The organism is Niallia sp. M35 (assembly GCF_050971705.1).
GTDB classification, from domain to species: domain Bacteria; phylum Bacillota; class Bacilli; order Bacillales; family Cytobacillaceae; genus Niallia; species Niallia circulans_A.
In genome coordinates, this window is the sequence record NZ_JBPCEP010000008.1 from 230,687 (window position 1) to 279,706 (window position 49,020).

68 protein-coding genes, 2 pseudogenes and 1 other annotated feature (1 of these 71 running past the window's edge) are annotated in these 49,020 nt (G+C 33.5%); of the genes and pseudogenes, 48 read left to right on the forward strand and 22 right to left on the reverse strand.

Annotated elements, in window-relative coordinates:
• From cshA to NiCM35_RS13100, 3 genes are all read left to right on the forward strand, one after another.
• Nucleotides 1-560: the 3' portion of a degradosome RNA helicase CshA gene (gene cshA, locus NiCM35_RS13090; RefSeq protein WP_123257795.1), read on the forward strand. It extends 898 nt beyond the left edge of the window; 560 of the gene's 1,458 nt are visible here — the last part of the coding sequence; the start codon falls outside the window, past its left edge; the stop codon is at nt 558-560.
• Between the two features lie 157 nt (nt 561-717).
• Nucleotides 718-918: a cold-shock protein gene (locus NiCM35_RS13095; protein WP_047940491.1), complete on the forward strand. Its 201-nt coding sequence runs from the start codon at nt 718-720 to the stop codon at nt 916-918.
• A 206-nt stretch (nt 919-1,124) separates the two neighbouring features.
• Nucleotides 1,125-1,520 (forward strand): cytosolic protein, encoded by a 396-nt coding sequence (locus NiCM35_RS13100; RefSeq protein ID WP_095333714.1) that lies wholly within the window; start codon nt 1,125-1,127, stop codon nt 1,518-1,520.
• Nucleotides 1,521-1,590: 70 nt separating this feature from the next.
• On the opposite strand, the gene NiCM35_RS13105 is transcribed toward NiCM35_RS13100, so the two are convergent.
• Nucleotides 1,591-1,878: a DUF6509 family protein gene (locus NiCM35_RS13105; RefSeq protein ID WP_095333715.1), complete on the reverse strand. Its 288-nt coding sequence runs from the start codon at nt 1,876-1,878 to the stop codon at nt 1,591-1,593.
• A gap of 438 nt (nt 1,879-2,316) precedes the next feature.
• Between NiCM35_RS13105 and NiCM35_RS13110 the strand changes: the two genes are divergently transcribed.
• Nucleotides 2,317-2,520, forward strand: coding sequence for a cold-inducible protein YdjO-related protein (locus tag NiCM35_RS13110; RefSeq protein WP_171510321.1), 204 nt, complete (start codon nt 2,317-2,319; stop codon nt 2,518-2,520).
• 423 nt (nt 2,521-2,943) lie between these two features.
• Here NiCM35_RS13110 and NiCM35_RS13115 read toward each other — a convergent pair whose 3' ends face one another.
• The 4 genes from NiCM35_RS13115 to NiCM35_RS13130 all read right to left on the reverse strand — a co-directional run bounded on the left by NiCM35_RS13115 (nt 2,944) and on the right by NiCM35_RS13130 (nt 5,318).
• Nucleotides 2,944-3,636 (reverse strand): LrgB family protein, encoded by a 693-nt coding sequence (locus tag NiCM35_RS13115; RefSeq protein ID WP_095333716.1) that lies wholly within the window; start codon nt 3,634-3,636, stop codon nt 2,944-2,946.
• Nucleotides 3,633-4,013 carry a CidA/LrgA family protein gene (locus tag NiCM35_RS13120; RefSeq protein ID WP_235850352.1) on the reverse strand — a complete coding sequence of 127 codons (381 nt, stop codon included), beginning with the start codon at nt 4,011-4,013 and terminating at the stop codon, nt 3,633-3,635. The genes NiCM35_RS13115 and NiCM35_RS13120 overlap by 4 nt, the downstream gene beginning before the upstream one ends.
• A 144-nt stretch (nt 4,014-4,157) precedes the next feature.
• On the reverse strand, nt 4,158-5,033 hold the full coding sequence (locus NiCM35_RS13125) for a LysR family transcriptional regulator (protein WP_095333719.1): 876 nt from the start codon (nt 5,031-5,033) through the stop codon (nt 4,158-4,160).
• A gap of 102 nt (nt 5,034-5,135) precedes the next feature.
• Entirely contained in the window at nt 5,136-5,318 is a 183-nt protein-coding gene (locus NiCM35_RS13130; RefSeq protein WP_095333720.1) for a hypothetical protein, read from the reverse strand.
• A gap of 202 nt (nt 5,319-5,520) precedes the next feature.
• Here NiCM35_RS13130 and NiCM35_RS13135 point away from each other — a divergent pair, with 202 nt between their 5' ends.
• Entirely contained in the window at nt 5,521-5,688 is a 168-nt protein-coding gene (locus tag NiCM35_RS13135) for a hypothetical protein (protein ID WP_164463641.1), read from the forward strand.
• Between the two features lie 56 nt (nt 5,689-5,744).
• Here the strand turns inward: NiCM35_RS13135 and NiCM35_RS13140 are convergent, their stop codons facing one another.
• The gene (locus NiCM35_RS13140; protein ID WP_047940501.1) at nt 5,745-6,068 is read right to left on the reverse strand and encodes a hypothetical protein; all 324 of its coding nucleotides are present in this window, start codon (nt 6,066-6,068) and stop codon (nt 5,745-5,747) included.
• Nucleotides 6,069-6,336: 268 nt separating this feature from the next.
• Between NiCM35_RS13140 and NiCM35_RS13145 the strand changes: the two genes are divergently transcribed.
• Nucleotides 6,337-6,855: a pyrophosphohydrolase domain-containing protein gene (locus NiCM35_RS13145; RefSeq protein WP_095333722.1), complete on the forward strand. Its 519-nt coding sequence runs from the start codon at nt 6,337-6,339 to the stop codon at nt 6,853-6,855.
• Between the two features lie 199 nt (nt 6,856-7,054).
• Here NiCM35_RS13145 and NiCM35_RS13150 read toward each other — a convergent pair whose 3' ends face one another.
• The 4 genes from NiCM35_RS13150 to NiCM35_RS13165 form a co-directional block, all read right to left on the reverse strand.
• Complete coding sequence (locus tag NiCM35_RS13150) at nt 7,055-7,759, reverse strand: DUF3298 and DUF4163 domain-containing protein (protein WP_123257793.1); 705 nt, start codon at nt 7,757-7,759, stop codon at nt 7,055-7,057.
• 92 nt (nt 7,760-7,851) lie between these two features.
• The gene (locus tag NiCM35_RS13155) at nt 7,852-8,079 is read right to left on the reverse strand and encodes a hypothetical protein (RefSeq protein WP_095333725.1); all 228 of its coding nucleotides are present in this window, start codon (nt 8,077-8,079) and stop codon (nt 7,852-7,854) included.
• Nucleotides 8,080-8,091: 12 nt separating this feature from the next.
• Nucleotides 8,092-8,322, reverse strand: a complete 231-nt coding sequence (locus tag NiCM35_RS13160) for a hypothetical protein (RefSeq protein ID WP_163186247.1) — start codon at nt 8,320-8,322, stop codon at nt 8,092-8,094.
• Between the two features lie 28 nt (nt 8,323-8,350).
• Nucleotides 8,351-8,674: an ArsR/SmtB family transcription factor gene (locus tag NiCM35_RS13165; protein ID WP_095333728.1), complete on the reverse strand. Its 324-nt coding sequence runs from the start codon at nt 8,672-8,674 to the stop codon at nt 8,351-8,353.
• Between the two features lie 127 nt (nt 8,675-8,801).
• On the opposite strand from NiCM35_RS13165, the gene NiCM35_RS13170 reads away from it, so the two are divergent.
• From NiCM35_RS13170 to NiCM35_RS13185, 4 genes are all read left to right on the forward strand, one after another.
• Nucleotides 8,802-9,185 carry a PH domain-containing protein gene (locus NiCM35_RS13170; RefSeq protein ID WP_433779728.1) on the forward strand — a complete coding sequence of 128 codons (384 nt, stop codon included), beginning with the start codon at nt 8,802-8,804 and terminating at the stop codon, nt 9,183-9,185.
• 163 nt (nt 9,186-9,348) lie between these two features.
• On the forward strand, nt 9,349-10,107 hold the full coding sequence (locus tag NiCM35_RS13175; RefSeq protein WP_095333731.1) for a class I SAM-dependent methyltransferase: 759 nt from the start codon (nt 9,349-9,351) through the stop codon (nt 10,105-10,107).
• A gap of 71 nt (nt 10,108-10,178) precedes the next feature.
• Nucleotides 10,179-10,437: a binding site (T-box leader), on the forward strand.
• A gap of 98 nt (nt 10,438-10,535) precedes the next feature.
• Nucleotides 10,536-12,176: a methionine--tRNA ligase gene (gene metG, locus NiCM35_RS13180; RefSeq protein ID WP_095333733.1), complete on the forward strand. Its 1,641-nt coding sequence runs from the start codon at nt 10,536-10,538 to the stop codon at nt 12,174-12,176.
• Nucleotides 12,177-12,476: 300 nt separating this feature from the next.
• The gene (locus NiCM35_RS13185; RefSeq protein ID WP_095333735.1) at nt 12,477-12,992 is read left to right on the forward strand and encodes a hypothetical protein; all 516 of its coding nucleotides are present in this window, start codon (nt 12,477-12,479) and stop codon (nt 12,990-12,992) included.
• Between the two features lie 20 nt (nt 12,993-13,012).
• Here NiCM35_RS13185 and NiCM35_RS13190 read toward each other — a convergent pair whose 3' ends face one another.
• From NiCM35_RS13190 to NiCM35_RS13200, 3 genes are all read right to left on the reverse strand, one after another.
• Entirely contained in the window at nt 13,013-13,147 is a 135-nt protein-coding gene (locus NiCM35_RS13190) for a hypothetical protein (RefSeq protein ID WP_268877141.1), read from the reverse strand.
• Nucleotides 13,148-13,602: 455 nt separating this feature from the next.
• Nucleotides 13,603-13,785 carry a hypothetical protein gene (locus tag NiCM35_RS13195; RefSeq protein WP_095333736.1) on the reverse strand — a complete coding sequence of 61 codons (183 nt, stop codon included), beginning with the start codon at nt 13,783-13,785 and terminating at the stop codon, nt 13,603-13,605.
• Nucleotides 13,786-13,926: 141 nt separating this feature from the next.
• Nucleotides 13,927-14,757: a type II toxin-antitoxin system SpoIISA family toxin gene (locus NiCM35_RS13200; protein ID WP_095333738.1), complete on the reverse strand. Its 831-nt coding sequence runs from the start codon at nt 14,755-14,757 to the stop codon at nt 13,927-13,929.
• Nucleotides 14,758-15,061: 304 nt separating this feature from the next.
• Here NiCM35_RS13200 and NiCM35_RS13205 point away from each other — a divergent pair, with 304 nt between their 5' ends.
• The 7 genes from NiCM35_RS13205 (at nt 15,062) to NiCM35_RS13235 (ending at nt 19,165) form a co-directional block, all read left to right on the forward strand.
• On the forward strand, nt 15,062-15,592 hold the full coding sequence (locus NiCM35_RS13205) for a GNAT family N-acetyltransferase (protein ID WP_095333740.1): 531 nt from the start codon (nt 15,062-15,064) through the stop codon (nt 15,590-15,592).
• A 24-nt stretch (nt 15,593-15,616) separates the two neighbouring features.
• Complete coding sequence (locus NiCM35_RS13210) at nt 15,617-16,189, forward strand: histidine phosphatase family protein (protein ID WP_235850353.1); 573 nt, start codon at nt 15,617-15,619, stop codon at nt 16,187-16,189.
• Nucleotides 16,182-16,856 carry a Type 1 glutamine amidotransferase-like domain-containing protein gene (locus tag NiCM35_RS13215; protein WP_433779731.1) on the forward strand — a complete coding sequence of 225 codons (675 nt, stop codon included), beginning with the start codon at nt 16,182-16,184 and terminating at the stop codon, nt 16,854-16,856. Before NiCM35_RS13210 ends, NiCM35_RS13215 begins: the two co-directional genes overlap by 8 nt.
• A gap of 217 nt (nt 16,857-17,073) precedes the next feature.
• Nucleotides 17,074-17,616 carry a GNAT family N-acetyltransferase gene (locus tag NiCM35_RS13220; RefSeq protein ID WP_095333744.1) on the forward strand — a complete coding sequence of 181 codons (543 nt, stop codon included), beginning with the start codon at nt 17,074-17,076 and terminating at the stop codon, nt 17,614-17,616.
• A gap of 70 nt (nt 17,617-17,686) precedes the next feature.
• Complete coding sequence (locus NiCM35_RS13225; protein WP_095333746.1) at nt 17,687-18,025, forward strand: PH domain-containing protein; 339 nt, start codon at nt 17,687-17,689, stop codon at nt 18,023-18,025.
• A 39-nt stretch (nt 18,026-18,064) separates the two neighbouring features.
• Complete coding sequence (locus NiCM35_RS13230; RefSeq protein WP_433779732.1) at nt 18,065-18,400, forward strand: cupin domain-containing protein; 336 nt, start codon at nt 18,065-18,067, stop codon at nt 18,398-18,400.
• A 264-nt stretch (nt 18,401-18,664) separates the two neighbouring features.
• Complete coding sequence (locus NiCM35_RS13235; protein ID WP_123259321.1) at nt 18,665-19,165, forward strand: HXXEE domain-containing protein; 501 nt, start codon at nt 18,665-18,667, stop codon at nt 19,163-19,165.
• Nucleotides 19,166-19,251: 86 nt separating this feature from the next.
• Here NiCM35_RS13235 and NiCM35_RS13240 read toward each other — a convergent pair whose 3' ends face one another.
• Complete coding sequence (locus tag NiCM35_RS13240; protein WP_123257785.1) at nt 19,252-19,866, reverse strand: DedA family protein; 615 nt, start codon at nt 19,864-19,866, stop codon at nt 19,252-19,254.
• A gap of 186 nt (nt 19,867-20,052) precedes the next feature.
• Between NiCM35_RS13240 and NiCM35_RS13245 the strand changes: the two genes are divergently transcribed.
• Nucleotides 20,053-20,802 carry a hypothetical protein gene (locus NiCM35_RS13245; RefSeq protein ID WP_171509666.1) on the forward strand — a complete coding sequence of 250 codons (750 nt, stop codon included), beginning with the start codon at nt 20,053-20,055 and terminating at the stop codon, nt 20,800-20,802.
• Nucleotides 20,803-21,543 carry a hypothetical protein gene (locus tag NiCM35_RS13250; protein WP_303985611.1) on the forward strand — a complete coding sequence of 247 codons (741 nt, stop codon included), beginning with the start codon at nt 20,803-20,805 and terminating at the stop codon, nt 21,541-21,543. It abuts the gene before it with no gap.
• A 38-nt stretch (nt 21,544-21,581) separates the two neighbouring features.
• Here the strand turns inward: NiCM35_RS13250 and NiCM35_RS13255 are convergent, their stop codons facing one another.
• Nucleotides 21,582-22,355 (reverse strand): YhfC family intramembrane metalloprotease, encoded by a 774-nt coding sequence (locus NiCM35_RS13255; protein WP_095333758.1) that lies wholly within the window; start codon nt 22,353-22,355, stop codon nt 21,582-21,584.
• Nucleotides 22,356-22,473: 118 nt separating this feature from the next.
• On the opposite strand from NiCM35_RS13255, the gene NiCM35_RS13260 reads away from it, so the two are divergent.
• Nucleotides 22,474-23,661, forward strand: a complete 1,188-nt coding sequence (locus tag NiCM35_RS13260) for an RtcB family protein (protein WP_433779735.1) — start codon at nt 22,474-22,476, stop codon at nt 23,659-23,661.
• A gap of 487 nt (nt 23,662-24,148) precedes the next feature.
• Here NiCM35_RS13260 and NiCM35_RS13265 read toward each other — a convergent pair whose 3' ends face one another.
• The gene (locus NiCM35_RS13265) at nt 24,149-24,490 is read right to left on the reverse strand and encodes a hypothetical protein (protein ID WP_164463833.1); all 342 of its coding nucleotides are present in this window, start codon (nt 24,488-24,490) and stop codon (nt 24,149-24,151) included.
• A gap of 344 nt (nt 24,491-24,834) precedes the next feature.
• Complete coding sequence (locus NiCM35_RS13270; RefSeq protein ID WP_095333764.1) at nt 24,835-25,155, reverse strand: hypothetical protein; 321 nt, start codon at nt 25,153-25,155, stop codon at nt 24,835-24,837.
• 281 nt (nt 25,156-25,436) lie between these two features.
• On the opposite strand from NiCM35_RS13270, the pseudogene NiCM35_RS13275 reads away from it, so the two are divergent.
• A pseudogene (locus NiCM35_RS13275) lies at nt 25,437-25,856 on the forward strand (IS1595 family transposase); the annotation flags it as partial.
• Nucleotides 25,857-26,044: 188 nt separating this feature from the next.
• Here the strand turns inward: NiCM35_RS13275 and NiCM35_RS13280 are convergent.
• Complete coding sequence (locus NiCM35_RS13280) at nt 26,045-26,533, reverse strand: SRPBCC family protein (protein WP_371471585.1); 489 nt, start codon at nt 26,531-26,533, stop codon at nt 26,045-26,047.
• A gap of 261 nt (nt 26,534-26,794) precedes the next feature.
• On the opposite strand from NiCM35_RS13280, the gene NiCM35_RS13285 reads away from it, so the two are divergent.
• The gene (locus NiCM35_RS13285) at nt 26,795-27,265 is read left to right on the forward strand and encodes a hypothetical protein (RefSeq protein WP_433779738.1); all 471 of its coding nucleotides are present in this window, start codon (nt 26,795-26,797) and stop codon (nt 27,263-27,265) included.
• Nucleotides 27,266-28,019: 754 nt separating this feature from the next.
• On the opposite strand, the gene NiCM35_RS13290 is transcribed toward NiCM35_RS13285, so the two are convergent.
• On the reverse strand, nt 28,020-29,471 hold the full coding sequence (locus NiCM35_RS13290) for an alanine/glycine:cation symporter family protein (protein WP_095333768.1): 1,452 nt from the start codon (nt 29,469-29,471) through the stop codon (nt 28,020-28,022).
• A 452-nt stretch (nt 29,472-29,923) separates the two neighbouring features.
• On the opposite strand from NiCM35_RS13290, the gene NiCM35_RS13295 reads away from it, so the two are divergent.
• The 8 genes from NiCM35_RS13295 to NiCM35_RS13330 all read left to right on the forward strand — a co-directional run bounded on the left by NiCM35_RS13295 (nt 29,924) and on the right by NiCM35_RS13330 (nt 36,638).
• Nucleotides 29,924-30,796 carry an AraC family transcriptional regulator gene (locus NiCM35_RS13295; protein WP_433779740.1) on the forward strand — a complete coding sequence of 291 codons (873 nt, stop codon included), beginning with the start codon at nt 29,924-29,926 and terminating at the stop codon, nt 30,794-30,796.
• A gap of 157 nt (nt 30,797-30,953) precedes the next feature.
• Nucleotides 30,954-31,100 (forward strand): hypothetical protein, encoded by a 147-nt coding sequence (locus NiCM35_RS13300; RefSeq protein ID WP_163188603.1) that lies wholly within the window; start codon nt 30,954-30,956, stop codon nt 31,098-31,100.
• Nucleotides 31,101-31,447: 347 nt separating this feature from the next.
• A complete protein-coding gene (locus NiCM35_RS13305) occupies nt 31,448-32,026 on the forward strand; it encodes a DJ-1/PfpI family protein (RefSeq protein ID WP_095333780.1) in 579 nt (192 codons plus the stop codon).
• A 40-nt stretch (nt 32,027-32,066) separates the two neighbouring features.
• A complete protein-coding gene (locus NiCM35_RS13310) occupies nt 32,067-32,960 on the forward strand; it encodes a PhzF family phenazine biosynthesis isomerase (RefSeq protein WP_433779741.1) in 894 nt (297 codons plus the stop codon).
• Nucleotides 32,961-32,990: 30 nt separating this feature from the next.
• On the forward strand, nt 32,991-33,704 hold the full coding sequence (locus NiCM35_RS13315; protein WP_433779743.1) for a nucleotidyltransferase domain-containing protein: 714 nt from the start codon (nt 32,991-32,993) through the stop codon (nt 33,702-33,704).
• Nucleotides 33,705-33,917: 213 nt separating this feature from the next.
• Nucleotides 33,918-34,292, forward strand: coding sequence for a VOC family protein (locus tag NiCM35_RS13320; protein WP_095333786.1), 375 nt, complete (start codon nt 33,918-33,920; stop codon nt 34,290-34,292).
• Between the two features lie 44 nt (nt 34,293-34,336).
• On the forward strand, nt 34,337-35,206 hold the full coding sequence (locus NiCM35_RS13325; RefSeq protein WP_433779745.1) for a proline iminopeptidase-family hydrolase: 870 nt from the start codon (nt 34,337-34,339) through the stop codon (nt 35,204-35,206).
• 181 nt (nt 35,207-35,387) lie between these two features.
• Entirely contained in the window at nt 35,388-36,638 is a 1,251-nt protein-coding gene (locus NiCM35_RS13330; RefSeq protein ID WP_123259327.1) for a DUF445 domain-containing protein, read from the forward strand.
• 86 nt (nt 36,639-36,724) lie between these two features.
• Here the strand turns inward: NiCM35_RS13330 and NiCM35_RS13335 are convergent, their stop codons facing one another.
• A complete protein-coding gene (locus NiCM35_RS13335) occupies nt 36,725-36,958 on the reverse strand; it encodes a DUF378 domain-containing protein (protein ID WP_433779746.1) in 234 nt (77 codons plus the stop codon).
• A 251-nt stretch (nt 36,959-37,209) separates the two neighbouring features.
• Here NiCM35_RS13335 and NiCM35_RS13340 point away from each other — a divergent pair, with 251 nt between their 5' ends.
• The 11 genes and pseudogenes from NiCM35_RS13340 to NiCM35_RS13390 all read left to right on the forward strand — a co-directional run bounded on the left by NiCM35_RS13340 (nt 37,210) and on the right by NiCM35_RS13390 (nt 43,949).
• Nucleotides 37,210-37,605, forward strand: coding sequence for an NUDIX domain-containing protein (locus NiCM35_RS13340; RefSeq protein WP_433779747.1), 396 nt, complete (start codon nt 37,210-37,212; stop codon nt 37,603-37,605).
• Nucleotides 37,571-38,139 (forward strand): annotated as a pseudogene (locus tag NiCM35_RS13345) (histidine phosphatase family protein). Before NiCM35_RS13340 ends, NiCM35_RS13345 begins: the two are co-directional and overlap by 35 nt.
• A gap of 21 nt (nt 38,140-38,160) precedes the next feature.
• Complete coding sequence (locus NiCM35_RS13350; protein WP_123257777.1) at nt 38,161-38,907, forward strand: class I SAM-dependent methyltransferase; 747 nt, start codon at nt 38,161-38,163, stop codon at nt 38,905-38,907.
• Between the two features lie 69 nt (nt 38,908-38,976).
• A complete protein-coding gene (locus NiCM35_RS13355; RefSeq protein WP_433779762.1) occupies nt 38,977-39,042 on the forward strand; it encodes a PspC domain-containing protein in 66 nt (21 codons plus the stop codon).
• 131 nt (nt 39,043-39,173) lie between these two features.
• On the forward strand, nt 39,174-39,992 hold the full coding sequence (locus NiCM35_RS13360) for a pentapeptide repeat-containing protein (RefSeq protein WP_123259331.1): 819 nt from the start codon (nt 39,174-39,176) through the stop codon (nt 39,990-39,992).
• A 159-nt stretch (nt 39,993-40,151) separates the two neighbouring features.
• The gene (locus NiCM35_RS13365; RefSeq protein WP_095333804.1) at nt 40,152-40,334 is read left to right on the forward strand and encodes a hypothetical protein; all 183 of its coding nucleotides are present in this window, start codon (nt 40,152-40,154) and stop codon (nt 40,332-40,334) included.
• Between the two features lie 149 nt (nt 40,335-40,483).
• Nucleotides 40,484-40,768 (forward strand): 4a-hydroxytetrahydrobiopterin dehydratase family protein, encoded by a 285-nt coding sequence (locus tag NiCM35_RS13370; protein ID WP_047940534.1) that lies wholly within the window; start codon nt 40,484-40,486, stop codon nt 40,766-40,768.
• A 409-nt stretch (nt 40,769-41,177) separates the two neighbouring features.
• Nucleotides 41,178-41,738, forward strand: a complete 561-nt coding sequence (locus tag NiCM35_RS13375; RefSeq protein WP_433779749.1) for a sigma-70 family RNA polymerase sigma factor — start codon at nt 41,178-41,180, stop codon at nt 41,736-41,738.
• The gene (locus NiCM35_RS13380) at nt 41,735-43,096 is read left to right on the forward strand and encodes a DUF4179 domain-containing protein (RefSeq protein ID WP_433779751.1); all 1,362 of its coding nucleotides are present in this window, start codon (nt 41,735-41,737) and stop codon (nt 43,094-43,096) included. The genes NiCM35_RS13375 and NiCM35_RS13380 overlap by 4 nt, the downstream gene beginning before the upstream one ends.
• A gap of 200 nt (nt 43,097-43,296) precedes the next feature.
• Nucleotides 43,297-43,497 (forward strand): helix-turn-helix transcriptional regulator, encoded by a 201-nt coding sequence (locus NiCM35_RS13385; protein ID WP_047940535.1) that lies wholly within the window; start codon nt 43,297-43,299, stop codon nt 43,495-43,497.
• A complete protein-coding gene (locus tag NiCM35_RS13390) occupies nt 43,494-43,949 on the forward strand; it encodes a DUF3278 domain-containing protein (RefSeq protein WP_095333806.1) in 456 nt (151 codons plus the stop codon). The genes NiCM35_RS13385 and NiCM35_RS13390 overlap by 4 nt, the downstream gene beginning before the upstream one ends.
• A gap of 134 nt (nt 43,950-44,083) precedes the next feature.
• Here the strand turns inward: NiCM35_RS13390 and NiCM35_RS13395 are convergent, their stop codons facing one another.
• On the reverse strand, nt 44,084-44,650 hold the full coding sequence (locus tag NiCM35_RS13395) for a non-canonical purine NTP pyrophosphatase (RefSeq protein WP_123257773.1): 567 nt from the start codon (nt 44,648-44,650) through the stop codon (nt 44,084-44,086).
• 147 nt (nt 44,651-44,797) lie between these two features.
• Between NiCM35_RS13395 and NiCM35_RS13400 the strand changes: the two genes are divergently transcribed.
• From NiCM35_RS13400 to NiCM35_RS13430, 7 genes are all read left to right on the forward strand, one after another.
• Nucleotides 44,798-44,986, forward strand: coding sequence for a hypothetical protein (locus NiCM35_RS13400; protein WP_123257772.1), 189 nt, complete (start codon nt 44,798-44,800; stop codon nt 44,984-44,986).
• Nucleotides 44,987-45,146: 160 nt separating this feature from the next.
• Nucleotides 45,147-45,521: an iron chaperone gene (locus NiCM35_RS13405; RefSeq protein ID WP_123257771.1), complete on the forward strand. Its 375-nt coding sequence runs from the start codon at nt 45,147-45,149 to the stop codon at nt 45,519-45,521.
• A 20-nt stretch (nt 45,522-45,541) separates the two neighbouring features.
• The gene (locus NiCM35_RS13410; protein ID WP_123259333.1) at nt 45,542-46,204 is read left to right on the forward strand and encodes a DUF1801 domain-containing protein; all 663 of its coding nucleotides are present in this window, start codon (nt 45,542-45,544) and stop codon (nt 46,202-46,204) included.
• Nucleotides 46,205-46,334: 130 nt separating this feature from the next.
• Entirely contained in the window at nt 46,335-46,565 is a 231-nt protein-coding gene (locus tag NiCM35_RS13415) for a hypothetical protein (RefSeq protein ID WP_095333815.1), read from the forward strand.
• Nucleotides 46,566-46,738: 173 nt separating this feature from the next.
• A complete protein-coding gene (locus tag NiCM35_RS13420) occupies nt 46,739-47,221 on the forward strand; it encodes a DUF2975 domain-containing protein (protein ID WP_095333816.1) in 483 nt (160 codons plus the stop codon).
• 10 nt (nt 47,222-47,231) lie between these two features.
• Nucleotides 47,232-47,447 carry a helix-turn-helix domain-containing protein gene (locus tag NiCM35_RS13425; RefSeq protein WP_047940541.1) on the forward strand — a complete coding sequence of 72 codons (216 nt, stop codon included), beginning with the start codon at nt 47,232-47,234 and terminating at the stop codon, nt 47,445-47,447.
• 2 nt (nt 47,448-47,449) lie between these two features.
• Entirely contained in the window at nt 47,450-48,235 is a 786-nt protein-coding gene (locus tag NiCM35_RS13430) for a DUF817 domain-containing protein (RefSeq protein WP_095333820.1), read from the forward strand.
• Nucleotides 48,236-48,385: 150 nt separating this feature from the next.
• Here NiCM35_RS13430 and NiCM35_RS13435 read toward each other — a convergent pair whose 3' ends face one another.
• The gene (locus NiCM35_RS13435; RefSeq protein WP_123257770.1) at nt 48,386-48,607 is read right to left on the reverse strand and encodes a hypothetical protein; all 222 of its coding nucleotides are present in this window, start codon (nt 48,605-48,607) and stop codon (nt 48,386-48,388) included.
• Nucleotides 48,608-49,020: the final 413 nt, after the last annotated feature.

Here is a 49,020-nt window from a genome sequence, read left to right on the forward strand (position 1 = left end):
CTAGAGGCCTTGATATTAGCGGTGTGTCTCATGTTTATAACTTTGATATCCCACAAGATCCAGAAAGCTATGTTCACCGAATTGGTAGAACAGGACGTGCTGGTAAAAAAGGACTAGCTGTAACATTTGTATCTCCTAGAGAACTTGATCATTTACGTATTATTGAAAATGTTACGAAGAAATCAATGACGAAAAAGCCAATTCCTTCTCTAACAGATGTGTTAGCTGGAAACCAACAAGCAACAATTAGTAAAATTGCAAAAACAATTGAAGAAAATGACTATGCAGAGTATAAGCGAGTTGCAGAAGGCTTATTAGAAGAAACCGATTCTGTAACACTTCTTGCAGCAGCATTAAAGCTTCTTACAAAAGAGCCAGATGCTACACCAGTTAAATTAACGGCTGTTGAGCCATTGCGTTCAAAGAAAAAAGATAACCGATCTGGCGGCGGTAATCGCAGACGTCGTTCTGATCGTGGGGGAGAACGCGGCAGCTATGATAGAAAACGCCCGAACTCTTCTGGTGATAGAAGACCTAGAAGTCGTAACAGAAGTAAGTAATCGTTTATAGCTTACTTTATACCGTGGTTTCCCTTTTATTTGGAAGAAAATATTGGTATTTGATGTTTCAACGTTTTAAATGAAATAAATTGGGGAAACTAGGTAAATGAAGGATAGGATATATCCTTGTTATTTAAATCTAGGAGGCAATAAAAAAATGGCAACAGGTAAAGTAAAATGGTTTAATTCAGAAAAAGGCTTTGGATTTATCGAAGTAGATGGCGGAGAAGATGTATTTGTTCATTATTCTGCGATCCAAACAGAAGGATTCAAAACTTTAGACGAAGGTCAAGAAGTTAATTTTGATATAGAAGAAGGCAGCCGCGGACCACAGGCTGTTAATGTAACAAAACTATAAAATGTAAGGAAGAGTCCTACGGGGCTCTTTTTTTTGCTAAATGAATGCTATTTGGATAAAATAAGAAAGAATACTTTCATCAAGCCTAAATGAATTTGCTTGATGTTTGTTTCTTAGCGGATCATTGAGTTGTGATTCATATTGGGTTTAAAGTTCAGTTTGTTTTGATCTGTTAAATGATATAGAGAAAGAAAGAGGTGCATAACATGAAAGAATTTACGGTGAATTTTCATGTAGAAGATGGAGTAGACCAAATGATTGTGCAAAAACTAAGTGAAGATGATTTTAATCGTGTTACCAGTGGCGGTACACGTCAATTATTTGAATTAGATACAAATATCGGATTCTTTATATATTTTGACGCTGAAGACGAACAAGGTAAAGAATCATACTTAGTCCTGCAATATGAAGAAGAAAAGGAAGAACCAACAGCATGCTTTAGTTTTCATTTAAAAGATTTTTATCAATTTGTTGCCCTGCACCTAAATGATCTCCAGTATGAAGAAGGCGAAGAAGAGGAAGAAGAAGACTTTGGTCCTATTCACTATCTGGCTCATTTAATGCACCATATTGTAGAGGATGGAAAATTGGTAGAAGTATAAAGAGAAAAGCTGGAGATTATTTTCTCCAGCTTTATTAGCTTAATTCCATTTGAACGGAATTGGTTTAATATTAATCCTCTAAATAATGTTGCTTGCAAAATGCTTGTATTTCTGCTAATTCATCTTCCTCTAAACCATAATCCAAATATTTATTTTCTAAGCTATCATAAAAATGATAATTCAATATATGGGAACCATTGTCGTCCACAGAAAATAAGATTTTTATTTGTAAATGATCTTCATTTGCTAATTCATCTTCCTCATCAAACTCAACAGTAAGGAAAAATTCAAAACGCTGGCCAGCAAGGATGCCGGTAGGATCTTTAATTTCCTCAACTGTATATTCTTTAATGTTCACTATTATAAACCTCCAATAAATTCAAAACAATATTATAGTACTTTCACTTTGAAAATAATATCATATTAAAGTCAGAATAGCTAATTGTATTCCTTTTAGGGGGCGAATCGATTTAAAAAAAAATAAAGTAGTTTTTAAAATAATATTTGCATTGGAGGTAGAAAGTATGGCATAATAAACTGTTTGACATTTTTATTAGTATATGGTATATTTAATATTAGATTTTAGTTTTTAGATTATATTTTTTGTTTACACTTGTTTAGGGATTTTTTTATGTTTTTCTCTGGTTTACAAGTGTTTTTTATTTTATCCTGTTAAGACTTTCGTTTTGTAGTTCTTGAATGAGTTTGTAGAAGTAATGTTTTACTTTTTATGAACAGAGATGGAAAACTAAAGTTTTAACAAATAATTAGCTTCCTGGAGGTGCTTCATTTGGCAATGGGATTTGGTAGAAGAAATAATGAAGAAATTGTTAAAGAAGAAGTGGTGGTTTGGGATTGTACATCAGATACGTGTAAATGTTGGATCCGTGATAATTTTAAAAGCAGTGAGACACCAAAGTGCCCAATCTGCGGAAGTGACATGGTAAAAACAACTAGAGAGCTTCAAGTGGTTAATAATAATAGTATATATTCAAAATAAAAAAGGAATTTTCCAAAATAGGATGGACCTCACAAGATTTTCCAGGTGGATAATCTTGTGAGGTCTTATCCACCGATGGAGATTTTTTTATTTGCGTTTATTTTAAGCTGGGACATAAATAAATATATTCCAGCTTAAAATAAACGCAAATAAATATATAAATGCAAACATTTTTGTTTGAGCTCTTCGGATCATTTTTATCCACATACACTATGGTGCTAGAGACACCTAGACTCCTAAAGCCAGGAGAGTGTCTCTAGCACCATTTTTTCAATTTTAATACTGAATGGATAAAACTTTTTTAGTTGGAAAAAGAGTGCAGCCTTCATACACTTCGCTTATCATGTGAAGAGCAAAGTGTATGAAGGCTGCGATAGTAATAGCGAAGCTAAAATTTATTTCTTGTACCAAAAACTTGCTTAATTATACAGTCAAATTAAGCATTAATGGAATTAAGGATGTACCCCATAGGACAGTAATCCACGCTGCTAATATCATGGCTAATGTCGAGAAGGTCGCTTCTTGTTCACCAAATTCCATTGCTTTTGATGTTCCAACTCCATGCGCTCCCATTCCAAGCGCTAGGCCCTTTGCAATGGGAGATCGAAGGGATAGCCATTTTATTGCATATGGACCTATAATTCCTCCAAGAACCCCTGTTATAATGACGAATATCGTTGTTAATGTTGGCAAACCACCGATTTCTTCTGAAACAACAATAGCAATAGGGGTAGTTATGGAACGTGGTAAAATACTCATAATAAAATCATTATTTAAACGAATCAAAATAGATAATAAATAGGATGAAAAGATGGCGACTAAAGTGCCTGTTGTTACACTGACAATAATAATGGAAAAATGCTTTTTTAATAAATGTAAATTTTTATAAATAGGAACAGCAAAAGCGATAGTCGCCGGACCCAATAAATGGGTTAATGGCTGGGCTGATTCCATATAAGTCGTTGCTGGAATATGAAAAACAGTAATAAATAAGATCAGCAAGATAGGGGTAACTAACAATGGGTGAAATAGCGGCATATTATATTTTTTATAACATGCTTTTGCTATTCGATAAAGCACATAAGTAATAATGGTAAGAATTATAATTTTGATCATTTGCTAAAACGTCTCTTTCTGTTATATATTTTTTCAGCAGTAAAACCTGTAGCCCCCATAACAAAAAATGTGCTTATTGCAATTAGTAAGACTGTTTCAATTCCTTTTATATTTAAAATTTCGTTGTAATTAACAATTCCAACAGCTGATGGAATAAAAAATAACAACAATTCTGCAAGCAGCCAAGCTGCCCCTTTTTCTACCCATTCCACTTTCACTAATTTAAGCTTTAAACCAATAAAAAGAATTATTAATCCAATCATTGAAGCAGGAATTGGTATTGTAACAATCATTTTAATTCCCATCCCGATAAAAAGAAAAACATGAAGGAATATGATTTGCCCAGCAATTATCACTATATTCTTCAATGAGATCACCTTCTGATATTCATTTGATGGAATGAAATCTTCCATCTCTTTCGTATATGAATATCATACGCTTAACTTAGTTATTCGTAAAATACATAGTAATTATAGTTAATATAACTAATAGTTATAATGATATTAGAAGATATATGGACTTTATTCATTGTTAAGAACAAAGTCAATGAATCTTCTGCTAGCAACGGATAAATAGCGATCCTTTTTCGTAATGATGACTAGTTCCCAATTGGTAATAGGCTCTAAGTCAACAAAGCGAACTTGATTATTATTTGCTCGATTACATATTGATTCGGGGAGGATTGAAATTCCTAGATTTGCTGCCACAATCTCAACCATAAAGTCCCACTGGGAGCTTTTGAAGATAATATTTGGCTCAAATCCTTCTTGGATAAATTTTTTGCGCATAATTTCATATAAGGCAAATTCTTCACTGTAAAAAATAAATTCTTCTTCTTTTAATTCTTTCATTTGCACCTTTTGTCTATTTGCAAACCGATGAGATACAGGTACAATTAATTTCATTTCTTCCTTTACAAGTGGGAAGATGTTAAAAGCTTCATCTGCTAAGGGAAGTACAGCGACACCCATTTCAAATTCACCCTCTTCGACACTTTTAACAACTTTTGCCGCACCATATTCTTTTATATTTATTTGGATATTTGGATATGCTTTATGAAATGCGGCGATTATTTTTGGGAAGAATAAGCTTCCGATGATTGGCGGAAGGCCAATATTAATATTTCCTCTAGTTAAATTGGTCATATCGTGCAGGGTAGATGACATTTCTTCCACTTGTGCAATAATTTTTTGCCCATATTCATATACGACTGACCCTGCATCTGTAAGCTCATGGGTTTTATTGGAGCGGTGAATTAGGGTTAAACCAATCTCGGCTTCTAAGCTTTTGATTGCTTTACTTAGCGCAGGCTGTGAAATATGAAGCTTGTCTGAGGCTTTTGTCATATTCTTTTGTTTCACCACTTCCACGAAGTAATGTAGCTGTCTAATTTCCATTATTTTTCCTCCTTTTATGATTGAAAAGGGCTGTCCCTATCATAGAGACAGCCTTGTGACTGGATGGAAATGGACATTAGCTTTAACCCCTTTTCCATCCAGTTATTTAGGGATTTTTTTTAGAAGGGATAAGTTTCTAATCATTGAACCAACAAACATAGTTCCAGCTCCTCCGAAAAGAAGAATCAAGACCGTTTGCTTACTAATAACATCAAGTGGATAAAGAATACTACTTAAGATTGCAAGAAACCCAACCAACGTTAAAACCCAACCGAATTTTGTCATAATTAACTTCCTGTCCTTTAAAAAATAGATAACTATTTATTTATTTTACGCAAAGAAGAAGGGAAGTACAACTATTGTGTGATTCTTTTTAGCAAAAAATACTTTTTACACTAAAAATATAAAAATGGATAAGAATATTAGGTTTAAAGAAGGAATATAGGTGGGTATACATAGATTATCATTTTGAAAAGGTGGGAACATCATGAGTATTTTTCACGAATTAAAAGAGAAAATCGTCTTTCCTCGTAATTGGAAAGATAACTTAATTGCCCACAAAAAATATGAAAAATTATACAAAAAAAATCCGACAGAGCTTATATACAGTAATATTTACCGTATTCAATCAAGAGAACAAATAGAGAAAAAATAGACTAGGGTGAAATCCATCCTAGTCTTTGTTATGTTGCAAAATATACTTATATATTATTAGGCCATCGATGTTTCTTTTAAATAATCTGAAAAAACTTTTTGTACAAGATCTTGTTCTTGGATATCATCAGCGCTATGTAAATCCTTAATACAGACAACGTATACTGATTTTACAAATAAGTGAAGTGCTTCATCATCGGTTAATTTCTGGATTTTTTTAATTAACTGATTATCGGTAATGTAATTAACAATACGACCAAGGAATTCCTTCGGATAATCTTTAGGTTGTTTCCCTGTTTCTTCTTGAAAAATTCCCCCTTGTCCTTCAATTTCGACATGACGTATTACTTTTTCTAATTCTTGAATACTAAATATCTCCATTGATTAAACACCTCTTTCCCTCTAGTATTATAACAGGCTATTAAACTGTAGTAAATTAGTGTTTTTTCACTATTTGAAAAAGATTATTATAATAGTATTTTAAAGGTGTTATATAAAAGAAATAGACGATTTTTGCTGTGGAATTTTTTAAAATTAATCGAATCCCCTGCAAAACAGGGAATCTAATGGTACAATATTTATGATTAATTAAATCAGCATTTCTTAATCTAATTGAAAGAAATGGCAGAAGTTGTGAGAAGGAGTAATAATGGATAATAATACAATGTATCATATGGTAAAAAAATTTCATGAAGCATTTGGACACGAAGTAGCTACAGAACCTACTGCAATCGCAGAAAAAACAGCTGTTAATCGAGCCGTTTGGACTGGAGAAGAGTTAGTAGAATTTTTATATGCAACAGCAGAAGGGGACGAAAGTAAATTTAAAGCGTTATATGAGCAGTTTTTAAAGGGATTAAATAAAGCTGCTGATAAAATACTTACAGAAAAGAAACCCGTTGACGATAAATTAGTAGCACAAATGGATGCTTTAACGGATGTAGAATATTTTAATCAAGGAAGTTTTGTCATTGCCGGTGTAGAACCATTTTCACTCTTCCAAATTGTTCAAGAAGCAAATATGGGCAAGCTGTTTGAAGATGGTAAACCAAGATTTAGAGAAGAAGATGGCAAAATTATTAAGCCGCCAAATTGGGAAAAAGATTTCGCTCCTGAAGGGCGCCTACAAGCAGAAATAGAAAGACAAAGAAAAAATAAAGACAAATAGCAGTTGAATATTCAATAAAAAGACGAACACGAATAATTAATAAAAGCCTGCAAACGAGCTTCTATAATTATCCGTGTTTTTAATTAGCTATAAAAATAACGTTTCTGTAATAGCTTTTTCATAATAAGTCTTTTCGGATGATGTTGCTTTTCCCTTCGAGCAATACTTAATAATGCACCTTTTTACTTTTTAAATTAACTTATTTAGAGAGTACAGATGCCGGAATGAATATCGATGGATTGCCAGAAGCGTACGGGGCAACTTCGTATTGCTGGAAAATGAGTACAATTCCGTTGTCTGCTAAATAGAAATTCGTTTCGTTTGTCACTTTAAAATCCGTGAATTCTTCTGGATCTGCGAAAAATATTTCTGGGTGTTTTTTCATATATGCTATTGCATAAGTTGTTACTTTGCCATAATGTTCCTTGGAAGGTAGAAAGTCATCCAATGTTAATAGCTTTCCTGATTTGAGGTCGAAATTATAGGTTGTTATCACCGTATTTCCATGTGCTCCCCCAGTAAATTGATAGTCAGAAAATAAAATGCTTAATTTATTATTTTGGTTGTATTTCACTTGATAGTTGGTTATGTATTCGAACTGACAGGCAGATGCTGATTCTTTACAGATCGATTCTTTTTTGAGTTTTTCCATTTCTTTCATTAACTTTATGTATTGATTATACGATGCTTTTATATGTTGTAATAAGATTTTGTTTACACTATTCTGCGCTTTGTTGTTAGGGGCACTAACTAGAAATGGATATTTTAGTTTTTCAATATTTTTATATTGTTTTGTCATAACAACATTTGGTGATTTAATGGCAACTGTAGATATAGGTTGAACAAAGGTTATCAGGATTAACATGATAATAAATGGTACCAATATATATGTTTGTCTTTTCATACATCACTTCATTCCTTTCTAGTCTTCATGCTATTTTTCCCTTTTTTGAGTGTATAATGTATGGATATAAAAAAAATGCTAAAAGGTGTAGATTATTCTACATCTTTTAGCATTTTTTCAATCGAATAAAGTTGTTTATTTAAGTCATTAATAATGGTCATTTGCTGTTTATGTATGGAAAGGCTATCTTTTTCTACCTTTAATCTTTCTATTGCTCTCGCTTCTTTTCGTTTTAGAAATTGTACTAAGATAAAAATCAGCAAAGCTGGGATGAAGATGTAAAGGAGTAGAGTTGGTAAAAGTAATAAAAGATCGCTCATCATTTATCTCCTTTAATTTGTCTCATTTAACAATTTTTCGATGTTTACAATTCTTTCTTTCACTTTGTTTAGTGCTTCTATTTGTTCCTTTTGATAGGCTATATTTTCTCTTTCTAAGTTCAACTTTTCATCTGCGCGCGTTTCCGCTCTTTTCATATATCTTGTTATATAAAATATGAAACCAAGCACTGTAAGAATAGGAATACTGACGATAAAAAGATTGATCACACTGAATACTTGCATTTCGTTCCCTCCTGAAATAATTTTTTGTTTACTCCTTTCTTTTCTTAATCGTGACACTGTCAGCCAGGTCTGCAATTAATTCCTCTGATAAAGGAAGAGAAAAAGGAATTAACGCATAATACTTCATTGCTTTTCCATCTTCAGAAATTTCATGATGCCCTTTAATTAACTCGGCATTTTCTAATTTTTGAAGATGCAAATATAATAAAGGTCTACTTATTCCAAGTTCTCTAGCTAGTTGGCTGACATATTTCTTTTCATTTTTCAAGATAGCGATAATTTTCAAACGATATGGGTTTGATAATGATTCAAGAATTAGTAGTAATTTGTCTCCGTTTTTTATATGTTTCATATGTAATAATAATATTACAGGTATAAAAGAAAGGCAAGTAGATATTTGCGTATATTTTGCAAACAATAGACAGAAAGTGGATAATTAGATTAAGCTACAAATCATAAATTTTTATGGAGTTGATAAAATGGGCTTTTTAAATGGGCTGATGGGAAATGCAAGTGAAACAGATGTGAAGGAACTAGAAAAGGAATTAAGCAACGTAATCGGTTCTAATGAAAAAATCGAGCTTGCTTATAAATTAGTCAGAGATTTAATTGTGTTCACAGACTTACGACTAATTTTTGTCGATAAGCAAGGATTGACAGGTAAAAAAGTCGAGTACTTGTCTGTACCATATAAAAGTATTTCGCGTTTCAGTATAGAAACTGCAGGTCATTTTGATTTGGATGCTGAATTGAAAATTTGGATCTCTGGTGCAGAATTGCCAGCCATTTCTAAACAATTCAAAAAAGATAATAGCATTTATGACGTGCAAAAAGCATTGGCAAGTTATGTTGCTAAAGCCTAAATTTGAAGATTGCAGTCCAGCATAAAAGCGAGAATGAAAGCTGGGCTGTTCCTATCAATTAATAGCAGGAATGTAATATTCTTTGTGGAATATTTATTTAGTATGGTGGGAATAGGATAAATCAGGGAAGAAGGAAAGAGAATGGTTAAAGAGGGGGAATACAATGAATTCAAAGGCTAAATTCTCAGGGAAGTCCACATTGTATGATCGTTATCGTCCAGGTTATCCTAAACGTTTTTTTAAGGAGCTTATTTCCGAGTATAGTGGCTCGAATGATCATTTTGTCATCGCAGATGTCGGAGCAGGCACAGGGATTTTTACCGAGTTAGTTGCGAATATCGGCACATATATTTTCGCCATAGAGCCGAATGATGAGATGAGATCTATTCTGAAAGCTAGAATGGAAGACTTCAAACAGGTGACCTGTCTAGATGCATCAGCCGAAAACACGGGAATCGCAGATAATAGTGTAGATCTAATTACAGTTGCACAGGCGTTTCATTGGTTTGATGCCAATGTTTTTAAAAAGGAATGTAAACGTATTCTGAAGGAAAATGGTCAGGTCATGCTCATTTGGAATAGTCGTGATCATACGAGTCAATTAAATTCGGAAACTGCTAAAATATCGAAAAGATACTGTCCGAATTTCCAAGGGTTTAGTGGCGGAATAAATATTGAGCGTTTGGGTCTGCAGCATTTTTTCACAAATGGATATGAACATTATGCGGTATCCAATCCATTAAAAATGAATAAAGAACATTTTATTGGTCGAAATCTTTCCGCTTCTTATTCTCCGCAAAAAGACGATCCTTTTTATGATGAGTTTGTAGAAGAACTAGGGTTTCTTTTCGATAAGTACAGTAAAGATGGAAACATTCTCGTTCCTAATGATCTGCATGTTTATGTAGGCGCTGTCATTTAGCTGAAGGGCAAATTAAACCAAAAGATGTTGACATTAAGTAGGGATCTATTTACAATAAGTCTTAATAAATTTGTTTAGCGTTGATAAGGAAAAGTAAATAAGGGGAGATTTTAAAGAGAGCTTCTGATGGTGGAAAAGAGGCAAATGAACCTTATTGAAAATGACCTTGGAGCTTCGTACCGAAAGCGATTCGTGAGTAGACTACGACGAGATAGGCACTCGTTATAACAGCAGCAGTATCTCTTGTTTTTTTAGACGTACTGATTAGAGGCAAATAGTTGTGAACTATTTGTAAAGCTAGGTGGTACCACGGGTTAACTCGTCCTAATCTTTTTAGATTAGGGCGTTTTTTTTATGCTTTTTTATTTGAAGAATAATTTTCAAATGAATGAAAAGAAGAAGCAATTTTATAAAAGGAGGAAGTAAATATGAGTATATTTATAGGAGGAGCATGGCCATATGCGAATGGCTCTTTGCATTTAGGTCATGTGGCAGCATTATTGCCAGGAGACATTTTAGCTCGTTATTTTCGGCAAAAGGGAGAAGAAGTTCTCTATGTATCAGGTAGTGATTGTAATGGGACACCTATTTCTATTCGCGCCCATCAAGAGAATTCATCCGTTCAAGAAATAGCAGATCGCTATCATAAAGAATTTTCGCAGTGTTTTGCTAAGCTAGGCTTTTCGTACGATCTTTACACAAGAACAGACGCTAAACATCATCATGCATCAGTTCAGGAGATTTTTCTAACTTTATTGAAAAAGGGCTATTTATCCAGAAAAACAGTAGAGCAGGCATACTGCCAAAAGGACAATCAATTTTTGCCAGATCGATTTGTAGAAGGAATTTGTCCCCATTGCAAGCAAAAGGCCAGAGGAGACCAATGTGATCACTGTTCTACGATTTTAGATCCACTAGAATTAAAAGATAAACGCTGTAAAATTTGTGGGGAGGAACCTGTCATTAAGAAAACAGAACATTTCTATTTCACTTTTAGCGATTTTCAGAAAGAGCTTGAAAACTATGTGAAACAAGCAGAAGATAATCAGCTTTGGAATGAAAATGCAATTTCCTTAACGAAAAGGTACTTGCGAGAAGGACTGCCAGACAGGGCGGTAACTAGAGATTTACCTAATGGGATTGACGTACCATTAGAAGGATTTGAAGGAAAGAAAATTTACGTATGGATCGAAGCGGTAGCTGGCTACTTAACAGCAAGTATGGAGGCTTGTAAAGAAAAAGGTCTTCATATGGATGATTATTGGGGCTCTGAAACAATATCTTACTATGTTCATGGCAAGGACAATATTCCGTTTCATACAGTTATTTGGCCGAGTATTTTACTTGGATTGGGAAGAAAATCGCTACCAACCCATATTGTCTCCAGTGAATATCTAACATTAGAAAAAAGGAAATTATCTACCAGTCAAAATTGGGCTGTTTGGGTTCCTTATATTTTACAGAAATATGATCCTGATTCGATTCGGTATTTTCTAACGATAAACGCTCCAGAAGCAAGGGATACCGACTTTTCTTGGCGAGAATTTATTTATAGCCATAATAGTGAATTATTAGGTGCCTATGGGAACTTTGTGAATCGAACGTTAAAGTTTATTCAAAAAGCTTATAATAGCAAGGTTCCTGATAAACAAGTTTCCCAAAAAATCATTGCTAGCACAGAAGATGTTTATCAAAGCGCTGGTAATTGGATAAAAAGAGGAAAAAGCAAAAAAGCATTAGAAGAAATTTTTTCTTATATTCGGTCTGCAAATCGCTATTTTGATCAACAAAAACCGTGGGAACAAGTAAAAATAAATAAGGAGGCTGGTGAAATGACATTAGCAAATTGTACATTTATGATTGTCAATCTCGCCCACCTTCTTGAACCATTTCTCCCATTTTCCGCGCGTAAAATTAGAGCAATGCTTGGAATTACAAATATAGAGTGGCATATACAATATACACTTCCTAAGGAAATAATATATGTCGCTCCCCTTTTTGAGCGCTTAGATTTAGGATTAATAGAAGAAGAACTAAATCAACTGATAATGGGACAAAAACATTCCTGATTTTTGTCATTTCTCTCCTCTTTTTAAGGTGATTGAAAAAGGGGAGAGCTGAAAAATATGCTGTAGAAAATTGCTGTATTTTCAGAGGAAAATAGCTTGTACTTAGCGAATAAATTATCTATTGCATGATTCTTTATAACTTTTTCGTGATATATAGAATATACTAGGTTAAATATAGGATTTTGAAAAGAAGTGTTTGCTTGGCAATATATCGATTGTAACAGAATAAATTAGATGATAACGAAAGAGCGAATGGTAAAAGGGCTGAAGGAGGCATTTAATAAATAGGAGGGAGCGGAAATGAAGTGGAGTGAGTTTGTATCACCTGGAACAAACAGAGTCTTGCCAGTTATTGTCGAGGTATATGGAAAGAAATATCCCCCTTATGCAAGTAAACTTTATCCCATATGTTATACAAGCTTTAATGATTTAGGTATTCTGTTTACACCATGCGGGTTATTTAGACGGAAAAAGAAACGGAATTTACGAACCATTCGGTATAAAGACATTGTTTCTGTGGAATTTAATGTGCAACGAGTTCCTACTGTTTATCTATATCTTTTAGGCTCCTCATTACATGTCAATATGATTATCCAATTAAAGGATCAATCGATTTTACATTTAGAAAGTGAAGACATCAGTATTTTGCCAGAAGTATTTCAGCTATTAAAAAAACATAAGGTAGTCAGGAAAGATCCTCAAAAGCTTCAAACTATTTTAAAAGAAAAAGATACAATGGAAAAGTTTTATTCCTATGTAGATAAGCATTTACAAGCAGATATGCACTACAGTAAGAAAGAACCTAAAATAAAATAGTGGCCATGAAAAGAAAAGGATCATCTTTTACTTTTTTCAATCGCTTCTAAAATAGCTAAAGCCTGTTTATTGTATATGGAAACAGAAAAATGCATGGCTGGTACAGACATATGCCGTCTATTGGGATTATGGATTTGTTTTCTTTTTAAAGTCATACAAAAATTGCCTCGTTACTTTTTATTTATAGGTTGTCCGTATAATTGGTGTTTTTATACAAGTAATTTAGAAAATGAAAGACAGGATATAATATAACAGCAAGAAAGTGAAAGTAAACGATATATGATATTAATTTTCCAGCTCCTTCTTCAAACTGGTGAAAGCTTTAACATTAAGGATTATGCTTAATAAATAAGAGTACTCCTAAAATAAAGAAAAATGGTGTTAGTTATTCGTCCAATAAAATAATGTCATTAAGATACCGCCTGCTATCGGAAAAATCAGTGGCAAATTTCCGAACCTCCATTTATTAATACGTTTACCATTTATTGCGAAATATTAAGCCGTGACATTAAAAAGATTTTAATATATAGCCTAAAAAAGAAGAGTCTTAGAAAAGGAGAGGGGTTTTTTAGAGTAGAAATCTCCCCTCCTTTTCTATAGACTCTTTTCATTAGGCACGTTTAGCTAGTAAGTTCAGTGCTTTCTTATTCATGTCATGAATATCTTCAAATGTTTCTGATACTGCTACAGTCATCTTTCTCCTATTCGGATTCATTGATTTTTTTGTCTGGTTCTTTGGTTTATTGAATGGTGCAGGAGTAGAAGCAATTGCAGTTTTCTTTTTTTCTGCCATATCAATTCCTCCTTTATAGAAAATTTTATAAAATCCGGCACAAGCTATTAATCTCCAAAACTATAAAACTTTAGATCGTGAAATTTTGCTCATGCTTTTTTTCTACATATTATTATACTACAAAGCAGGTAAAAAGGAGCCTTAAACCATGTACCAATCGAAAATTTGTGCTAAGTTAAGGATGTGGGAAGCATCAATTCCATCCACTTCGACGAACTGGGAGCTGATACCTATCAACATATTATAACTTTCCCCATAATATGCAACGATAAAAACATTTTTGACTAAATCCTCATTATTTATATTATTTTCTTGGTCTTTTAAGGGGATACTTTTCCCTGCTAGAAGATCTTGAATAATATTTTCTTTCACTTCTCTGTCTAAAAAGCTAATATTATAGCAAATTTCTACACTATTAAAAGCAGATTCTAAGTTTTGCTTTAAATCATCCCCGCTTGCACTAATTGCAAAAGGGAAAATCGCAATATGAAATTGAAATGTGTCTGCATACAGGTTTAAATAAGTACGTAATTCATCTTTATATTGACGCCAATGCTGGGGAAGATTACGTTCGATAAAATGATCAGCTGTTTTGGAAATAACTTCAGTAAAATTCTGAACCTTTTTAGCATTGTAGCCTAATACTTCTTCATTTTTGCGAATCGTTTTTCGAATATAATTACTATGTTGAAATTCAGTATTCCAAATTTTAAGAATATCAGGTGTTTGGAAAACCGCAATATCAATGAAAACGGCAGCACTTGCTAACGACAAAATCATTGTCCAGTCAGACATTTGCAGCTGCTTTGTCAAGATTCCAAGACAAACAAGGAGAAAAAATAAAACATAATATGATTTTCGAATTGCTTGAAGATTTTCCACATATTTATCTGTTCGCCACCAAAAATAGATGAGTGAAAGAACAATCAATAAAATCATTGCCGTAATAAAAACAAAATAGATTGCCGCCAATGTTTATCCTCCCTTTAATCGCTTACCAAACTATTATACCACGCATTAATAATTGTAATGGAAAATAAAAGAAAAAAGAAATCCTTCTTTACATATAAACGTATAGATAGTTCGACATTTTCTATAAAAGAGAATGGATTTACACCCTGAATTTTTCCTATTTTAATTGAATGTTTGGATGAGAATAAAAAAGTAAAGGGAAGTGAAAGCATATAAAATAGTCCCTCTAGGATAATCTAAAGTTATCCCTTATAATAAGAAAATAATGGTAAACAAAAGACGTACAGAGAAAAGGGGAATAAGGATGTTTCCAATATTAGAGACAGAGAGATTGCTATTAAGAGAGATTAAGAAAGAGGATGCTGGAGATTTATTTGCTTATTTTTCTAATGAAGAAGTTATGCAGTACTATGGGCAAGAAGCATTTACAAGTATGGAACAAGTAGAAGCATTAATTGGACATTTTGCTAATAACTTTGAAAATCAACGAGGAATTAGATGGGGCATGCAGATCAAAGGAACTACTCGACTTATTGGTACACTTGGTTTAAACAATTTAGTTCTTTCTCATAAGAGAGCAGAAATCGGATATGAAATCAATCCTGAATATGGTCGCTCTGGTTATACATCTGAAGCAGTCCAAAAAGTTGTCTCCTATGCATTAGAAGAGCTTCATTTAAATCGGGTGGGAGCTATGATTTATTTAGAAAACGAAGCATCAAATAAACTGATTCAAAAGCTTGGCTTTCAGCATGAAGGTATTTTGAGAAAGTACTATGAACAGAATGCAAAGGCCTTTGATATAAATGTATACTCTATTCTGAAAGATGAATAAAAAATGCTGGGTGGGATGAACAATTTGAAATCTAGAACAACGATTTATTTTGTCAGGCATGCACATTCCGTATATTCGGCAGATGAATTAGAAAGGCCTTTGTCGGAGAAAGGCCTTTCTGCTGCTAAACAAGTCGCTAAACGAATGGAAAAGGAAGCTATCGATATTGTTTTATCGAGCCCATATAAGAGAGCGATTCAGACCATAGAAGGGGTTGCAGAATATTTTCAAACAGATATCAAGCTTATACACGATTTTAGAGAACGTAAATTGGCAAAAGGATCTATTCCTGATTTTAATACTGCCATCGAAAAAGTTTGGAGAGAGGAAACCTTTTTCTGGGATGGTGGAGAGTCTAATTTAATAGCCCAAAAAAGAGGAGTCCAAGCTTTATTTCACATACTAAAGCAATATGAAAATAAAAGAATTGTTATCGGAACACATGGAAATATCATGGTTTTAATGATGAATTACTTTTCAAAGGAGTATGATTATACATTTTGGAAGAATTTAGAGATGCCTGATATTTATAAATTAATATTTGAAGGGAAGCAAATATTAACGGTTGAGAGAATATGGGAGGATAATAATGAATAGACATTTATTCTTATTTGGCGGCGGCCCGCCATTTACCTATAAAATGGCAAGAAAATTTTCCGAACTGGTTTCTGTACGGACAGGAAAAATTTCTTTTCTAATTATCGATAGACCAAACTGGAAGGAGTATATGGCTAAGTATACAAAAAAATTGATAGAAAATGGAATAACAGAATTCCAATTTATCCCTTTGCTAACTATTTCAGAGAAAGACGCCGTTGAGCTGCTAAAGAATAGTGCCGGGATTATCATTGGTGGAGGTAATACGGAACAATATGCAAAGTATATTGTCGAGACATCTTTATCAAGGATTCTCCAAGAACAATTTTCAGCAGGAGTACCAATTGCTGGATTTTCTGCGGGAGCTCTTATTAGTATGGAGCATTGTATCATTTCAGCAAATGACAATGAAGATCAAGTTTTTAAGTGGCAAACAGGATTAGGGCTGTTGAAAAATACAGTTATTGCAGTTCATTTTAGTGAATGGATGGATGAAAATCATTTAAGGAAAGCTGTTATAAAGTTTCAGCCACATATACATTTTGGAATAGATGAAGGTACGGGCATGTATTTTTATAACAATCGGTTAATGGCTGTGGAAGGAAATAATGTTTATCAGATTAACAACAATCGTCTTGAAAAAATGGAAAAAATCAATTTTTTATAGGATTATAAATTTTACGCAATCAATTTTATTAACCATAAGGAAAGAAGACCTTTAGTATAGTATTTTTATGATTAACCTTTTTTACTAGGAAGCTATTTATTATAACCTAGTCTAAAATGAAAAAGATTAAATGATTGTATTTTTTATTTTCGGAAAATTTCGTTGTTTTTCGTTTATGCAGATTGATTACAATATAGATCTAGAAGGGTGGATAAAAATGGTTCAAACAACAGATCCCATTTACATAAGATTATTAGAGGAAAAGGATGCAGAGGGACTATGGAACCTAGAATTAAGAAATCGAGATTTTTTTAAAGACTATTCGACTGCTCGGAAGGAAGAGTTCTATACATTGCATTTTCAAGAACAGCTTATTAACACATGGAAAGAAAATGCAAAGCAAGACAGTGATTATCATTTTGGCATTTTTCTACAAGAGTCCAATGAGTTAATTGGGAGTGTTAATTTATACATGGTAAGACGAGAGCCAGCACATAATGCCATTGTTGGTTATGTTCTTGATAAAGACAGTAACGGCAAAGGCTATATGACTCTTGCTGTGAAAAAATTAGTTGATTATGCCTTCCATACACTTAGTCTACATCGATTAGAAGCAGGAGTGATGCCCCATAATGTTGGCTCGATTCGCGTATTAGAAAAGGCTGGGTTTCACAAAGAAGGGATAGCCAAAAGCAATGTGAAAATAAATGGAGAGTGGAAAGACCATCAAATTCTGGCTATCATTAATCCTAATGATTAAGGTTAATGGATTAGGAATCTTTTGCCGACTTCAGCCGTAAAGTAATAAAAGGAGAAGGAGGAGGAAATGGATGATAGCAGACGTTCAAATATTGCAACAACAACTAAAGAAAAATGAAACGATACAAGGATCTCTTAGATGTTCATTGGAAGTGTTTATTTATAAAAAAATAGTGCGTCCGGGTATGCTGGCAGCAACAGAAAAACGATTAATTTTCTGTGCAGACTCCATTCCTGGAAATGAACTAATCGAAAGTTTTGATTATGCCAATTTAGAAGCCATTCAGTTAAAGCGAAATTTAATGAATCAATATATAACGATAAAATATAAAAAGGATACAGTGAAATTTAAACAGATTATTAGTGAGGATATAGAGGATTTTATGACGAAAATAAAAACGTATAAATAACTGTTTATCCTGTGACAATAAAAAGAAAGGATTAGGTAAATGAAATTAATTACAATTGGCAAAGGAAAAAGCATAGAACAATACAATTCTGTGTCTGCTAGCTATTGTAAAATCATGAAAACAGATGAAGCTACGAATATTGGCATTATCACGCTTGGTCCAAAAGGCATATTAGGTAATCATCAAGCACCGGTTCCACAGCTGTTCCATGTAGTCGAGGGTGAAGGCTGGGTTAGAGATATCGATGATAGGAAGCTTCTTATAAAGAAAGGGGAGGCAGTTTTTTGGAAGCAAGGAGAATGGCATGAAACAGGATCTGATACTGGTTTGACAGCATTCGTAATTCAAGCTTCAAACTTAAAAGAGCCTTTTTAAAGCTACCTAGCTATCTATTATTATCATAAATGTGAAAGGCAAGGTGCTTTCTATATCATATGGACAGTGGAGAATAATGGATAAAAGATTACTAGTAATGATATTCGTTCTTGGTATGATTGTCATTCCTCGTATGTTTTTTATATGTAAGAATCATCACCCATCCAGTAAACGAATTGTTCTATAAAACGGATTTGGAAATATAAAAATTAAGCCCGCGGATAATGAAGATGGGAAATTACTTTAAGAGTGGAGAAAAGGTATATGGATTATTCACTTATACTACTATTTTGTTTTGCGATTACACTTCATAATATAGAAGAAGCAATTTGGCTGCCTAAATGGTCTCAGCAATCTTCCAAGTTTCAAAAGCCTGTTACTTCAAGGGAATTCAATTTTGCTGTTATTTTTGTAACTATATTAGCTTATCTGTCTGCAATCAGTTTTTTATACAGACCAGAATCAGTTTTATCGAAATGGATTTTTGTTGGATTTTTAGGTTCTATGATATTAAATGCTATTTTTCCGCATCTTATTGCAACTGTTTGGTTGAAAAAGTATGCACCCGGACTTCTTACTGGTTTATTACTTAACCTTCCAATCAATTCATTCGTAATTTATCAAATGTTTTCCATAAATTTAATTAGATGGCATGAGCTAGTCATTTCCACATTTACTGTAGGAATTACTTTAGTGGCGCTTATTCCTTTTTTGTTTAAAATTGGTGGCAAAATAACACTTTCTAAAGATAGCGCTTTGGATTAAAAAATGGATTGGAAAGAAAACAGGAAATCTGATTGTCGAAATGAAAAGGAACAAAAAATCTCATGGCAAATGCCATGAGATAACTTTTATTTTTGTTTTATAACGCGTTTATATATGTATAGACCAATTACTGCAAGACCAATCACAGCAAGTATAACGTATGCTACATTGGAGTACATGTCCATATAATGAACGATGTCTTCCCAAGAATCACCAACTGTAGCGCCAATACGAATAAGAACGAAATTCCATGTGAATGTACCTATAGTTGTTAAAAATAGAAAAATACCAAAGTTCATTTTTGCCATGCCTGCTGGCAGCGAGATTAAACTTCGAATAAGTGGAATAAAGCGGCAGAAGAAGACTGTCCAATAGCCAAATTTATCAAACCAGCGATCAGCTTTATATAAATCAGCTTTTTTTAAGCGAAGGATATGGCCCCATTTTTCAATGATTTTTTCCAATCTTCTTATATCCAATAAAGAACCAATAAAATAAAGAATAATAGCTCCAAGTACAGAACCAATTGTAGATACGGTGACAACGCCTGTTATGGTCATACTAGTCTTTACAGTCATTGCGCCTCCAAAGGTCAAAATAACTTCCGAAGGGATTGGTGGAAAGATATTTTCAAGCATAATTAATAGTAAAATACCAAAGTAACCAAAATTTTCCATCGTTTCTATAATCCAATTTTCCATTCCGTGCACTCCTTATATTTTCCATTCACATATATAAAAATATCTTAACATATGCTTTTAAAACCATCTAATATAATCCTATTTCTCCAATTATGATATCATTCACATTTTTACAAAATGAGATGTTGTTATTTGGTAATTGTGCTAAAATAAGGATTAATTCAATAGATTTATAGGAGAATGTATATGTTTGATTATTGGATTCCCAATGCGTTAAGTACAAGTATAATGACTATAATTGGTTGGGGCATACTTATCGGTGCAGTATGTTATTTGTATAGAAAACAAACAGAAAAACCTGTTATATGGAAAATGGTCATTATTATATACATTGGTTTATTTTGCTTTAACTTTTCATTTATCGTTAGTGAAACACCAGTAAAGATAGCTATTTTACCACTTGGTGTATGGATACTTATATTGGTTTTTGGAAAGCGGAAAGAACGTTGGAAGGTGTATCGACCATTTGCTTGGCTTGGATTCTTTGGAAATTATATTTTTCTTATTACAACCTTGCTTAGTTCTCTGGTACAAAGTTTGTTGTATCCAACTGATAAAGTAGAGACTTTTTTAGCTGAACTAAATAATCCTGGCATTCTATTAATTCATCCTTCAGGCAAACAAGCAGATCTTAATAAAGAGCTGTTTATAGAAAGTCTGTCCTCTTGGGGGATTGGGAAAATGGATACACAGCAATGGTATTATGAATCATTTCCAGAAATTAAGGAGGAAGAATTGGAAGAGGAAGGACAGATGCCACATCAGACAATGGAACGCTTTCCCTATATTCTTATAGGAGCGACTCCAAAGTGGGGGATTGGCTATGAATCTACCATTTATATGGAAAGAGATGGAAAAGGGATGCTTATTTCAACAGAAAAGGGTCAGTACTATTTTCGCTCCTCTGAATCTGTATTAAAAGGGGGAACAGAATAGATGAAATTTAACAGAGTATGGTATTTATTAGTTGTAGTCATGATTGCTATAAGCTTATTTATTTTTCTTTTCTTAAAGGAAGCTGAAAGCTCTCCATCCGATCTTCCAAATGAAACTAGTATAAGAAAAATGATTGAAGATACTGGTGAAATTAGCATAAATAGAGTTTTTGACCAAAGAGCATTAGATGAAAAGCATGTTTTCATTCCCCATCTTTCTAGTGATAAACAATATGGCTATAGTTTATTAGAATGGATAGATAATAAATGGGAAGTAACCTATGTAACAACCACTGGAGAACCGCTTTTATGGAGGATAAAGGCGGGAAATCAGTCAGAATCCTATTTTCTATGGAATCTTGATTCAAAAAATAAGATAGAAACTCTTACTTTCTATTTAATAAGAGACCGACATTTTACCAGTGGCTGGAGCGGTGAATGGTATGAACCAGCAATTCAAATCGAGGAAGACGTATCAATCAGTGGAAAACCATATGGTATATACAAAGTGCCAGATAAATGGGGAGCCATATGGAATGCAGCACAAATAAAGATAGAGAATCAGGAGGAAGATTTTATTTCTTCTAATGGGGAAGGACTATATTATGGAATTAAAGGATTTGATAAGAAAAATAATTATATAGTGCCACTTAATAGCTATGAAAATGGTGGAAATACTATTTCAGGTGCAACAATAGAAAATATAACAATTATGGATGAATGGGAAGGTGAACAATGGTAAAAGGCTCTCCATAAAAAGGAGAGCTGAGTATCTAATATTTATTTTTCAAATTTTGGTTTCATTTTTACAATAAACAGGATGGATAGTACAGCAATTATCCCTAGAAAAACTTCAATTATAAGTAGGTTGGTGATAGTACCCGCCTGATATAATGCTGGGAAGAAATTGACAGCTGCGTGTATAAGAATCGCATAAATAACATATATAAATTTTTGCTGTCTAATTGCATATAGGACTAATATGGATAATGCAAGATGTAGCGCAAGGGCAAAAACTCTTTCTAAGCCGCCAGATGCAAAAAGCATTACATTAGCCTGTTCAAATTGCTCTTTAATATTGTTAATGTCTTCAGGTTTAGCTGCTGGACCTAATAATGTTTCCAAGTTCCCCGTTTTTATCATAGATGAAATGAGCAGAGAATTCAGTGCTGACATGCCACCAATAAATATAGCTTCTATTCCTCCATGTCCTAATCCATATGATAGTCCATCATTAAATTGATGATTGTTCTTCAACCATACTGTAAAAGCAAAATAGCGACCGAATTCTTCAAATATACCAGCAGCAAGGCCACCGTATAATGCAAAAAGATAAGGATTACTGCTCCATTTTAATTCAGTGCCAGTCGGGCTAAGCACGATGAAATGAACGATTTTTTCAAGAATTTGTGAAAATACAATGAAGATTACAATACCAACAAGTAAGGATTTCCAAGACATCATTTTTTTTCTTTGTAAATATACCATTAATATAATTGGAACTATTACTGAAAGAAATAGTTGCAGAGATATCCCAATATAAATAGAGTTCATTCTTTTTTTTCCTCCTATTCTAGTTCAATCTGTTATATTAAGTGTATAACAGATTGAAGCTATACGTCAATGATTAACCAAGCTAATTATGTGAAAAAATTAAAAAGGAAGTGACCAAATGATTGAATTAACTGGTAAATATAATAGAGCTAAAGTATTTACGGATCAATTAGAAGAAGTGGCTGAGGCACAGATTAAGGAATTATGTGATCAGGAATTTGCTAAGAACAGTAAGATTAGAATTATGCCAGATACGCATGCAGGAGTTGGCTGTACGATAGGTACAACAATGACTATTCAAGATAAAATTGTCCCTAATCTAGTAGGGGTAGATATTGGTTGTGGCATGGCGGTAGCAAAATTAACTGTAGACAGAGCAAATTTGAATTTTGATGAATTAGATGAAACGATTCGCAAGTTCATCCCAAGTGGATTCTCGATCAGAGATAAAGCTCATTCATATAAGGAACAAATTGATTTAGATGAGGTGAAAGCTCAAATAAATAAAAAAAGAGCAGAACACAGTATTGGAACCTTAGGTGGGGGCAATCATTTTATCGAGTTAAATGAAGCAGCTGATGGCAGTGTATATCTCGTTATACATAGTGGAAGCCGTAACTTAGGTGCACAAGTAGCGGAATATTACCAAACACTTGCTTACGATAACTTAGTTAATATCGACGGGATAAAAAAAGAAATGATTGTTAAATTAAAGAAAGAGGGCAGGCATGCTGAAATTCAGGAAAGCTTAAAAAATATGAAGCTGCCAAAAATAAACAAAGAACTTGCTTATTTAGAGTCGCAAGGATTTAAAGACTATATGCATGATATGAAGATTGCGCAAAAATATGCTTATTTAAATCGACTTGCCATGATTGATGTTATTGTTACAAAGATGAATTGGGCAGTTTTAGATCAATTTACTACTATTCACAATTATATTGATATGGAAAATATGATATTAAGAAAAGGAGCTATTTCTGCTAGAAAAGGAGAAAGAGTGATTATTCCCTTGAATATGAGAGATGGCAGCATTATTGCCTTTGGAAAAGGAAACGATGATTGGAACCAATCCGCTCCACATGGAGCAGGAAGATTGATGTCGAGGACCAAGGCGAGAAAGACCGTTAGCTTAAAAGATTTTGAGACATCCATGAAAGACGTTTGGAGTACTTCCGTGAAGAATAGTACGTTAGATGAAAGTCCATTTGCGTATAAACCAATGGAAGAGATAATTAAACATACAGCAGAGACTATTGATATTGCAGAAATTATTAAGCCGTTGTATAACTTTAAGGCAAATTAAGAAGGAAATAGAAAGGATGAAATAAATATAAGGAGAGAGAAAGCATTTTTCTTCTGTCGCTCTCCTTATATGTACATTCAGAAGAATTTCAAAAGCGAGCGAAATAAAAATCGGAAAAATCCATAAAAAATCACAAAAAAGTCTATTAATATGTCTAACAGGCTCCCAAAAAAGGAGTCTTTTTTCGCTTTTTTCCGTTTGTTTTTTCCAAGCTATAACCTCCCATTTTTCATTAACGTATGGCACCATGCTCGATTAACCATTTGCGTAATATGTAAATCAACAGCAAGACTTGCTAATGTGAAATGATATTAAGATTATTTAATTTTGATTTTCGTAGATTTATATATGTTTGTGCTCAAAGGAACGTCTTTAAAAGTAACATGGATACTAAGTGATAGCGGGGCGAAATCATTTTCTTTTGTATATTACTTAGAGATAATGACAAAAGCGGCTCGTGGATTCAAGGACCACTTAGAGACGTCTTTTACCCACGCTGGAAAGCTGCAATCCGTTTCTGTACTACTGCTGGAGGAACTAGTTGGATATGTTCACCTTTATCATTGCAGGTGAACATTCCTTTGAAAACATCGGGCATGGCATCGTACTGTTTTTCTAACTGTTCATTAAATTTTTTGAAACAGTCATAAGGATATATTTCTAGCAGGTAGGGTAGCAAAAAAGCAGACCGCAAGATTTCATATTCCTGATAATTATATGGAGTACTTTCGGGGCGCTTTGTTAAGATTTCCAACATCCTATTCATTAAAATGGCCACCTCTTCTTCACTTGCAAAGCCAGCATATCCTCGAATCGCAGTAAGTCGCATATCTAAATATCGCTCTTTTTTATATGCTTTTAAAAAAAATCCTTTCCGTCATCTGGCAAGTCAAATACTAATTGCTTTAATAATGCATTACGTTTGGCAATATCCTTTGTATTAAAATATGTTTCCATTTTTTTGTTTTTTTCTTCCATGCATCCTACCTACTTTGTTTGTTGATCTAATTTTTGTAGTCTCTTCTCGTGATTCTTACATTTTGTGTATTCTTAAGGTTATTAGTTCCACCATACTAATTTTACTAAATACCACGTTAGTTAAAGATGAATTTTCAAAGAATTATATTATTTTTTAGGTGCGTTTATTATAATTTATCAGTCTTCCCTTAAACATCATCTTCTTTTCGTTAAACTATAAACCTTTGTAGCAATGATATGTGGTGTAATCCGTTCTTTTAATGTAGGAAATACAGAACCCACATACTCTTCGGGATTTCGAATATAGGCTTTTTCGTACATATAAATGGTAAATGAGCAGGAAACACGGACATAAATATCTCCATCCATATCATATGGTTCTGAAATCGTCAGAACTTCAAAAGAATCATCGAATTTATTTGTTTTTGCGTTAATCCGCTTTGTTACATTCTCTTTATATTTCGTTGTTCTCATTGGCTTGTAATGAAAATCAACGACGCCAATTGCTTGAATCATATATTCCTCCCAATTAAATCATTCGAACAAATATTATACCATTTATTTATAGGCTCTGTTAAAGTCTGTTGTTGATATTTCGATTTATAAGAACTTACATTCTGTAATGGATATAACTATATAAAAATGGTGATGAACGTGTGAGCAACTGATATTCTTAAAGCCATACAAAAACTAAATCCAGCAGAAAAGCACCGACTATGAGAGTATTTAATTGATGCACTTACTGTATCTTCTTCGAAAGGAACTGGCACATAATCAATGATTGTTGATGGAGATGAAGTAACGAACAAGTTTATGTCTTAGTCGCAAGAACCGTGAAGAGATGACTTTTTTTGCAGGTATTGGGAATGGGTCGATTAACAAATGAGCAGTTAGACAAAGCTATCGGTCATAAACTTTCAAATGCAAGTGTTTTACGCACCGATTCTTGGCATGCCTTTAAAACATATGCTGCTGAAAAAGGGATGGATATTTTTCAATTCAAGTCAGATGGTAAGGTTCGCACAAAGAGACTATACCATATCCAGAACGTTAACTATTATCACCGAAGGCTTAAAGGAGGGATACAACGTTCTAATGGAGTTGCAACTAAATACCTGAATAATTATCTTGCTTGGTTTTAGGTGTTAGAATCTATTCAATATCAAAGGAATCCTATTACTATGGATGACTTGTTGATTAAAGGGAATTTAATATAAAATATGGAAACGTATGATACACTTAGGTTATCAAAATTGACGATATAAGCATTACTGCTTGTTTAACTAACGAGGGATTTAGTTGAACAACAATTCCTACATCACGAGATAGGTACTTAGTGCTTTTTAGGAAATAAAAACCATTTACACACTTAAAAATATAGATGGTGTATGTAGAATATTCTTTTTTAAGGTTGGCAACATAAATTTCCTTCGCCATTTTCGAGAGCAGATTTTAGACTATCAAGAACTCCTGACCAAGCCATTTGGTGCCAATTAATTGCTTCGGTCCAGTCCTCATTATCTTTAAATCCAATATGTTTAACAATAACCTTGGTAGAATCCTCATTGATTGATTTAAAACTTACGTTTACATTTGTTAATTCATTTTTATTGTTCATTAATGTCTCAAATTGGTCTGGTCCTTTCCAAGTAAAAAGTAGCTCTTTTTCATTAATAAGTTTTGTGATTTTACAATCCTTCGTATTCATACCCTCCTTATTTCCAGGTATAAAGTAAAGTTCATATGCACCACCTTCTTTAGCTTCTACAACAGTTTCAGGTGCAAACCATTCAGAAACTCTTTCAGAAATTGTCCAGGCAAACCACACTAAATTTAATGGTGCATTAATTGTTACATCTTTAATAATAGTTTTATCATTTGTAGTAGTTGTCATAAGAACTCTCCTTTGTAAAATAATTACACTTTAATATTATTATAATTGGAAAAAATTTGAAATGGTGATTTGAATGTAAGTTTCATAATCCTCTTTACGAACGGGTGCAGTATTCCTGTAGTAAATGAAATTTTGCCTATGGAAGTAAAGAGGGAGGTTCATTGAATAAGGTAATAAAAAGGGTAAGTTTCCAAATGAAATGATAAAATAAAATTAAGTACTAATAAGAGGTTAGTTTCCTGAGTAGAGAGGAGAAAAAATATGAGAGAGTGTAAAAATATTGAAGAGGTAAGAGAAGGTGTTAATATGGATTTTGAAAAGACATCAGAAGTGATTGGAAATTTAGAAAACCAAGTAGAACGTTTGGATAAAGAAGTTTATAACTTGAATTCTAAGATTGAACTTTTAGAAAATCTTTTGATGAAAATTATTGAGGACCAAACTATATCTTCAGATTTACTATCTGATATTAATTATATTGTTTTGAAAAAAGAGTTAAGTGGAGAAGAAAAAGCCCAAATTCCATTTTTGCTTCTTAAAATCCAAAAAGAACATATGCGTGAAGGTAAAATACCTACCTTAGAAGAATTCCATGATGAATTACTACAAGTTTTGGGAGTTAATCAAAACGAGAAAACAAATTATCCAATTCAAATTTCAAATCAACTGCTTCAAAAACATATGCAATTAGGTGAATTTCCGGTTGCAAAAGAAATACTAGCAAAAAGATAAAAACTTGAATTTTTAGCCCAAATTAACTTTACAAACCATAACGTACAAATGGATATTATAGAAAACAGTGAAAATGAAAGCATATTAAATATAGATTCTAACAGTAATGAAGTTTGTACAAGAACTTATATTGGTGAAAAAACAGTTATTATTATCAGAGATATAAACACTTAAAGGAAAAAATAGATTAATTTTAGAAAATGAAGTCTTATATATTTTTAATAATAAATAATAATTAAACATAAAGATACTGAAGATGTTAAAGCACTAAAGAGAGTTGAGGCTGTAATTCAAAAAGTAAGGATTATCCTTGATGAATACAATTCAAATCCTGATATTATTGAACAAATCTATAGAACAATGATTTTCTTCTTTTATAAATCACGAATTAGTTCATCATTCAAAAATTAATACTAGGCAAGGGTAAAAAACTGAAGTTACATAAGGCAATGCTATAAATTCATAGACTTTTTTGTATTTTTGATGATGGAGAGCTTGTGAATCAATGCACTTAAACAGTTGGGAGCTTTCAAATAATAGAGCGTTTTTCTTATAGTGCTATGGGAAGATTAGTTTAAGTACATTCCTTCATAAAATAAAAATAATCCTCTTTATTGGAGATTTTAGACATAAAGAATAAAAGGTATAAAACAAAATCCTCTATTGTTGGGGAGATAGAAGAGGCAGTGTAATTACCCAAAAACTCCAACAGCAGAAAGACCTTCTCCCTATTTAGGAGAAGGTCTTTCTGCTGTTAAACGGCTTTATCTTTATCTTTTTCTTCCTTTACCCAAAAGTCTGCATTTTTGATTCCCAATGTTTCTGGATTAAAAACAGGATCTAAACCTTGCTTTTTCTGTTTTTCATAGTCTTTTAATGCAATGAAAGCGGGTTTAGCCAATATCACGATAGCAATCATGTTAAGCCAAACCATTAAGCCTAAACCAATATCACCAAGTGCCCAAGCTAGGCTGGCTGTTTTAGTGGACCCATAAAAAGTGGCAAAAAGTAAAACCAGTTTCAGTAAGTCAGAAAAAAATCGGTTATTTCTATTACGGAGCAGATAGGTCAAGTTTGTTTCTGCAATATAATAATAGGCCATGATAGTCGTGAATGCGAATAAAAACAAAGAAATAGCTACAAAACCAGAACCAAATCCAGGGATTTGACTATCGATTGCTGCCTGAGTAAACCCTGGTCCAGCCTCTACACCTTCTACATTATTAATAATCATTGTTCCATTTGGGGCTTTTGTATTGTACATTCCTGTGAACAAGATCATAAAGGCAGTAGCTGAGCAAACAAGCAAGGTGTCGATATACACAGAAAATGCCTGAACAAGTCCTTGTTTTACAGGATGGGATACTTCTGCAGCAGCTGATGGGTGTGGTCCGGTTCCTTGTCCTGCTTCATTTGAGTAGATTCCCCGTTTTACACCCCATGCAATGGCCATACCCATCATGCCACCGAATGTAGCTTCAAGGTTAAAGGCACTTTTAAAGATCAAAGTAAAAACTCCCGGTAGTTCTTTAATGTTCATTAAAACGATAACGATGGATAAAAGGATATAGCCTAGAGCCATAATCGGAACAATTACCTGAGCTACATTTGCTATCCGTTTGACACCACCAAAGATGATGAACCCCAACAGTAAAACTACCAATAGTCCTGTTATATATGTAGGCATGTTAAAGGCGTTTTTCATGCCAACTGCTATTGAATTCGACTGGACACCTGGCATTAATATCGACATGGAAATGATTGCTGCTCCTGCAAATAGAAATGCAAACCACTTTGATCCGATTCCCTTTTCGATATAATATGCAGGCCCTCCTCTATACTGGCCATCTTGCTTTACTTTATAGATCTGTGCGAGTGTTGATTCAATAAAAGCTGTAGAAGCTCCTATAAAAGCCATAAACCACATCCAGAACACGGCACCAGGTCCTCCAAAGGCAATGGCAGTAGCTACCCCAGCAATGTTACCTGTCCCAACTCTACCGGATAATGCGATGGAAAGTGCTTGAAAGGAAGAGACTCCAGCCTCTGAACTCTTTCCATGGAACATGAGGACAATCATTTCCTTTATATGTCTAATTTGAAGAAATTTAGATACAAACGTAAATATAAGACCGATTACTAATACAATATAAATGACTGGGGTACTCCATAGTATCCCGTTAATAAAAGTCACGATTTCTTCCATATTCATACTCCTTTAAGTGGTGTGTTTTAATATTCAGAATTTAATTATAATTTATTAGAAACTATAATACAATAAAATTTATTGCCCTATTATCCACAGTAAGAAGCTTTTATTATTTTTTATATTAATAGATGAATCTAAAAGTCCAATGATCTACAGATAATTTAGTAAGGTCTTTTTAGATTCTTCTCCTTTTTAATCCTACTAGAAGAAAAATTTTTAAAAAGAACATTGTGAATCATTTCTCTCAAACTATAGGAGACTTTCCTAATGTAAAGGGAGGCCTTTTTCATGTGGTGCTAAAGTGGAAGTAAACTGTAATATGTAAGATCTTTCTTATGGTAGAAATGGTCAGTTTAGTAAAAGATAGGTTAAACCGACAAAATGGTGCACATAATGTCGGACGGATACATACAACTCCTGTTATTCTATTGATGAAAGGGGGGCATTTAATGGATTTGCTTAAGAACATGAATGATGCAATGGGATATATTGAGGAGAACCTCACGAACGAAATAGACTTTAAAATAGTGGCAAGAATCGCTCATTGCTCCGAATATCATTTTAAAAGAATGTTTTCTTTTCTTGCAGGTATAACATTATCAGAATACATTCGCCGTAGACGACTGAGTTTGGCTGCATTTGAGCTTACAAATAGTATTTTAAAGATAATTGATATTGCGGTTAAATATGGATACAATTCTCCAGACTCTTTTACTAGAGCTTTTCAAAATTTCCATGGTGTAACACCATCAGAAGCAAGAAACAACGGACAGCAATTAAAAGCCTTTCCACCAATGACCTTCCAATTATCAATTAGAGGAGGAAATGAAATGAATTACCGAATTGAACAAAAAAAAGCATTTAACATAGTTGGTATGATGAAAAGAGTTCCAATTATTTTTGAAGGGGAAAACCCGGAAATTACAGCAATGTGGAAATCTTTGACTATGGAAAAAATAGATCAATTAAAAAAACTCTCTAATGCTGAACCTAAAGGAATGATTCAAGCATCTACAAACTTTTCTGATGGACGTATGGAAGAAAAAGGAGAGCTTGATCAGTATATAGGAGTGACAACAACAGAAGAATGTCCTGAAAACTTTTCAAAACTTGAAGTTCCTGCTTTAACCTGGGCGATATTTGAATCAACGGAAGCTTTTCCTAGTACTTTACAGGAAACTTGGGGGAGGATTTTTTCTGAGTGGTTTCCATCTTCCAATTATCAAGTAACAGAAGGACCCGAAATCTTGTCGATTAAAACCCAAGATTTAACTTCACCATTTGTGAAAAGCGAAATTTGGATTCCAGTTTTAAAAAAATAATTTTATTTTTTAGATCAAAGAGCTGCTTGGGTCAGCTCTTTTTTCTATAGGAGGTTAGTTTAACAAGAGGTGAGATAAATCGGTTACTAATATATTTGAATCGGAGAAAGGGATTTGTTCGCCTAAATTACAAAGATTGTTAAGGGAACTTTCATTTATGAAAAAAATAAGTTTAATCTTATCCTATATCTTCTATCAGTTGGTTTTATTTGTTTGCAAGCAAAATAGTGAAGTAAAGGTTGATAATCGACAAAATTATCATAAAAGTATAGAAAACTATTTATCCAATAGAGAACAGTTATGAATCATTAGTTATAGGGGATATAGAAATAATTGAAATTTGGGTTGATGAAAAGTCAGAAACCATTATGAATACAGAAGACACATATACGATTTATTCTTTAACCATTAACTCAATCCAAAAAATTAATAGGGTATGTCACTAACAGATGCCTTAGTTTAATAAGCAAATATTATAAAATGGAACTTTATTTTATAAGAAATATCATCTTTAAACTTTAACAGAGCCTATTTATAAGAAATTTAGTAAAAATATTATTTTAAAATTCGCAAAACGTGTTAGGATGTAAAGACTAGAGTTGTTAATTGATTTTTCTTTATTTTACATATATATCTATTTTAGGGGGGAACATGAAGGAACTAATTGTCGGAATATTCATTTACAATGAAGTAGAAGTATTGGATGTTGCTGGTCCATTTGAAGTTTTTTCTTTAGCTGGTGGGGAGAATAAATTATTCCATGTCTATACTATTTCAGAAAAAGGTGGAACTATTTTAGCAAGAAATGGTCTTAGAATAGAAGCAGATTTTTCTTTTGAAAACCATCCTGTTCTGGATATTCTCATTGTTCCAGGCGGCTATGGTGCAGAAGAAATCGAAATTTATAATCCGGTTTCCATTAAGTGGATTAAAAAGCAATCAAGGAAAGTGGAATTTATGACTTCTGTCTGTACAGGAGCATTTTTATTAGCGAAGGCTGAGTTGTTGGATAATTTAAAGGCTACCACGCACTGGATGGATATTGATCGCTTAGAGCAGGAATTCCCAAAGGTTCAGATAGTTAGGGAAGTGAAATTTGTAGATGAAGGAAAGATACTAACTTCTGGTGGGATATCTGCCGGAATCAATATGTCCTTTCATATAGTGGAGAAGTTATACGGCGAGGAAGTAGGAAGGGAAACAGCAAAGCGGATGGAATATGATAGATAATAAAGGAAGAGATAAATAGATTAGTAGGAGGAAAATGGAAATGAAGAAAATTACTGTTTTACATTATGATGCATTTACTGATCAGCCGAATAAGGGAAATCCTGCTGGAATCGTGTTAGCGGGAGAGCAATATACCGAGATAGAAATGCAGAAAATAGCCAAAGAGGTAGGTTTTAATGAAACGGCGTTTGTTTTACCATCAGAATGTGCTGATCTAAATATTCGTTATTTTACTCCTGGACATGAAGTGAATCTTTGTGGTCACGCTACTATCGCTACTGTTTTTGCACTAAAAACGATGGGGCTACTCTCAGACAAAGAACTTTATTCCATCGAGACAAAGGCGGGAGTGCTTCCGATTAAAATTAATCATCGTAATCAGTCTTCGCCTGCCATTACGATGAAGCAAGTTACACCGCAATTTAAAGAATTCAAAGGTTCACGTTTAGCATTAGCAGAAGCAATCGGTCTTAAAGAATCTGATTTAGATACAAATTTTCCGATTCTTTATGGCAATACGGGGCTGTGGACACTCCTCATTCCTATTAAAGAACTGCGTGTATTTCCAAAAATGGCTGTTAAAAATGACTTGTTTCCAGCTATTTTAGCGGAAATTCCTCAAGCATCCATTCATCCATTTTGCCTGGAAACCTATGATATAAATGCAATTATGCACGGAAGGCATTTTTCTTCTCCTTACTCTGGGACAACCGAGGATCCAGTTACGGGCACAGCGTCAGGAGTGATGGGAGCATATTATATTAAGTATGTGGATGAGGCATGGAAAAATAAGACTATTGTTATTGAACAAGGTCAGGAGATAGGTCATGATGGGAGAGTATCTGTTATTGTTTCTGAGAGGAATGGTCAATTAGATGTGGAGATTAGTGGAACAGCAGTATTTGTCAAGGAATTAATAATAACTATTGATTGAATATAATGATTAGGAAAAGGAGTTAATTACATGGAAAGATTAGAGCCAGTAGAAGCAGCCCGCCTTTTTATAGAAACATATTATGCAAATTGTAATGCTGCTGTTTTAGCCGGAAGTGTAGTAAGGGGACAAGCAACAGCTACTTCCGATCTTGATATTGTCATTTTTGATGAAAAGATCGTCTCCTCTTATAGAGAGTCTATGATGGAATTTGGTTGGCCAATTGAAGTATTTGTACATAATTTATCTTCCTATAAAGATTTCTTCTTAATGGACTATAATATAGCCAAACCTTCTATGCAGCGAATGGTTACAGAAGGAATCATATTAAGAGACGACGGAGCTTTGCAAGCAATCAAACAAGAAGCAAAACAAATGCTGGCAGAGGGACCGAAAGAATGGTCAGAGGAAACAATTCGTACGAAGCGTTACTTTATAACAGACGTGCTAGACGATTTGATAGGAGCGGACAATAAACAAGAGGAAATTTTCATTGCAAGTACATTAAGCTTTCTTCTCCATGAATTTATTTTAAGAGTAAATAAGCAATGGATTGGCACATCGAAATGGATGGTCAGGAGTTTACGACAATATGATTCTCTATTTGCGGATGAGTTTATTGAAGCATTTGATTGCTTTTATCGAACCAGAGAAAAAGATAAAATTATAGAAATTACGGAAAAAGTATTAAAGCCATATGGGGGCAAGCTGTTTGCGGGATTTTCACTTGGTAAGGAAACATAAAACCTAATTTGTACCTTCGCTAGTCTCCTGGTTTATATATATGATTTATTCTTTACCTTATTTTCATAGTATCAAAAGATTGGGGATAAATGACTTATTGACTACTATTTACCATTATTTTTTCTAATCATAAGTGATTAGATTTACGATATGTTTTATTCGGCTAGACTATTATAAAATTAATAGGACGAAGATCTGGGAGGGAAAAGGAAGATGACTATAATTGGTGTGCATCATGTGCAAATAACCATTCCTAAAGGAATGGAACAAAAGGCTAAGGATTTTTATTGTGGCGAGCTAGGTATAAAAGAAATAGCGAAGCCTGCATCCTTACAAGGAAGAGGGGGTTTTTGGCTATCTCTAGGAAATATGGATGTACATGTTGGAACAGAAGAAGGATTTGATCGTTATTCAACTAAGTCCCACCTTGCTTACCAAGTAGATAGTATGTTGGATTGGAAAAATAAACTGAGTGATCTAGGAGTAGAAATAACTGATTCTATTCCTATTGAAGGCTATGAACGGTTTGAGTTTCGTGACCCATTTGGAAATCGCGTGGAGATTATCGAAAAAAAGATATCGGAATAATTAATAGGCTAAACTAGTAGTAAAATGCGAAAAGGAGTAAGCGGATGAAAGAAGGATATATAGAGGTTACAGGAGGAAAAGTATGGTATATCATACATAATGAGACAGCAGAAGGAACTCCACTGCTTATTTTACATGGAGGACCTGGTTCTAGCTCATACTCTTTACAGGGGTTAAAGGACTTGGCAACCGATCGACCAGTCATATTATATGATCAGTTAGGCTGTGGAAAGTCAGATCGACCAGATGATGATTCCCTATGGACATTAGACAGGTTTGTCGAAGAAGTCGCGCAAGTTCGTAAAGGATTAGAATTGAAAAAAGTCCATATTCTTGGCCATTCATGGGGCACAACTCTTGCCGCTGCTTCTTATTTTAATAATCGAGAAGGAATTAGCAGCATTATTTTCTCCAGTCCGTGTTTAAGTGCACCATTGTGGGAAAAAGATCAAAAGAAAAATTTAGCTTTATTACCAGTAGAGGTGCAAGAAACGATCAGAAGCTGTGAAGAAAACGGAACGACAGATACACCTGCTTTTCAACAAGCGATTGAAGTGTTTAATGATCATTTTGTGTGTAGATTAAAGCCTTATCCAGAACATTTAAAACAAGGAAAGCACTTTAGAAATCCACATGTGTATCAAATAATGTGGGGACCTTCAGAATTTACTGTACAAGGGAACTTAAAAACATTTGATTGTACGGAACAGTTAGCAGAAATTTCTATACCAACATTGTATACATGTGGGCGCTATGATGAAGCAACACCAGCATCAACAGAATATTATAGTAGCAGAACTCCACATGCATCTTTTCATGTATTTGAAGAAAGTGCCCATATGGCCTATATAGAAGAACCTGAGCAGTATAGACAGGTAATGAATGAATTTTTAGCGCCATTAGACAAGTTATAAAGCGGTGCTAGGAAGCTGAAAGGTCGAACAGATCTTTTGGCTTTTGTTATACCATAAGAAAAAAAGCTAAAAATCTACTTTCTCTTTCTGTTTTTAGGTGATTATTGGTATACTACTGAATAGAGGTTCTACATCTAAAAAGATGTAAAAACGATTTTAAAAGTAAAATGAGGGACAATGCGTGGAAAAAAAATCATCAAGAAAGCTTGCAAGGTATTCACTTCTTATTATGGGATTGGGGTTTATCCTGACATTTCCATTTCAAGATAATAGTTGGATACATTTAATTCATGGCGGTTTTGAGGCTGGACTTGTCGGTGGTCTAGCAGACTGGTTTGCCGTTACAGCACTATTTAGACATCCTTTAGGTTTGCCAATCCCACATACTGGTTTATTACCTAAAAATAGGGATAGGATGGTAAATGGGCTAGTGACTGTTTTGAAAAAGGATTGGTTATCAAAGGAAAGTATCCAGGATAAAGTGAAGAATATTCCTTTTACCGAAAAAATCACTGCTGCCATCAAAACAAGAATAGAAACAGAGCCAGTAAAGAAAGCAATGATAAAGGCTACACAGCAAGCAATTAGAAATATAGACGTCGAAAAAATAACTCCATTTGTGCGTAAGCAAATGTCAGCAGCTTTATCAGATGTACAAATAAGTAATATTCTACAGCTGCTTACAAAGCAATTAATTTCAGAAGAAGTGGATAAAAAAGCATTGGATCATGTTCTAGTAAAAGCGGAAGCTTGGCTGCGAAAAGAAGAAACAGCTCTAAAACTTGGTTCTGTTTCGATGAATGTGTTAAATAATGTTGAGGCAAGCGGCATGCTGCAATTTGCGTTAAAGACATTGCAGAATATTTTAACAGAAGAAAAGTTAGGGCAAATTGTCCAAAATCTTTGCTTAAGTGGAATGCGTAGTCTTCAAAAAGATGGGGAGCAAAACCGTGAAGCATTGGTTCACTACATTCGTAAGGAAATTGAAAGCCTTCCAGAAAACGAGAAAGTATTAGCAGGAATCTATACATGGAAAGATAAAGTCCTTGATTCGCTTGAGTCCAATCATACAATCTTAACAAGCCTCAAGCAAGCACAAGAGAAAGCAATCGAACTTCTTGAAAATGAGGAGTTTATGGAAACAAAAGCTCTTCCATTTATTCTTCAGCTAGTGGGAAAAATTGAAGAAAATGGCGAAAAGATTGATCCATGGATTATTCACCAAATTTCTCATTTTATTGAGAAAAACCATGATCAAATTGGCAATTTAGTAAAAGAAAATCTGGATAAGCTGGATAACGAAACACTTGTCGATATGATTGAGAATAATGTAGGCAAAGATTTGCAATGGATTCGGGTAAACGGAGCCGTATGCGGATTTATTATCGGTCTGTTTCTAAGTGGAATTCAGTTAGTGGCGAATATTTTATAAGAAGATAATAATTGAAAACGGCAAACAAAACCAATGCATAGTTTTGTTTGCCGTTTTAATTTGTTTAATAACGATTATATTCCAATTTAATAGGGGGGACGCTTTTGAAAGTTTGGTTTTGAGAAGCTTTCAGATGAGAAAAATAAGCTAAGACTCAATAAACCAGTAATTCCACCTATACTATAGATAATACGAGAAAATCCTGTATGCTGTCCTCCAAAAATCGCTACATCAAGAACGTACTGAAATAAACCGATAAGTCCCCCATTAACAGCACCAATCACGATTAGCATTAAGGCAAATTTCTGTAATACACACATCTTTTAACCTCCTATTTGTTAAGAAATTTACTAGTATGTTTATCCCTCTTTTATAAAAATAAAATACAAGAAATATTACCAGTTTTTGAGAAAAAGAACTATAATAAAAAAAGACTTAATTTTACAAAACATGTTTGGAGTGAAAAAATGAAAGGGATACAAACACCGATTTGCAGTGCTAGGATAGCGGTTGTCTTTAGATAAAGTTCTATTATTGAAACGAGCAACTCCAGTATTTAAGATATGTGGTGTTGCATAGGGGGAAGCCTAGAACAGGGGGAAAAAGCTTAGGAAGCAGTTTAAGAGAGGTAAAGGAAGAAACAGGTATTACCAAGCTAGCCCTTTATAGTTCGAATACATTTGACCAAATATATTCGCCTGTAGAAAACTACCTATATATTGCTCCAGTATTTGTTAGCTTTATAGAGGAAAATCAAGATGTACGTTTAAATAATGAGCATAGTGACTATAAATGGTTGTCTTTTGAAGAAGCAAAGAAATTCGTAACACTGCCAGGAAATGACGAAGTTCTTACCTTTATCGAAAAGCACTTTATTAAGAAAAAGCCAACGGAATGGTTACGTATAAGAGGAGCAATTGTGGGAGGGCAAGATGATAACATATATTTACATGGTAAGACACAGTGAATCGCCAAAAGCCCAAGGAACAGAACGAACAAGAGGGTTAACAGAAAAAGGAAAAGAGGATTCTGAACGTATAAGCAAAATGCTACAAAAGGAAGAAATTGATCTGTTTTTTCCAGTCCTTATCAACGTGCTATCTTAACCATTAATGATTTAGCTGCAGCCTTGGGCAAAGAGGTGTCCATTATGGAAGACTTAAAAGAAAAAGTGTTTAGTTTAGAAGCTGGCCCTTTATCTGATAATGAATTGTATCCATATCTTAGTAAGTCGTTTTCGAATCCAGATTATGCCTTAGCTGGTGCTGAGTCTAATAGAGTATGTCAAAAACGAGCGATAAAGGTTTTAAAACAGTTACTAACTACATATGCAGGAAAAAAGATCGCAATCGGAACCCACGGTGTAGTAATGACGTTAATGATGAGCTACTACGATAGGCGGTTTGATTTAGAATTTTTACTTCATACGACAAAGCCAGATATTTACCGAATGAAATTTATGAAAAATGAATTAGTAGACGTGGAAAGATTGTGGGAGTGATTTTAAGGGGAGGACTTTCTTATGAATGAGCAAAGTGCGACTAATAAAGCGGCATGGGAATATCGTGCCTATGAATTTTGGATAAAGCGAGATGGCCGCCCAAAGGAAAAAGCGAAAGAAATAAGGAAAGACCCTCGAGCAAGTTTAAAAAAGCATCAAGCATTATTAGAGAATGTTGAGGGGAAAAAGATAGCAAATCTATGTGGATCAAATGGCAGGAAGGCAGTGCCATTAGCACTGTTAGGAGCTGATGTGACAGTCTTCGATATATCAAAGGAAAATGAACAATACGCGAACGAGCTAGCTTATTATGCTAATACTTCCATAAATTATGTGGTAGGAGATGTTTATGACATCGATTTACAAACATATGGAGAAACGTTTGACATTCTCTATTTGGAAGGGGGAGTACTCCATTATTTTCATGATTTAGATCAACTTATGTCCCTTTTATTTTCAATTTTAAAAAAGGATGGCACAATGATTCTAAGCGATTATCATCCTTTGCTGAAATGCTTGAATAAAGATTTCTCGGCGATGCACACTTATTTTGATACGGAAATACATTCAGGCGATATCGCATATAAACATTTTTTCCCTGAAGAAGAGCAAGATGGTTTTCACGATGTTTCTCTCCGCTTTTATACACTTAGCGAAATTCTTAATGCAGTTATTACGGCTAGGTTTACATTAGATCGATTTGAGGAACATCCTGGATGGAAAAAGGAGAATATTCCATGGGAATTTACGATTATTGCCAGGAAATGAATTGAGAAAATGATAATGAAATTTCACATGCTTATTTGATGGAAAGGGAACGATAGGATGAATCGCAAAATGAGGAAATCCCAAAATAATAAAGCTATTTATGGTGTTTGTGGGGGGATTGCTGAGTTTTTTTGAATTACGCCACTAGGTATTCGCTTAATCTTTATAATCACTATGCCAGTATCCATTCTAATTTATATTATTTTAGTAAATAGTATGTCTGATTCCCCGAGAAGCTTGTAAATAAATTACTAGGAGATTTAGAAATGATTAATGCATTAAAGTCGGATTGTCAAAATTGCTTTGGATTATGTTGTGTAGCATTGCCATATGGAGAATCAGCAGATTTTCCCTTTAATAAAGAGAGCGGGATACCATGCAGAAATTTATGTTCAGACAATGCTTGTTCCATCCATGATAAATTGAGAAAAACAGGATTCCGCGGCTGTGTATCATATGAATGCTTCGGTGCAGGGCAGCATGTATCCCAAACCATTTATAAAGGGAAAGATTGGCGGAGTGGTAAGCATGCAGAAGAAATGTTCCTTATCTTTCCGCTTGTTCAACAACTACATGAAATGCTCTGGTATCTAAATCAAGCACTTACGTTAAAGGAAACTGCTTCTTTTCGTGACAAACTTCAACTTATTTATGATGAAACCGTTGAACTAACGGAAAGAACACCGCAAGAGATTTTAACAATTGATCTTAATTCCCATCGAAGGAAAGTTAACGAGCTCTTAATTGCTGCAAGTATAAATTATAGAGGGAGTAGGACGAATAAAGGGAAAAAGAGGTTGAAAAATAAATCGGACCTTATAGGGGCCGATTTAAAAGGATTAGATTTACAAGGGGAAAATTTTCGAGGCAAGCTGATGATTGCTGCAAATCTAAGTAATAGTGATTTGCGAGGAGCTGATTTTATTGGTGCGGATCTTCGAGACGCTGACTTAAGGGTAGCAAACCTGGAAGCTGCGCTCTTCCTTACACAATCGCAAATTAATTCCGCTATTGGCGATGTTCATACTAAAATACCAAACTATTTAGAAAGACCCAAACATTGGATAGAGAGAGAGATTTTGTGAATATTTATGGAGCTTTTTTATGGAATGCGCTCTTTCTTAACTGAAGTCCTAAACCGGCTTCAGATTTTTTCATTTAAAAGGAAAGGACAAATTTAGAAATGCATACATATTCATATAGCTACTAATTGTTAGATCATCCATAGAAAGAGGCGATATTACATGGTGAGACTAAATACTTTATATCAGCATAAAGTAAAGGGCTGGCAATCAAAGCAAGTTATTTATCAAATTCCTCCCTCCATTGGAGAAACAATTGTCATTGAAAAAGCTTATTACAAAATTGTGAATATCATCCATTACAGCGAGGAGGGCTCTTTAGAGGTAATAGCGGACACTGAATAATAACTTACAGAAAAAAGCTGTGAGATAGGTAGAAATATTTGTTGTTTCTTAAGACCAAATACCCATAGTTTCCATTATCCCAATTAAAGATGTCTAATTATCTTCATTTAAGCTATAATAGTAATAGACACACTCGAAAAGGAGAATGTATGAAAACAAAGGCTAAGATTAAAGGTGTAAAGTATAGCACAGATTACAAATTTCCAAGGTATAAAGTGAAGTTAGAAACACCTGAGGGGAAAGTATTAATCATTGCCTTCGATCATACTTTAGCTTCCAAAACAAAAGGGTATGTTCCATTAAATGTTAATTATGATGGAGAAGACATGGGGAATAAATTGTCATGGTATTCTAAAAAAATTGAAAATATGACCATTAATGACTTTTTAAGAATTTTAGCTGGTAAAATTGATAAGTTTTATAAAGTTAGTTAAGGAGACTCTCTGTTTGAGAGTTTTTTTTATTATTGCAAAGATAACGCTTACAAAAAAAGAGATGCTTCATATTATATATTAGATAATCGAATAGGATAGGAGCATGTATATGATATTCGAAGCGTTCCCATTGCTAGTGAAGTTTTTATTTTACCTAATATTTATTTTATCGACGAATCATACTTAACAGGAGCAATTTTCTATGTTTAAAGAAAATCTTGTTACTGAATACAAAATATTCAAATGCAAAATTATTTGCTGAATTCTAAACTGAATTTAGCTTTTTTTTATTAAGTAATCACGATATAAAGAGTACTATGATAACGGAAGAAAACTATTTACGCTTAAAAAGTGAATCCTATGGTATATCTATATCGTCTAACTTGCGAATCTATAAGGGGGGGAAGAAGTGATTTCGAAAAGACTAGAACATTCATTATTAAGAGAGCTAGAAGAGAATGAATTAGAAGAGCTGTTAGAAGAAATTATGATTTTGTATGGTGATGAACTGACAAGGTTGGCTTATACATATGTAAAAGATATAGAAACGGCAAAAGATATTGTGCAAACTGTTTTTATTAAGTGTTATACCCATTTAAAGACGTTTAAAGGAGAAGCGAAATTAAAAACATGGCTTTACCGAATTACAATCAATAAGTGTAAAGATCATATAAAAAGTGCCTATGCGAGGCGGTTTAGCTTATTTAAGAAAGATATAAATCATAAGAGCGCCACTATGCCGTCAACAGAAGAAGAAGTAATGATTCAAACGATGCAAGCAGAGCTAAAAAATATAATTTTAAGTCTTCCGCCAAAATATGCTGAAGTAATCCTTTTATACTACTATGAAGAGCTAGATATAAATGAAATTGCAGATATTCTCCAAATTTCTAAGAATACTGCGAAAACGAGACTGAGAAGAGGTAGAAAAAATCTATTGCCATTTCTACATAAGGAGGAATTCAGATGAAGAATGATTCCAAAGTTATAAAAGAGACACTAGGTGATGTTATGGAAGATGTAAACTTTTCTGAAAGTGATCGACAGAAAGTTATATTCGAAGTGAAAAAGTTGGAGAAAGAGAATGCCTCGCATCCTAATATACTCCTTTTATATAAAAAGCATATCGTAGCAACTATCACGTTTTGTTTATTTATCTCGATGCTGCTGACTTTTCCAAAATTGTCTCCAACTCTTGCAAACACACTTTCCTCTCTCCCTTTTATCGATTCAATTTTCAAAGCATATGGGGATGGAGGGTTAAAGAAAGGGAAGGAAAGCAAATTAGTATCAAATATTGTTGCCACATCGAAAAGTAATGAGGTAGAAATGACGATAAAGGAAGCAATTTATGACGGGGAAAGAATCTCCTTTAGTTATGTAGTGGAATCAAAGGAGCCGATAAGAGAGTATCAGATTGATAATTTTAATGTTTCCTTTAAGAAAGAGGCAAGCGCAGCTACAGGTAAGTTAACAGATGGGAATTATGAAATGGTGACTGCCAATAAAGTAGCTGGGATTGGAACAGTTATTTTTTTACAAAATGAGGAATTACCAAAGGAAATTGAAGTTCATCCCTATTATGCATTAGTAATAAACGGAAAGTATGAGATTTTTCAATTTGAATTTAAACTTAGCAAAACGGAAAACGTAAAAACGATTGCTCCGATGATTACGAGACAAAGCAATGAGAGTGAATTTACTGTGAAGGAGATAAAAAGAACACCAATCACTACTGTTGTTAATTTGAGCTTTAAAGGGCCGGTGACGAAATTCAAAGATAATATGATGATGTTTCGACTAATCACAAATGAAGGAGAAGTAATTCCTTGGATTTCCAATACCCATGGCTATGGTGGAATCACAATAAAGGGTAATTTAGAAGTAATGGATTCTATTCAAGAATCATTTGAAGGGTTAGAGAAAAAAAATACAGATTCGGTGACTATTCAACCAATAATTGCCAATAATAATCAGACTAATAGTCCAACTGAAAAACCATTTAGAGGAAAGGGGACTAAATTAGATTTAGACGATTTGGGAAAAATCAATATTATTGGCGTTAAGTATACGGGAAATGTAATGAAAATAACGTATGAATTAAATAGCCAATTTCCTTTTCTACATTCGAATTATTTTACATTAAAGGATCATTTGGGAAAAGTATATTATGGTGCTAATACATCCAAAACTTTTAAAGAAAAGGATCATTATATTATCGAAGAAGAATTTATGAATATTCCCAGACAAGGACTAACGATTGAATATATGCAAGAAGAAACTCCTCGAATATTAACAGATTTAGAAATTGAAGTTCCGTTAAAATAATCTTAGAATGAAAAAAATGGAATACTAATAAACTAGACCAAATTGCATAGGATTTGGTCTTTTCTGATTCCTATTGTAGATGAGTTTGCGAATAAAAAGAGATATTTTTAATGTAAGATTTATATTGCATTCTATCGTTGTATAATGTAAGATAAATCTAACAAATTGTTGAATATATATTTCATTGTGTAGGTGAGTATATGGCAAGTAAAATGAAACTAGCAAGAATAGAAAAAGGTTTAACACAAGAGCAGCTTGCAAAACGAGTGAATGCCACTAGGCAGACTATCGGGTTGATTGAAAAAGGAGAATACAATCCTAGTCTGAATTTATGTATTGCTATTGCTAAAGAATTAAATACAACATTAGATGATTTATTTTGGGAGGTCGAGTTGTCATGAGATCTTGGATATCTTTTTTATTACCTAATGATGAATATAAGGAAAAAAGGATTTTGTACTTTTTTTCAGAAGGAGCAATAATCCTTTTGCTTATCCTTGCAGGAATGCTTATTTTGAATAACTATGTTAATTTAGATGCTAAAACATCTCTATTACTACCTATTGCGATATTTCTCCTTTATGTGTTAGGGCGGTATATACTATCTGGTATTGAGTATGCAGATATTGCAACAGAAGATTCCTATAAGAAAGAATTAAGAAGTATTGTGATGAAAACAAGTAGTTTTGTTATTTTATTTTTCTTGTTTTATGTTATTTTTTTAGGTTTGCCAGCCAACATAAATGAATGGATGGAAACAATTGTGTTAATAGTGTTCGCAGGTTTGCTATGGTTTTTCGTTAACTACATTTCTTTAAAACGTTCTTATAACAAAAATAAGGATTTGCTATAAACAATTTATATGTTCATTTGTTAAATAATAAAATAAACAAAGATTATGAAGATAATAGAATCCAAGCATTCCTTGTTTGCTTTTTCGGTGCAAGAACACAATGTTTTTGCACCGCTTTTATTATATTGTCGCTATTACAACGCTTCAAACCATTTTCCAAATTTACGAATACAGGACTCTTCTTTCTTTTCTTCATATATATGGAAATCATCTTCCGTAAATTCAGCAAGTGTTTTATTAAAATGGTTGGGAATGAAAATATACCAGAGATCAGACCATTTATTATTATTATCTAAACCTCTTATTTCTTCAGCTATCGTTCCTTGTGATTTGCTCGCAAAGTACGTTATTTGTTCACCATCATAATAGGCCAAACACGATCTAAATTCGCAAGCACGGTTATTTTCCTCTTTTAGTAATTTTAATATACCAGTAATACCGATAGTATCTAACATATGGTTTACATATGCTCTAGGAAAACCGTTTAATTCTTCGATGAAAAAACCAGAATCTAAAGCAATGCATGGTCTCTTAACGATTTCATATGCTTGCAAGACTTTTTGTTTAGCAATCTCTTTAATATCGTCAGTACGTGGCTCGCTTAACTCTTCCTGTATAGGAGTCACTTTTATATTTTTTAATTCCTTTTCAGCAGATGCAACTTTTCCTTTGTTGGTTGTTACAAATATAATTTCCTTCATCAAAGTGTCTCCTTGTGTTCGTAAATTACTTAATGAATTTTCCTGTTCTTTTAATATAACAAAATTTATAGAGAAAAAGAGAATTTTAGCTGATCGGTAAATAACTTTTTTACATTTTCATATAATGATCATAAAGAAGGGAGAAGAATGAATCCGATTGTTGTTATGATAATAATAGGATTGACTGTTCTTATAGATTATTTTTGGCTTGATAGAAATAAAAGCAGATGGGGATGGATGAAAAACTGGTCTAGCTTTGGCAAGGGGCTATTCTTTTCAGTGTTTATTATCATTTCTATATTAATTTATGTTGGATTAAGTGCAGTATATTTTTAAGGATATTCGTTAAAAAATGAGATTAAAGAACAAATACCTATAGCAAAAGTGATGCATCTTAACCTTGTTTGTAGCTAGAATAACAAATGAATATGCGATATGATAGACTCAGGAATCAAAATGAGATTATTGGCAATAGAGTGTATGGTGGAGGATGAATATGGAAGTTTTTGCAGAGTTTTTAGCAGGGATTGATAATCCAGAGCATCGGGATCGAACAGAAGAGGTCTTGCATTGGGTAATGAAAAAATTCCCCAGTTTAGTGCCGAAAATTGCTTGGAATCAGCCGATGTTTACGGATCATGAAACATTCATAATTGGCTTTAGTATTGCAAAGCAGCATTTGGCAGTCGCACCTGAAAGAGCGGGAATCATCCAATTTTCAGATGAAATTGTACAAGCAGGCTATGATCATACGAAGCAGCTCGTACGAATAAAATGGAGCAATTCCGTTAATTTTTCTTTATTAGAAAAAATGATTGACTTTAATATTACTGATAAAGCAGATTGTAAGACATTTTGGAGAAAAGAGTAATAATAGAAGGGTGTACTTGTATGGCAAATAGAAAATTAAATCCACAGGTGGAGGAATTTTTAAGCAAAGATAGCCAGTGGCAGGAAGAATATGTGAAGCTACGACAGCTTGCTCTTGAGTGCGAAGAGCTGACGGAAGAATTTAAATGGATGCATCCATGCTACACTTATAAAAATAAAAACATTGTGCTCATTCATGGATTTAAAGAATATTGTGCTCTTTTATTTCATAAAGGTGCTCTCTTAAAGGATCCTCAAGGAATTCTAGTCCAACAAACAGAAAATGTCCAGGCAGCGCGGCAAATTCGCTTTAAGAACTTACAAGAAATAATGAAAAGGGAATCTGCCATAAAAGAATATATTCTTGAAGCAATTGCAGTGGAAAAATCAGGTTTGGAAGTGATGGTAAAAGAGCACAAAGAATACAGTATTCCTGAAGAACTTGAAAGGAAATTTGAAGAAATACCTTCATTAAAAACTGCTTTTGAAGGATTGACACCAGGGCGCCAAAGAGCTTACATTCTTCATTTTTCCCAGCCAAAGCAAGCAAAAACAAAAGTAACAAGGATTGAAAAGGCAATGGAGAGAATCCTAAATGGCAAGGGATTAAATGACTGCATTTGTGGCCTTTCCCAAAAAATGCCTAATTGTGATGGCTCACATAAATTTGCCGGCAAAAAATAGTCGCAAAGGGACAGTATTAATGTTTCTGAAAGGAAGCTGAGAACTGTCTTTTTTGTTTTATTTGAAAAAGAAGGAATTTTCTGTCTAAACATAGAATTATTCATAAAAATATGTTTAGAGAGGTGTAAGAATGGACCAAATTAGTTGTATTTCCTACATATTGCATCAGTCTCGCGAAGAAAACATACAAAAAATAGCAATTGATCTATTAATTGGAGACATTTCGTTAAAAGAAGCAGAAAAAATTTCTCCTAAAGTGAAGAAAGAGCTGAAGAAGGCAGAAGCATTGTATAAAAGCCATCGAGTTGATTTAAAGGCGGTTTCCGTATTTGTACAAGACTTTATGTTTGTAACAGGATAGTTTATTGATAAATAAGTCTATTGTTAAAGTATTTCTTTCCATAAGAGATACTTTTTATTTTACTCTGTTTTTTTATAAACAATAAAAAACAAATAATTATTAATAAAAATTTATTGTAAAACGATAAATTATATGGTAATTTAAAATAGAAATAAATTAGTGAGGTGTTTTTGATGAAACAAGTATCAACGCTCTTTTTAAAGATTGCTGTTATTCTTATTGGCGTACCTATTCTGGCCTTATGTATCTTCTTAGTACCAGAAATCGGAAATTTTGCTGCTGAGTTGTATCCAAATAATGCTTATTTAAAATATCTGATAATGTTTGATTTTTATGCAGCAGCAATTCCTTTCTACTATGCATTATATCAAGCATTTAAACTGTTAAACTATATTGATAAGAATGAAGCATTCTCGGAGTTATCCGTTAATGCACTAAAGAAAATAAAAAACTGTGCTCTTTCTATAAGCGCGATTTTTGTGTTGGGATTGCCGCTATTCTACCTTTTAGCAGAAAGGGATGATGCGCCAGGAATTATTTTAATTGGACTTGTTCTGATTTTTGCTTCGATGGTCATTGCCGTTTTTGCAGCAGTGCTTCAAAAGCTATTAAAAGAGGCAATTGATATAAAATCAGAAAACGACTTAATCGTCTGAGGTGATACAAATGGCAATTATAATAAATATTGATGTAATGTTAGCAAAAAGAAAAATGAGTGTAACAGAATTATCGGAAAAGGTTGGAATAACAATGGCTAATCTTTCTATTTTGAAAAATGGAAAGGCAAAAGCAATCCGTATTTCAACATTGGAAGCAATTTGCAAAGCATTGGATTGCCAGCCAGGCGATATACTGGAATATAGAAATGAAGAGGAAATCTAGTGATAAGAGCATTAAAGCAGCTTATTTGTTTCGGGTGGCAACAAGCTTTAGCTTGTGTTTTTCCTATAGCTATTTTTGCATCACTGGCAATGACAAAAATGATAGAACTTCCCTTGTTACCAAGATACGATTGGCTGCTTCTTATCTGTCTTTTTATGCAGTGGGTGATGGTCCGTACTGGTTTGGAAACGATTGATGAGTTAAAGGTTATAACCGTTTTCCATTTGATTGGACTTGCCCTTGAGCTTTTCAAGGTTCATATGGGTTCATGGTCTTATCCAGAAGCGGGCTTTACAAAAATTTTTGGCGTCCCTCTCTATAGTGGCTTTATGTACGCAAGTGTTGCGAGTTTTTTATGTCAGGCATGGCGGAGGTTAAAGGTAGAGCTAGTAAATTGGCCATCTTTTTTAGTTGTTGTGCCACTTGCTGCTGCTATATATTTGAACTTTTTCACCCACCATTTTTGGATAGATATTCGTTGGTATTTATCTGGATTAGTCATAATCGTATTTTGGAAATCCTGGGTATTTTACAAGGTAAATGGCATTAAATATCGAATGCCGCTAGCACTCTCTTTTGTACTGATTGGATTTTTTATTTGGATAGCGGAAAACATTGCAACTTATTTTAGTGCATGGGAATATCCCAATCAAAAAGATGCTTGGAGCCTTGTTCATGTTGGGAAAGTGAGTTCATGGCTATTATTGGTGATAGTTAGCTTTCTTATTGTGGCAACTTTGAAGCTGGTTAAGGGGAAAAAAACCAGCTTAAATAATGATGGGAAATAAAAAGCGTAAACAGATAGCTCCTTGATGTGAATGAAGTCTTGGAGCTATTATTAAATTGATTTTAGTCTTCCTCATCAGCTTCATTCGAGTACACTTCTTTTCCTACTCGGATCCATTTCATCATATTTTGTTTATCTGGATAAGTTTCCTCTAAGTAATTGTATTTTCTAAAAAGGCTTGTCCCTTTTTCGTTAATCTAGCTGGCTTTAGGGAGAAAAAGGTATCGATTCTAAGTACTCTTTCAATAAATCCTTCATTTTCTAAAAAAAGGATGAAATTTTCAAATTGCCGCTGTTGCATATCATAATCTTTTGCTGTTGGTAAAGCAATGCCCTTATGTATCTCTCTTAGAACGCTGTAGGCAGCCCTCATTTAGAAACTCCTTTTTTCTTTATTTTAAACTTTCACATTTAAATCATTTCGAGTAATCGCATAGATAAAACTACAAATACTACCAATAAAACCTATCATTATGGCAAACAATTGATTATGTCCTTCTATTTTAAAACAAAGCTCCATTATCATGGTCTGGATTAAAATAATGAAAAGTCCACTAATAGACTGAAAAATAAGAGCTTCAAAAAGTTCATCTATCTTATTTTCTATTAAAAATAAGATAGCATAAAGAAATAGATAACAAAAAAGCTCGCGAAAAAACCTTTTATCACATTTATCATAAAAAAATCCTCTAATTTATTTTTGAACTATTCGATATTTTACCAAAGAACAGAGCTAATATGTTTTAAAAGCAATAAAATAATAAATCCATCTCATCCTTATAAGGG

Coding starts and splice junctions, on each gene's coding strand:
- NiCM35_RS13230 (WP_433779732.1), top strand. CDS start 18,065: ATGAAATTAATTACAATTGGCAAAGGAAAAAGCATAGAACAATACAAT.
- NiCM35_RS13380 (WP_433779751.1), top strand. CDS start 41,735: ATGAAGAATGATTCCAAAGTTATAAAAGAGACACTAGGTGATGTTATG.
- NiCM35_RS13350 (WP_123257777.1), top strand. CDS start 38,161: ATGAATGAGCAAAGTGCGACTAATAAAGCGGCATGGGAATATCGTGCC.
- NiCM35_RS13185 (WP_095333735.1), top strand. CDS start 12,477: ATGAAGTGGAGTGAGTTTGTATCACCTGGAACAAACAGAGTCTTGCCA.
- NiCM35_RS13410 (WP_123259333.1), top strand. CDS start 45,542: ATGGCAAATAGAAAATTAAATCCACAGGTGGAGGAATTTTTAAGCAAA.
- NiCM35_RS13425 (WP_047940541.1), top strand. CDS start 47,232: ATGGCAATTATAATAAATATTGATGTAATGTTAGCAAAAAGAAAAATG.
- NiCM35_RS13175 (WP_095333731.1), top strand. CDS start 9,349: ATGAATTCAAAGGCTAAATTCTCAGGGAAGTCCACATTGTATGATCGT.
- NiCM35_RS13270 (WP_095333764.1), bottom strand. CDS start 25,155: ATGATTCAAGCAATTGGCGTCGTTGATTTTCATTACAAGCCAATGAGA.
- NiCM35_RS13415 (WP_095333815.1), top strand. CDS start 46,335: ATGGACCAAATTAGTTGTATTTCCTACATATTGCATCAGTCTCGCGAA.
- NiCM35_RS13315 (WP_433779743.1), top strand. CDS start 32,991: ATGGAAAGATTAGAGCCAGTAGAAGCAGCCCGCCTTTTTATAGAAACA.
- NiCM35_RS13370 (WP_047940534.1), top strand. CDS start 40,484: ATGAAAACAAAGGCTAAGATTAAAGGTGTAAAGTATAGCACAGATTAC.
- NiCM35_RS13125 (WP_095333719.1), bottom strand. CDS start 5,033: ATGGAAATTAGACAGCTACATTACTTCGTGGAAGTGGTGAAACAAAAG.
- NiCM35_RS13255 (WP_095333758.1), bottom strand. CDS start 22,355: ATGAACTCTATTTATATTGGGATATCTCTGCAACTATTTCTTTCAGTA.
- NiCM35_RS13390 (WP_095333806.1), top strand. CDS start 43,494: ATGAGATCTTGGATATCTTTTTTATTACCTAATGATGAATATAAGGAA.
- NiCM35_RS13305 (WP_095333780.1), top strand. CDS start 31,448: ATGAAGGAACTAATTGTCGGAATATTCATTTACAATGAAGTAGAAGTA.
- NiCM35_RS13225 (WP_095333746.1), top strand. CDS start 17,687: ATGATAGCAGACGTTCAAATATTGCAACAACAACTAAAGAAAAATGAA.
- NiCM35_RS13235 (WP_123259321.1), top strand. CDS start 18,665: ATGGATTATTCACTTATACTACTATTTTGTTTTGCGATTACACTTCAT.
- NiCM35_RS13395 (WP_123257773.1), bottom strand. CDS start 44,650: ATGAAGGAAATTATATTTGTAACAACCAACAAAGGAAAAGTTGCATCT.
- NiCM35_RS13310 (WP_433779741.1), top strand. CDS start 32,067: ATGAAGAAAATTACTGTTTTACATTATGATGCATTTACTGATCAGCCG.
- NiCM35_RS13240 (WP_123257785.1), bottom strand. CDS start 19,866: ATGGAAAATTGGATTATAGAAACGATGGAAAATTTTGGTTACTTTGGT.
- NiCM35_RS13300 (WP_163188603.1), top strand. CDS start 30,954: ATGAAAAAAATAAGTTTAATCTTATCCTATATCTTCTATCAGTTGGTT.
- NiCM35_RS13190 (WP_268877141.1), bottom strand. CDS start 13,147: ATGACTTTAAAAAGAAAACAAATCCATAATCCCAATAGACGGCATATG.
- NiCM35_RS13385 (WP_047940535.1), top strand. CDS start 43,297: ATGGCAAGTAAAATGAAACTAGCAAGAATAGAAAAAGGTTTAACACAA.
- NiCM35_RS13250 (WP_303985611.1), top strand. CDS start 20,803: ATGAAATTTAACAGAGTATGGTATTTATTAGTTGTAGTCATGATTGCT.
- NiCM35_RS13170 (WP_433779728.1), top strand. CDS start 8,802: ATGGGCTTTTTAAATGGGCTGATGGGAAATGCAAGTGAAACAGATGTG.
- NiCM35_RS13155 (WP_095333725.1), bottom strand. CDS start 8,079: ATGAGCGATCTTTTATTACTTTTACCAACTCTACTCCTTTACATCTTC.
- NiCM35_RS13145 (WP_095333722.1), top strand. CDS start 6,337: ATGGATAATAATACAATGTATCATATGGTAAAAAAATTTCATGAAGCA.
- NiCM35_RS13325 (WP_433779745.1), top strand. CDS start 34,337: ATGAAAGAAGGATATATAGAGGTTACAGGAGGAAAAGTATGGTATATC.
- NiCM35_RS13110 (WP_171510321.1), top strand. CDS start 2,317: ATGGGATTTGGTAGAAGAAATAATGAAGAAATTGTTAAAGAAGAAGTG.
- NiCM35_RS13100 (WP_095333714.1), top strand. CDS start 1,125: ATGAAAGAATTTACGGTGAATTTTCATGTAGAAGATGGAGTAGACCAA.
- NiCM35_RS13365 (WP_095333804.1), top strand. CDS start 40,152: ATGGTGAGACTAAATACTTTATATCAGCATAAAGTAAAGGGCTGGCAA.
- NiCM35_RS13285 (WP_433779738.1), top strand. CDS start 26,795: ATGAGAGAGTGTAAAAATATTGAAGAGGTAAGAGAAGGTGTTAATATG.
- NiCM35_RS13405 (WP_123257771.1), top strand. CDS start 45,147: ATGGAAGTTTTTGCAGAGTTTTTAGCAGGGATTGATAATCCAGAGCAT.
- NiCM35_RS13205 (WP_095333740.1), top strand. CDS start 15,062: ATGTTTCCAATATTAGAGACAGAGAGATTGCTATTAAGAGAGATTAAG.
- NiCM35_RS13140 (WP_047940501.1), bottom strand. CDS start 6,068: ATGGAGATATTTAGTATTCAAGAATTAGAAAAAGTAATACGTCATGTC.
- NiCM35_RS13295 (WP_433779740.1), top strand. CDS start 29,924: ATGGATTTGCTTAAGAACATGAATGATGCAATGGGATATATTGAGGAG.
- NiCM35_RS13095 (WP_047940491.1), top strand. CDS start 718: ATGGCAACAGGTAAAGTAAAATGGTTTAATTCAGAAAAAGGCTTTGGA.
- metG (WP_095333733.1), top strand. CDS start 10,536: ATGAGTATATTTATAGGAGGAGCATGGCCATATGCGAATGGCTCTTTG.
- NiCM35_RS13135 (WP_164463641.1), top strand. CDS start 5,521: ATGAGTATTTTTCACGAATTAAAAGAGAAAATCGTCTTTCCTCGTAAT.
- NiCM35_RS13360 (WP_123259331.1), top strand. CDS start 39,174: ATGATTAATGCATTAAAGTCGGATTGTCAAAATTGCTTTGGATTATGT.
- NiCM35_RS13215 (WP_433779731.1), top strand. CDS start 16,182: ATGAATAGACATTTATTCTTATTTGGCGGCGGCCCGCCATTTACCTAT.
- NiCM35_RS13160 (WP_163186247.1), bottom strand. CDS start 8,322: ATGCAAGTATTCAGTGTGATCAATCTTTTTATCGTCAGTATTCCTATT.
- NiCM35_RS13335 (WP_433779746.1), bottom strand. CDS start 36,958: ATGTGTGTATTACAGAAATTTGCCTTAATGCTAATCGTGATTGGTGCT.
- NiCM35_RS13420 (WP_095333816.1), top strand. CDS start 46,739: ATGAAACAAGTATCAACGCTCTTTTTAAAGATTGCTGTTATTCTTATT.
- NiCM35_RS13260 (WP_433779735.1), top strand. CDS start 22,474: ATGATTGAATTAACTGGTAAATATAATAGAGCTAAAGTATTTACGGAT.
- NiCM35_RS13245 (WP_171509666.1), top strand. CDS start 20,053: ATGTTTGATTATTGGATTCCCAATGCGTTAAGTACAAGTATAATGACT.
- NiCM35_RS13130 (WP_095333720.1), bottom strand. CDS start 5,318: ATGACAAAATTCGGTTGGGTTTTAACGTTGGTTGGGTTTCTTGCAATC.
- NiCM35_RS13280 (WP_371471585.1), bottom strand. CDS start 26,533: ATGACAACTACTACAAATGATAAAACTATTATTAAAGATGTAACAATT.
- NiCM35_RS13400 (WP_123257772.1), top strand. CDS start 44,798: ATGAATCCGATTGTTGTTATGATAATAATAGGATTGACTGTTCTTATA.
- NiCM35_RS13435 (WP_123257770.1), bottom strand. CDS start 48,607: ATGAGGGCTGCCTACAGCGTTCTAAGAGAGATACATAAGGGCATTGCT.
- NiCM35_RS13220 (WP_095333744.1), top strand. CDS start 17,074: ATGGTTCAAACAACAGATCCCATTTACATAAGATTATTAGAGGAAAAG.
- NiCM35_RS13115 (WP_095333716.1), bottom strand. CDS start 3,636: ATGATCAAAATTATAATTCTTACCATTATTACTTATGTGCTTTATCGA.
- NiCM35_RS13195 (WP_095333736.1), bottom strand. CDS start 13,785: ATGGCAGAAAAAAAGAAAACTGCAATTGCTTCTACTCCTGCACCATTC.
- NiCM35_RS13320 (WP_095333786.1), top strand. CDS start 33,918: ATGACTATAATTGGTGTGCATCATGTGCAAATAACCATTCCTAAAGGA.
- NiCM35_RS13150 (WP_123257793.1), bottom strand. CDS start 7,759: ATGAAAAGACAAACATATATATTGGTACCATTTATTATCATGTTAATC.
- NiCM35_RS13290 (WP_095333768.1), bottom strand. CDS start 29,471: ATGGAAGAAATCGTGACTTTTATTAACGGGATACTATGGAGTACCCCA.
- NiCM35_RS13165 (WP_095333728.1), bottom strand. CDS start 8,674: ATGAAACATATAAAAAACGGAGACAAATTACTACTAATTCTTGAATCA.
- NiCM35_RS13265 (WP_164463833.1), bottom strand. CDS start 24,490: ATGCGACTTACTGCGATTCGAGGATATGCTGGCTTTGCAAGTGAAGAA.